At 70.6% G+C, this 55,391-nt stretch carries 59 protein-coding genes (2 of these 59 running past the window's edge); 21 read left to right on the top strand and 38 right to left on the bottom strand.

The window, feature by feature from the left end; genetic code table 11:
• The 6 genes from DN771_RS11265 to DN771_RS11240 all read right to left on the bottom strand — a co-directional run.
• Positions 1-861: the 5' portion of an HNH endonuclease gene (locus DN771_RS11265; protein WP_162941813.1), read on the bottom strand. The gene continues 3 nt to the left of window position 1, outside the view; only the first 861 of its 864 coding nucleotides appear in the window; the start codon lies at positions 859-861; its stop codon lies beyond the left edge, outside the window.
• Positions 862-1,191: 330 nt separating this feature from the next.
• Positions 1,192-1,578, bottom strand: coding sequence for a hypothetical protein (locus tag DN771_RS11260; RefSeq protein ID WP_116997462.1), 387 nt, complete (start codon positions 1,576-1,578; stop codon positions 1,192-1,194).
• A 208-nt stretch (positions 1,579-1,786) separates the two neighbouring features.
• Positions 1,787-2,791 (bottom strand): ABC transporter permease, encoded by a 1,005-nt coding sequence (locus DN771_RS11255; RefSeq protein WP_116997461.1) that lies wholly within the window; start codon positions 2,789-2,791, stop codon positions 1,787-1,789.
• On the bottom strand, positions 2,788-4,362 hold the full coding sequence (locus DN771_RS11250) for a sugar ABC transporter ATP-binding protein (protein WP_116997460.1): 1,575 nt from the start codon (positions 4,360-4,362) through the stop codon (positions 2,788-2,790). Before DN771_RS11250 ends, DN771_RS11255 begins: the two co-directional genes overlap by 4 nt.
• Positions 4,359-5,480: a substrate-binding domain-containing protein gene (locus tag DN771_RS11245; RefSeq protein ID WP_162941812.1), complete on the bottom strand. Its 1,122-nt coding sequence runs from the start codon at positions 5,478-5,480 to the stop codon at positions 4,359-4,361. Before DN771_RS11245 ends, DN771_RS11250 begins: the two co-directional genes overlap by 4 nt.
• Before the next feature lie 106 nt (positions 5,481-5,586).
• Positions 5,587-6,168 carry a 1,2-dihydroxy-3-keto-5-methylthiopentene dioxygenase gene (locus DN771_RS11240; protein ID WP_116997458.1) on the bottom strand — a complete coding sequence of 194 codons (582 nt, stop codon included), beginning with the start codon at positions 6,166-6,168 and terminating at the stop codon, positions 5,587-5,589.
• A 120-nt stretch (positions 6,169-6,288) separates the two neighbouring features.
• Between DN771_RS11240 and mtnK the strand changes: the two genes are divergently transcribed.
• Entirely contained in the window at positions 6,289-7,530 is a 1,242-nt protein-coding gene (gene mtnK, locus DN771_RS11235) for an S-methyl-5-thioribose kinase (protein WP_116997457.1), read from the top strand.
• A 6-nt stretch (positions 7,531-7,536) separates the two neighbouring features.
• Here mtnK and mtnB read toward each other — a convergent pair whose 3' ends face one another.
• The 10 genes from mtnB to DN771_RS11185 form a co-directional block, all read right to left on the bottom strand.
• Complete coding sequence (gene mtnB / locus DN771_RS11230; protein WP_116997456.1) at positions 7,537-8,196, bottom strand: methylthioribulose 1-phosphate dehydratase; 660 nt, start codon at positions 8,194-8,196, stop codon at positions 7,537-7,539.
• Entirely contained in the window at positions 8,196-9,257 is a 1,062-nt protein-coding gene (locus tag DN771_RS11225) for a translation initiation factor eIF-2B alpha/beta/delta subunit family protein (RefSeq protein WP_116997455.1), read from the bottom strand. Before DN771_RS11225 ends, mtnB begins: the two co-directional genes overlap by 1 nt.
• An 83-nt stretch (positions 9,258-9,340) precedes the next feature.
• The gene (locus DN771_RS11220; protein ID WP_116997454.1) at positions 9,341-10,039 is read right to left on the bottom strand and encodes an RraA family protein; all 699 of its coding nucleotides are present in this window, start codon (positions 10,037-10,039) and stop codon (positions 9,341-9,343) included.
• Positions 10,039-10,374 (bottom strand): DUF4387 domain-containing protein, encoded by a 336-nt coding sequence (locus tag DN771_RS11215; RefSeq protein ID WP_116997453.1) that lies wholly within the window; start codon positions 10,372-10,374, stop codon positions 10,039-10,041. Before DN771_RS11215 ends, DN771_RS11220 begins: the two co-directional genes overlap by 1 nt.
• On the bottom strand, positions 10,371-11,768 hold the full coding sequence (locus tag DN771_RS11210; RefSeq protein WP_116997452.1) for an acyclic terpene utilization AtuA family protein: 1,398 nt from the start codon (positions 11,766-11,768) through the stop codon (positions 10,371-10,373). The genes DN771_RS11215 and DN771_RS11210 overlap by 4 nt, the downstream gene beginning before the upstream one ends.
• 45 nt (positions 11,769-11,813) lie before the next feature.
• Complete coding sequence (locus tag DN771_RS11205) at positions 11,814-12,893, bottom strand: ABC transporter ATP-binding protein (protein ID WP_116997451.1); 1,080 nt, start codon at positions 12,891-12,893, stop codon at positions 11,814-11,816.
• Positions 12,890-14,563, bottom strand: coding sequence for an ABC transporter permease (locus DN771_RS11200; RefSeq protein ID WP_162941811.1), 1,674 nt, complete (start codon positions 14,561-14,563; stop codon positions 12,890-12,892). The genes DN771_RS11205 and DN771_RS11200 overlap by 4 nt, the downstream gene beginning before the upstream one ends.
• Positions 14,564-14,662: 99 nt before the next feature.
• The gene (locus tag DN771_RS11195) at positions 14,663-15,742 is read right to left on the bottom strand and encodes an ABC transporter substrate-binding protein (RefSeq protein WP_116997449.1); all 1,080 of its coding nucleotides are present in this window, start codon (positions 15,740-15,742) and stop codon (positions 14,663-14,665) included.
• 83 nt (positions 15,743-15,825) lie between these two features.
• The gene (locus DN771_RS11190; protein ID WP_116997448.1) at positions 15,826-16,515 is read right to left on the bottom strand and encodes a GntR family transcriptional regulator; all 690 of its coding nucleotides are present in this window, start codon (positions 16,513-16,515) and stop codon (positions 15,826-15,828) included.
• Positions 16,516-16,752: 237 nt separating this feature from the next.
• On the bottom strand, positions 16,753-17,457 hold the full coding sequence (locus DN771_RS11185; protein WP_116997447.1) for a hypothetical protein: 705 nt from the start codon (positions 17,455-17,457) through the stop codon (positions 16,753-16,755).
• A 191-nt stretch (positions 17,458-17,648) separates the two neighbouring features.
• Between DN771_RS11185 and DN771_RS11180 the strand changes: the two genes are divergently transcribed.
• The 3 genes from DN771_RS11180 (at position 17,649) to DN771_RS11170 (ending at position 19,190) form a co-directional block, all read left to right on the top strand.
• Positions 17,649-18,185 (top strand): hypothetical protein, encoded by a 537-nt coding sequence (locus DN771_RS11180; protein ID WP_162941810.1) that lies wholly within the window; start codon positions 17,649-17,651, stop codon positions 18,183-18,185.
• Positions 18,185-18,637, top strand: coding sequence for a DUF421 domain-containing protein (locus tag DN771_RS11175; RefSeq protein WP_116997445.1), 453 nt, complete (start codon positions 18,185-18,187; stop codon positions 18,635-18,637). The genes DN771_RS11180 and DN771_RS11175 overlap by 1 nt, the downstream gene beginning before the upstream one ends.
• A 76-nt stretch (positions 18,638-18,713) precedes the next feature.
• On the top strand, positions 18,714-19,190 hold the full coding sequence (locus DN771_RS11170) for a pyridoxamine 5'-phosphate oxidase family protein (protein WP_116997444.1): 477 nt from the start codon (positions 18,714-18,716) through the stop codon (positions 19,188-19,190).
• 7 nt (positions 19,191-19,197) lie between these two features.
• Here DN771_RS11170 and surE read toward each other — a convergent pair whose 3' ends face one another.
• Positions 19,198-19,980, bottom strand: a complete 783-nt coding sequence (surE, locus tag DN771_RS11165) for a 5'/3'-nucleotidase SurE (RefSeq protein ID WP_162941809.1) — start codon at positions 19,978-19,980, stop codon at positions 19,198-19,200.
• 250 nt (positions 19,981-20,230) lie between these two features.
• Between surE and DN771_RS11160 the strand changes: the two genes are divergently transcribed.
• From DN771_RS11160 to DN771_RS11140, 5 genes are read left to right on the top strand one after another with little or no spacing between them, the layout of a single operon-like run.
• The gene (locus tag DN771_RS11160; protein ID WP_116997442.1) at positions 20,231-21,295 is read left to right on the top strand and encodes a polyprenyl synthetase family protein; all 1,065 of its coding nucleotides are present in this window, start codon (positions 20,231-20,233) and stop codon (positions 21,293-21,295) included.
• Positions 21,296-21,300: 5 nt separating this feature from the next.
• Positions 21,301-22,776 carry a phytoene desaturase family protein gene (locus tag DN771_RS11155; RefSeq protein ID WP_227462310.1) on the top strand — a complete coding sequence of 492 codons (1,476 nt, stop codon included), beginning with the start codon at positions 21,301-21,303 and terminating at the stop codon, positions 22,774-22,776.
• Positions 22,773-23,654 (top strand): phytoene/squalene synthase family protein, encoded by an 882-nt coding sequence (locus tag DN771_RS11150; protein ID WP_116997440.1) that lies wholly within the window; start codon positions 22,773-22,775, stop codon positions 23,652-23,654. Before DN771_RS11155 ends, DN771_RS11150 begins: the two co-directional genes overlap by 4 nt.
• Positions 23,651-24,742, top strand: coding sequence for a glycosyltransferase family 2 protein (locus tag DN771_RS11145; RefSeq protein WP_116997439.1), 1,092 nt, complete (start codon positions 23,651-23,653; stop codon positions 24,740-24,742). The genes DN771_RS11150 and DN771_RS11145 overlap by 4 nt, the downstream gene beginning before the upstream one ends.
• Positions 24,739-25,305, top strand: a complete 567-nt coding sequence (locus DN771_RS11140; protein ID WP_162941808.1) for a glycosyl-4,4'-diaponeurosporenoate acyltransferase CrtO family protein — start codon at positions 24,739-24,741, stop codon at positions 25,303-25,305. Before DN771_RS11145 ends, DN771_RS11140 begins: the two co-directional genes overlap by 4 nt.
• On the opposite strand, the gene DN771_RS11135 is transcribed toward DN771_RS11140, so the two are convergent.
• The 4 genes from DN771_RS11135 to DN771_RS11120 are packed head-to-tail and all read right to left on the bottom strand — an operon-like array spanning position 25,257 to position 27,307.
• The gene (locus DN771_RS11135) at positions 25,257-25,718 is read right to left on the bottom strand and encodes a sterol desaturase family protein (RefSeq protein ID WP_116997437.1); all 462 of its coding nucleotides are present in this window, start codon (positions 25,716-25,718) and stop codon (positions 25,257-25,259) included. The two genes, DN771_RS11140 and DN771_RS11135, sit on opposite strands and share 49 nt — an antisense overlap.
• Positions 25,715-26,038, bottom strand: coding sequence for a lycopene cyclase domain-containing protein (locus DN771_RS11130; protein ID WP_116997436.1), 324 nt, complete (start codon positions 26,036-26,038; stop codon positions 25,715-25,717). Before DN771_RS11130 ends, DN771_RS11135 begins: the two co-directional genes overlap by 4 nt.
• A complete protein-coding gene (locus DN771_RS11125; RefSeq protein ID WP_116997435.1) occupies positions 26,038-26,454 on the bottom strand; it encodes a lycopene cyclase domain-containing protein in 417 nt (138 codons plus the stop codon). Before DN771_RS11125 ends, DN771_RS11130 begins: the two co-directional genes overlap by 1 nt.
• A complete protein-coding gene (locus tag DN771_RS11120) occupies positions 26,447-27,307 on the bottom strand; it encodes a B12-binding domain-containing protein (RefSeq protein ID WP_116997434.1) in 861 nt (286 codons plus the stop codon). Before DN771_RS11120 ends, DN771_RS11125 begins: the two co-directional genes overlap by 8 nt.
• A gap of 215 nt (positions 27,308-27,522) precedes the next feature.
• On the opposite strand from DN771_RS11120, the gene DN771_RS11115 reads away from it, so the two are divergent.
• Together DN771_RS11115 and DN771_RS11110 are read left to right on the top strand one after the other, a co-directional pair.
• Positions 27,523-28,494, top strand: coding sequence for a glycosyltransferase family 2 protein (locus tag DN771_RS11115; protein WP_162941807.1), 972 nt, complete (start codon positions 27,523-27,525; stop codon positions 28,492-28,494).
• Positions 28,491-29,300 carry a polysaccharide deacetylase family protein gene (locus DN771_RS11110; RefSeq protein WP_116997432.1) on the top strand — a complete coding sequence of 270 codons (810 nt, stop codon included), beginning with the start codon at positions 28,491-28,493 and terminating at the stop codon, positions 29,298-29,300. Before DN771_RS11115 ends, DN771_RS11110 begins: the two co-directional genes overlap by 4 nt.
• A 43-nt stretch (positions 29,301-29,343) precedes the next feature.
• Here the strand turns inward: DN771_RS11110 and DN771_RS11105 are convergent, their stop codons facing one another.
• From DN771_RS11105 to DN771_RS11095, 3 genes are all read right to left on the bottom strand, one after another.
• The gene (locus DN771_RS11105) at positions 29,344-29,763 is read right to left on the bottom strand and encodes a universal stress protein (protein ID WP_116997431.1); all 420 of its coding nucleotides are present in this window, start codon (positions 29,761-29,763) and stop codon (positions 29,344-29,346) included.
• Entirely contained in the window at positions 29,763-30,752 is a 990-nt protein-coding gene (locus DN771_RS11100) for a 2-hydroxyacid dehydrogenase (protein ID WP_116997430.1), read from the bottom strand. Before DN771_RS11100 ends, DN771_RS11105 begins: the two co-directional genes overlap by 1 nt.
• A 135-nt stretch (positions 30,753-30,887) precedes the next feature.
• The gene (locus tag DN771_RS11095) at positions 30,888-32,162 is read right to left on the bottom strand and encodes an acetyl-CoA hydrolase/transferase family protein (RefSeq protein WP_116997429.1); all 1,275 of its coding nucleotides are present in this window, start codon (positions 32,160-32,162) and stop codon (positions 30,888-30,890) included.
• Positions 32,163-32,252: 90 nt separating this feature from the next.
• Between DN771_RS11095 and DN771_RS11090 the strand changes: the two genes are divergently transcribed.
• The gene (locus DN771_RS11090) at positions 32,253-32,852 is read left to right on the top strand and encodes a class I SAM-dependent methyltransferase (RefSeq protein ID WP_116997428.1); all 600 of its coding nucleotides are present in this window, start codon (positions 32,253-32,255) and stop codon (positions 32,850-32,852) included.
• 56 nt (positions 32,853-32,908) lie between these two features.
• Entirely contained in the window at positions 32,909-33,322 is a 414-nt protein-coding gene (locus DN771_RS11085; RefSeq protein WP_116997427.1) for a GNAT family acetyltransferase, read from the top strand.
• 115 nt (positions 33,323-33,437) lie between these two features.
• On the opposite strand, the gene DN771_RS11080 is transcribed toward DN771_RS11085, so the two are convergent.
• The 8 genes from DN771_RS11080 to DN771_RS11045 all read right to left on the bottom strand — a co-directional run bounded on the left by DN771_RS11080 (position 33,438) and on the right by DN771_RS11045 (position 41,632).
• Entirely contained in the window at positions 33,438-34,331 is an 894-nt protein-coding gene (locus DN771_RS11080; protein WP_116997426.1) for a sugar phosphate isomerase/epimerase family protein, read from the bottom strand.
• Positions 34,332-34,431: 100 nt separating this feature from the next.
• Positions 34,432-35,589, bottom strand: a complete 1,158-nt coding sequence (locus DN771_RS11075; RefSeq protein ID WP_116997425.1) for a dihydrodipicolinate synthase family protein — start codon at positions 35,587-35,589, stop codon at positions 34,432-34,434.
• Positions 35,586-36,719 carry a Gfo/Idh/MocA family protein gene (locus DN771_RS11070; protein WP_116997492.1) on the bottom strand — a complete coding sequence of 378 codons (1,134 nt, stop codon included), beginning with the start codon at positions 36,717-36,719 and terminating at the stop codon, positions 35,586-35,588. The genes DN771_RS11075 and DN771_RS11070 overlap by 4 nt, the downstream gene beginning before the upstream one ends.
• Positions 36,720-36,738: 19 nt before the next feature.
• A complete protein-coding gene (locus DN771_RS11065) occupies positions 36,739-37,584 on the bottom strand; it encodes an ABC transporter ATP-binding protein (protein ID WP_205528541.1) in 846 nt (281 codons plus the stop codon).
• Complete coding sequence (locus tag DN771_RS11060; RefSeq protein ID WP_116997423.1) at positions 37,574-38,302, bottom strand: ABC transporter ATP-binding protein; 729 nt, start codon at positions 38,300-38,302, stop codon at positions 37,574-37,576. The genes DN771_RS11065 and DN771_RS11060 overlap by 11 nt, the downstream gene beginning before the upstream one ends.
• Positions 38,299-39,399, bottom strand: coding sequence for a branched-chain amino acid ABC transporter permease (locus DN771_RS11055; RefSeq protein ID WP_205528540.1), 1,101 nt, complete (start codon positions 39,397-39,399; stop codon positions 38,299-38,301). Before DN771_RS11055 ends, DN771_RS11060 begins: the two co-directional genes overlap by 4 nt.
• On the bottom strand, positions 39,383-40,267 hold the full coding sequence (locus DN771_RS11050; protein WP_116997490.1) for a branched-chain amino acid ABC transporter permease: 885 nt from the start codon (positions 40,265-40,267) through the stop codon (positions 39,383-39,385). Before DN771_RS11050 ends, DN771_RS11055 begins: the two co-directional genes overlap by 17 nt.
• A gap of 141 nt (positions 40,268-40,408) precedes the next feature.
• Positions 40,409-41,632 carry an amino acid ABC transporter substrate-binding protein gene (locus tag DN771_RS11045; protein WP_116997422.1) on the bottom strand — a complete coding sequence of 408 codons (1,224 nt, stop codon included), beginning with the start codon at positions 41,630-41,632 and terminating at the stop codon, positions 40,409-40,411.
• 104 nt (positions 41,633-41,736) lie between these two features.
• Between DN771_RS11045 and DN771_RS11040 the strand changes: the two genes are divergently transcribed.
• On the top strand, positions 41,737-42,777 hold the full coding sequence (locus DN771_RS11040; RefSeq protein ID WP_420810923.1) for a LacI family DNA-binding transcriptional regulator: 1,041 nt from the start codon (positions 41,737-41,739) through the stop codon (positions 42,775-42,777).
• A gap of 23 nt (positions 42,778-42,800) precedes the next feature.
• Here DN771_RS11040 and DN771_RS11035 read toward each other — a convergent pair whose 3' ends face one another.
• Positions 42,801-43,133: a hypothetical protein gene (locus DN771_RS11035; RefSeq protein ID WP_116997420.1), complete on the bottom strand. Its 333-nt coding sequence runs from the start codon at positions 43,131-43,133 to the stop codon at positions 42,801-42,803.
• Positions 43,134-43,462: 329 nt separating this feature from the next.
• On the opposite strand from DN771_RS11035, the gene DN771_RS11030 reads away from it, so the two are divergent.
• Positions 43,463-44,440: an ABC transporter substrate-binding protein gene (locus tag DN771_RS11030; RefSeq protein ID WP_162941806.1), complete on the top strand. Its 978-nt coding sequence runs from the start codon at positions 43,463-43,465 to the stop codon at positions 44,438-44,440.
• Between the two features lie 76 nt (positions 44,441-44,516).
• Here the strand turns inward: DN771_RS11030 and DN771_RS11025 are convergent, their stop codons facing one another.
• Both DN771_RS11025 and DN771_RS11020 read right to left on the bottom strand, forming a co-directional pair.
• Entirely contained in the window at positions 44,517-45,668 is a 1,152-nt protein-coding gene (locus tag DN771_RS11025) for a cobalamin-independent methionine synthase II family protein (RefSeq protein ID WP_116997489.1), read from the bottom strand.
• Positions 45,665-46,414, bottom strand: a complete 750-nt coding sequence (locus DN771_RS11020) for an alpha/beta fold hydrolase (RefSeq protein WP_162941805.1) — start codon at positions 46,412-46,414, stop codon at positions 45,665-45,667. The genes DN771_RS11025 and DN771_RS11020 overlap by 4 nt, the downstream gene beginning before the upstream one ends.
• Before the next feature lie 116 nt (positions 46,415-46,530).
• On the opposite strand from DN771_RS11020, the gene DN771_RS11015 reads away from it, so the two are divergent.
• Positions 46,531-47,064 (top strand): VOC family protein, encoded by a 534-nt coding sequence (locus DN771_RS11015; protein WP_116997417.1) that lies wholly within the window; start codon positions 46,531-46,533, stop codon positions 47,062-47,064.
• A gap of 42 nt (positions 47,065-47,106) precedes the next feature.
• Here DN771_RS11015 and DN771_RS11010 read toward each other — a convergent pair whose 3' ends face one another.
• A complete protein-coding gene (locus tag DN771_RS11010; RefSeq protein ID WP_116997488.1) occupies positions 47,107-47,961 on the bottom strand; it encodes an IclR family transcriptional regulator domain-containing protein in 855 nt (284 codons plus the stop codon).
• Positions 47,962-47,994: 33 nt separating this feature from the next.
• Between DN771_RS11010 and DN771_RS11005 the strand changes: the two genes are divergently transcribed.
• The gene (locus tag DN771_RS11005) at positions 47,995-49,182 is read left to right on the top strand and encodes a CaiB/BaiF CoA transferase family protein (RefSeq protein ID WP_116997416.1); all 1,188 of its coding nucleotides are present in this window, start codon (positions 47,995-47,997) and stop codon (positions 49,180-49,182) included.
• Positions 49,183-49,358: 176 nt separating this feature from the next.
• On the top strand, positions 49,359-50,147 hold the full coding sequence (locus DN771_RS11000; protein WP_116997415.1) for a citryl-CoA lyase: 789 nt from the start codon (positions 49,359-49,361) through the stop codon (positions 50,145-50,147).
• A 70-nt stretch (positions 50,148-50,217) separates the two neighbouring features.
• Here DN771_RS11000 and DN771_RS10995 read toward each other — a convergent pair whose 3' ends face one another.
• Positions 50,218-51,162 carry a TIGR01777 family oxidoreductase gene (locus tag DN771_RS10995; RefSeq protein WP_116997414.1) on the bottom strand — a complete coding sequence of 315 codons (945 nt, stop codon included), beginning with the start codon at positions 51,160-51,162 and terminating at the stop codon, positions 50,218-50,220.
• 359 nt (positions 51,163-51,521) lie between these two features.
• Between DN771_RS10995 and DN771_RS10990 the strand changes: the two genes are divergently transcribed.
• The 3 genes from DN771_RS10990 to DN771_RS10980 all read left to right on the top strand — a co-directional run bounded on the left by DN771_RS10990 (position 51,522) and on the right by DN771_RS10980 (position 53,554).
• On the top strand, positions 51,522-51,803 hold the full coding sequence (locus DN771_RS10990; protein WP_116997413.1) for a DUF1905 domain-containing protein: 282 nt from the start codon (positions 51,522-51,524) through the stop codon (positions 51,801-51,803).
• A 55-nt stretch (positions 51,804-51,858) separates the two neighbouring features.
• A complete protein-coding gene (locus DN771_RS10985; RefSeq protein ID WP_116997412.1) occupies positions 51,859-52,968 on the top strand; it encodes a serine hydrolase domain-containing protein in 1,110 nt (369 codons plus the stop codon).
• 61 nt (positions 52,969-53,029) lie between these two features.
• Positions 53,030-53,554 carry a DUF3291 domain-containing protein gene (locus tag DN771_RS10980; RefSeq protein ID WP_116997411.1) on the top strand — a complete coding sequence of 175 codons (525 nt, stop codon included), beginning with the start codon at positions 53,030-53,032 and terminating at the stop codon, positions 53,552-53,554.
• A gap of 47 nt (positions 53,555-53,601) precedes the next feature.
• Here DN771_RS10980 and DN771_RS10975 read toward each other — a convergent pair whose 3' ends face one another.
• Positions 53,602-55,391: the 3' portion of a bifunctional metallophosphatase/5'-nucleotidase gene (locus tag DN771_RS10975; protein WP_116997410.1), read on the bottom strand. 163 nt of this gene lie beyond the right edge of the window; 1,790 of the gene's 1,953 nt are visible here — the last part of the coding sequence; its start codon lies off the right edge, out of view; its stop codon occupies positions 53,602-53,604.

Below are 55,391 nucleotides of genomic sequence, written 5' to 3'. Positions count from 1 at the left end.
AGGGGTGGTGATGGGGGAGCCGTCGGGGCGGTGGTAGGTCCAGCCGCGCGGGGAGCGGCGGGCGGTGAATCCGCGGCCGGTCTTGATGAGGTTGTGGAACCGGCAGAGCAGGTCGGCGTTCGACGGGGAGGTGGTCCCGCCCTTGGGCCATTCCGTGGCGTGGTCGGTTTCGAGGTGGCGGTTCCGGCATCCCGGATAGGTACATCGTCCGCTGTAGCCGTCGAGCAGGGCCTGAACGTGAGCGGCGTGTTTGGTGCCGCGGGTGAAGCAGCGTTGCTTGCGGCCGGCGTCGATGACGACGCCATCACCACCGACCACGACTCGGCGGACGTGCCCGAGCAGCAGAGCGATGTCGACGGTGTCGGTGGGCGCCGTGGCCCCTGAGGCGAGCCGGCAGAGCGGCCGTGTCTGGCGGGCGAACCGGTCGATCGAGTCGTCGTTGCCGAGCCCGGCGATCGGAGTGGGGTCGAGTCGATCGCCGGGACCGGCATAGTCGGCTCCGGCGCACGGATCGGTGAGCCCGTCGAGATGGTCGACGAGTCGGGCGAGTGTGCCCCGATGCTGGTGGAAGGGGTCGACGAGATCGAGGAGTTGTTGTTCGAACGACGGCTGGTCGATGACGACGTCGACGACGAACTCGACCGGCTTCCCGTCGAGTGGGGCGTTGGCAGCGGCGCGGAACACCGCGATGAAGGCGTCGCCGGCGCGCTGGGACGGGCTGCGCTCGAGGTCGCTGCTGTCGATCGGGGCGTCGGGCAGACCGCGCCGGGCCCGCGCGGCGGCGACGTCGGCGAGGTACTCGGCGTACTTGAACGCCTCGAACACCTCCCTCACGAACTCGCCCTCGAGGGTGGGCAACATCGCATCGACGTAGGTCGCGTCGCCGACTGTTGACACGTGGGCGTTGCGATGGAACGCCGCCGTCCCCTGACGTTGCCGTGCCCCGTCCGCATCCAACCGGTCGCGCAGGTCGCTGACGAACGCGTGGAACTGGTCAGCAGAGACAGGGTTCGACCGCTTCCGTTCGCTCGTTCCTCGCTCACTGCAGCGGTCGAGTGATCGAAGAGCGGCTTCGCCGCGCCCAGCTGCAGGCGGCGGCCGGCAAAGCCGGCCCGTCCGCCGCATCAGGGGGCTACCGCCCCCCGAACCCCCCGACGGAGTCCGAGCACGGCACGGAGGCCGACCGGATCGTCATTCCGCGCGGTAGTGCGGAATGAGGCTGGACGGCGCCTCGGGATGGGGCACCCAGGACCGCACGCAGCGGTGGCCGTCCATGCCGACCCAGCCGCCACGATCGCACTCGGCGACCACGCCGGCGACCGTGGTGTCGAGCACGGAACGGGCCCGATGCACCGAGCGGGCCAGCGTGGACAGTTCTCGTAGCGAGCAACCGGCGACGGAGTCGGCGAGGCGCTTGTGGAGCGCCGCGGTCAGCTCGTCGACCTGGGCGGCGAGATCGACGATCTCGTCCCGGAGCCGACGCTCGCCACAGAGCCCGTCGCCGGCGTCAATACCCGTGTCGCCGCCGGCGACGACGTCATGCGACGTCGCCGGGCTGGTGAACGAGACGGGTGCCATCTCGAAATGGTACTGAAGATGTCGGCGGAGGTCAAGCACGTATGTACGAGTATTCGAGATCGAACCTGCGATGCTCTGGTATACACCTGTGCATCCAGTTTTCGAAATAACGATCTAGTCGCCAATATGAAAACGTCCTCATCCGAGTATGGAAGGACCCGAATCGGGCCCTTCCACACTCGGATGGAGGGGCGGGAGCGCGAAACGCTCAGGCGTTGCGGCGCGGGCGGCGGCGGGGGACGCGGTCGCTGAGGGTGTAGGTGACGACCAGCGTGAGCACGAGCAGCGCGCCCTGGATGAAGTCCTGGGCGTAGTAGGGCACGTTGAACATGGTGAGCCCGTTGAAGAGCACGCCCACGAACAGCGCGCCGATCACCGTGCCGAAGGCGTTGGGCCGGTTGGCGCCGAGTACGGCGAAGCCGATCAGCGCCGCCGCCACCGCCTGCAGCAGGTAGGCGTTGCCGGCACCGATGTCGCCGCGGCCGAGGCGGGCCGACAGCAGGATGCCGCCGATGGAGGTGATCACGCCCGACAGGACGTAGGCGAGCGCGCGGTAGCGCTGCACGGGGATGCCGGCCAGCCGAGCGGCGGCGGCGTTGCCGCCGATGGCGTACAGCGCCCGGCCCCAGCGGGTGTGGGCGAGGAACACGTACACCAGCACGGCGAGGACGAAGAGGAAGATCACCGGCACCGGGATCGACAGCACCTTGCCGTTGCCGAGATCGCGATAGGCGTCGGAGAACTTGCCGGGCGCCGTCTCGCCGCCGCCGATCGGCATGCCGACCGACACCGACTTGCCCGACGTGATGATCAGCGCCAGGCCCTGAAAGATGAACATCGATCCCAGTGTCGCGACGAGGTCGGGGACGCGAGCGACGATGACCAGCAGGGTGTTGACGATCGCCACGAGGAGGCCGGCGAGCAGGCCGGCGAGGACCGCCGCCCAGCCGCCGAGGTCGTAGCGGATCATCGCCATCGCCGTGACCATGACGACGAAGCTGACGTTGGCCCCGACCGACAGGTCGAAGCCACCGACGGTCATCGAGATCGTCACACCGAGGGCGACGATGGCGACGATCGCCACCGACTGGAGGATGATCAGTGAGTTGTCCCAGGTGCGAAAGCGCGGCTTGGCGGCCGAGAACCAGACGATCAGACCGGTGAGCATGGCGAGCAGCCCGTAGCGGTAGGCGAGCCTCGTCAGCGAGTTCATGGGGACGTCTCCTGCGTCTCGCCCGTGGCTGCGGATCGTGGCGCTTGGGCCATCAGGCGACTGAGTTCTTGGGTGGTCACGTCGGCGACCGAGAGTTCGCCGGTGACGTCGCCGCCGGCGACGACGATCACGCGGTCGGCGACTTGGACGATCTCGGCCGGGTCGGACGAGACGACGACGATGGCCACGTCGGCCGACCGCTGGCGCAGCTCGGCGACGATGTCGGCCCGGGCGCCGACGTCGACGCCGCGGAACGGCTCGTCGAGCAGGACGAGGCGGACCGAGCCGTCGAACCAGCGCCCGACGATGACCTTCTGCTGGTTGCCGCCCGACAGCTCGGTGAGCTCGGCCTCCATCCCGGGGCCGACGACGCCGAAGTCGTGGATGGTGCGCAGCGCGCTGCGCCGTTCGGCGCGGCCCGACAAGAGCGAGGCGCGACTGTGTTCGCGGAGGCGGGTGAGGCTCACGTGGTGCTTCACCGACCACGTGGGGATCACGGCCGCCGGGCCGCGCTCCTCGGCGACGAGGGCCACGCCGGCCCGCACCGCTTGCGCCGGGCTGGCCGGACGGTACGGCTGGCCGTCCAGTGTGAGCTCGCCGCTCTCCAGCGGCCGGGCCCCGAAGAGCTGCTCGAGCAGCTCGGTCTTGCCGGCGCCGACGAGTCCCGTGACGCCGACGATCTCGCCGAGCCGGACGTCGAGGTCGAACGGCGTGGCGTCGGGCCGGGTGCGCACGCCCCGGGCCGCCAACACGACGTCGGTGCCCGGTCGAGCCTCGTGTTCGAGCGACGGGGCGACCGCGCCGAGCATCGCCTCGACGAGCTGCTGGGCGCGGAACGGTCGGGGAAAGGTCTGCTGCACGACACCGTCGCGGAGCACCACGACCCGATCGGCGACGGCCTCGACCTCGGCGAGATCGTGCGACACGAAGATGACGGCAACACCCTCGGAGGCCAGTCGCCGCACGGTCGCCAGGAGGTGGGCACTCTCGCGAGCGGAGAGGCTCGACGTCGGCTCGTCGAGGACGAGCACGCGCAGGTGGTGAGCGAGGGCCCGGGCGATCAGCACCTGCTGCTGGTCGCTGGCCGGGAGCGATTCGATCGGGGCGTCGACGTCGACCGCCAATTCGGCCGCCCGGGCGATGTCGCGCGCCGCCTGTCGGGTGCGCCGGCCGTTGCGGAACACGCCGCCGGCGCGGGGTGCCAGCGAGTCGAGCGTGAGATTGTCGGCGACCGTGGTGCCGGGGACGATGCCGGCGTCGATCTCCTGGTGCACGGTCTGGATACCGGCACGGCGGGCGTCGAGCGGGGTGGTCGGGGCGAACGGCCGGCCGCCCACCTCCACCGTCCCCTCCGACGCGGCGACCGCGCCGGAGAGGATCTTGATGAGGGTGGATTTCCCGGCGCCGTTGCTGCCGACGAGGCCGATCACCTCGCCGGCAGCGACGTCGAAGGACACCTTCCTGAGCACCTCGGACGTGCCGTAGCGCTTGGTCAGCGCCGAGATCCTCAGCGCCGGCGGACCGCCCGCGGCGCCGGGATCGCCGGCGGTGCTCAGGGTCGGTGAGGTCACTCGGCGGGGAGCCAGGGGATGGGCACGATCTCCGGCGTGCTCAGCTCGGGGATGAACTCGATGAGCTGGCCGACGTTCTCGATGCCCTCGTCACGGAGCAGCTGCTGGGTGATGAGCGCCGGCGGCACGACGATGGCGTCGGGCGTCTCGAGGCCGGCGGCGAGCAGGGCGGCGGCGCGCACGGCGACGGCGCCGACGTTGGACGCGTCGGTCCCCGCCGTGGCGACCCAGGGGCTGCCTTCCGCGGTCATCTCGGCGATGTCGGCGTTGGAGATGTCGGCGCCGTACACACGCACCTGATCCTCGAGACCGAGCTCGACGATGGCCTGCTTGGCGCCCTTGGCGAACTCGTCGTAGGGGGCGAAGATGGCCGTCACGTCGGGGTTGGCCTGGAGGGCGGCCTTGGCCTGCTCGGCGACCTGGGCCGCCGTGTTGTCGCTCACCACGCCGATCTGGGCGACCTCGTTGATGCCGGGGTTGGCGGCCTTGAACTCCTGCCACACGGCGTCGCGGCGGTCGAGCGGGGCGAAGCCGGCGACGTAGACGTAGATCACGTCACCCTCACCGCCCGTGTCCGCTCCGAGCACCTCGAGCACGGCGCCGGCCATCACCTCGTCGCTCTGGGTGAGCGTGACGACCTCGTGCTCGCCGGGGTCGACGTCGAAGGCGACGAGCGGGATCCCCGCGGCGACGGCCTCACCGATCGCCGGCTGGATGGTCTCGGGGAAGCCGTGGTCGACGATGATCGCGTCGGCGCCCTCGCTGACGGCCTGCTGCAGGTTCAGGGCATGACGGTCGTTGTCCCCGTCGGCGCTGAGGAAGTCGAGCTCGATCCCGAGCGCTTCGGCCTGGGCCTCGGCGCCGGCGCGCCACTGCTCGAAGTAGTCGCCGGCCGACAGCTGGGCGACGACCGCGATGTGGGCGCTGCCGTCGGCGAAGGCCGGCGGCACCTCAGCGGTGGCGGCGTCGGAGCCGGCGGGGGCCTCGCTGGCCGCGCCGGTGTCGTCGCTGGGCGGGGCGGTGGTGGCCGAAGCTGCCCCGGCGGCGATCGTGGCGGCGGTGAGTGCGCCGAGCGCCACGGCGCCGGCGAGCAGGCGACGATGGGGACGAATGGACATGGAGGCTCCTGTCTGAACGGTGGGAATGATGAACACCGGCTCGTCGAGCCGGTGCCGGTGGGAGTGGGAGTGGGAGTGGGTGTGACGGCTCGGTGGGCCCGGCGCGTCAAGCGCCGCGGCCGGCGACGATCGTGTCGAAGTCGGGGATGCGCTCGGCGATCGGGTTGCCCGTGAAGTCGCCCACCCAGCCGTTCTCGTCGCGGAAGAACCGGACCGCCGTGAAGTTCGGCTGGGTGCCCATGTCGAACCAGTGGGTGGTGCCCTTCGGGACGCTCAGCAGGTCGCCCTGCTCGCCCAGCACGGCGTACACGTCGTCGTCGAGGTGGAGGTAGAAGATGCCGCTGCCGGCGGCGAAGAAGCGCACCTCGTCATCGGCGTGGGTGTGCTCGGTGAGGAACTTCTGGCGGGCGCCGGCGGCGGTGGCCGCCCAGCCGGGATCGTCGCTCGGGTGCAGCCCGGCGACGTCGACGAGCACATAGCCCTGCTCCTCGGAGAGCTGGGCGATCGGTTCGGCGTAGGCGGCGAGCACGTCGTCGGAGGAGGCGTCGTCGGCCAGCCCCTCGACGACCGGCCAGCGGGCATACTCCACACCCTTGGCCGCCAGCGCCTCACGGATCTCAGCCTCGTCGTCGGTGGCCAGGGTCAGGGACGGCTCGTCTCCGTCGCGATAGATCGTCAGGTACGCCATGGGTCATGATGCTAATCCCGATCAATCAAGTCGCCTATGCCCGAAGCCCGAGACGGCCGGCACTCGACATGACACGTCCATCCCCACGTCCCATCCCATCGTCCCGATGAACGGAGCGAGATGACCGAATCCGACGCCGCCACTGACGAGGTTCTCGACGACTACGAGCTGCTGACCGTCGACACCGTGGCGGCCTACGTGGCCGGCCGCCCGGCCCTCGCCGAGCGCGTGGCACGGGTCGACGCGGTGCGCGAGGTGGGCGACGGCAACCTCAATCTCGTGTTCATCGTGACGGGCTCGGATCCGGCCGGCGATGCGGCGAGCCTCGTGGTCAAGCAGGCCCTGCCGTACGTGCGGGCCGATCCGTCGTGGCCGATGTCACCGACGCGCAACCACGCCGAGGCGCGGGCGCTGCGCGCTCACGGAGCACTCAGCCCCGACACCGTGCCCGCGCTGTACGACGTCGACGCCGCGCGGTACGCCTTCGCCGTGGAAGACCTGTCCGACCACGTCGTGTGGCGCTCGGCGCTCAACGACCGGCGTCGCCACGATGCCGCGCCGGTGCTCGGCCGGTACGTCGCGGAGGTGGCGTTCGGGACCTCGGCGTTCGGCGTCGATGCCGAGGCCCTCAAGCCGCTGGTGTCCGCGGCGATCAACCCGCCGCTGTGCAAGATCACCGAGCTGCTCGTCTTCTCGCAGCCCTACACGGCCGCCGGGCGCGACAGCGTCGCCGAGGCGAGCCGGGCCGACGTCGCCGCCTACGCCGACGATCCCGACGTGGTCGCCGCGATCGGGGCGGCGAAGTGGGGGTTCATGACCCACGCCGAGGCGCTGATCCACGGCGATCTCCACACGGGGTCGGTGATGGTGCGTGACGCCGACGATCCCCGAGGGCCGTCGACCAAGGCGTTCGACAGCGAGTTCGCCTTCTACGGACCGGTCGGCTTCGACCTCGGTCTGCTGTGGGCCAACCTCGTGCTCGCCGCCGCCCGCTCGGCGGCGCTGGGCGACGTCGACGATCTCGCCTGGCGTCTGGCCCAGGCCCCGCTCGCCTGGACCGGGTTCGAGAAGCGGTTCCGCGAGCTGTGGCCCGCCCGGGTCGACGCCGACGTCTTCACCGATCGGTTCCTCGAGGACTTCCTCGCCCGGGTCCGGGCGGATGCCCTCGCCGCCGCCGCCGCCGAGGCCGCCCGTCGGGTGATCGGCCCGTACCCGGTGTCCGACGTCGAGACGCTCGACGCCGGGCCGAAGGCGACGGCGGTGCGTGGAGTGCTCGCCGCCGCCCGCTACCTGCTGCTCGACACGCGCACCGCCGACGCGCCGACCGCCTTCGACCGCGTCGCCGACCTCCTTGCCGGCTGACGAGCGTTACGGTTGGTGCCAGGCACCATCCGTAACGCCGGACGCGATCCGCAGGGCGTAGCCGAAGAGCCAGTCGAGGCCCTCCGTGTGCCAGCGGGCCTGCTGCAGATCGGCGCCCCACACGTAGCTGCCGTGGCCGGCGACGATGACGCCGGGGATGTCACGGTCGTAGGCGGCTTCGAAACGGTCGCCGAGCTCGCCCATGTCCTGACTGTTGGCGATGACCGGCACGCGTACCACGTCGTCGTGGGCACGCCGCCCGATCGACTTGAGCATCTCGACGTCCCGCAGCACCACGCCGTCGGGCCAGCGGTGGGCGGCCTCGACGGCGTTGAGCGTGTGCACGTGCACCACGGCTCCGGCGCCGGTGAGGGCGGCGACGCGAGCGTGCAGGCCGGCCTCGGCCGACGGTCGCACGGTGTCGACGCCGGGTACGTCGACACCCGTCCCACCGTCGCCGACGACGGCCACGTCATGGGGTTCGAGCTCGCCCTTGTCGAGCCCGCTCGCCGTGATCGCGAGGAACAGCGGGTCGCGCTGGAGCACCTCGGAGAGGTTGCCGGCGGTGGCCCGCATCCAGCCGAGGGCGTTGAACCGGGCGGCCTCGGCGGCCAGGCGGGCCCCGGCGGCGAGCACGTCCGAGCGATCGGGCAGCGGCGCCGACATCAGACCGCGACCTCTCCGGCCGGCGTCGCCGCGAAGTACTCGCCGACACGCGCCGGGTCGAACGCGCCACGGTCGGTGACGATCTTGGTGACCAGCTCCGGCGGCGTGGCGTCGAACGCCGGATACCGACCGACGACACCGGCCACGGTGGTCGGCGCCCCGGCGAACGTCAGCAACTCGGCGCCGTCGCGCTCCTCCATGTGCACCCCGTCCATCGTGGGCGACTGGGCGTCGGGATGATCGACCATCGCGAGGTAGGGCACGCCGGCGTGACGGGCGGCGAGCGCCGCGGTGAACGTGCCGACCTTGTTGACCACGTGGCCGTCGAGGGTCACCCGGTCGGCCGCAGTGAGCAGCACGTCGACATCGCCCGACGCGAGGACGCCGGCCACCATCCCGTCGGTGATCAGCGTCGGGGTGTAGCCCATCTCGACGAGGGTCGGGGCGGTGAGCCGGGCGCCCTGCAGGTAGGGGCGGGTCTCGGTGCACACGAAGCTGAGCGACTTGCCGGCGTCCTGGGCGGCCGTCACGGCCCCGATGAGGAACTGGTCGGCCCAGCAGTGGGTGAGCACGGTCGAGCCGTCGGGGATCAGCGCCGCGGTGTGCCGTCCGATGGCCGCCGACGACTCGCGGTAGCGGGCGACGATCGCCTCGGCCGCGGTCGTGACGGACTCCACGAGCGCGGCGCCGCCCTCGCTCGCCGCCGGATCGTCGAGGACGGCGAGCGTGGAGGCGACGACGTCGCGGACGTGGTTGTTGGTCGGTCGCGTCGCGGCCAGGAGGCTCCCGGCCTCCCGCATCGCGTCGCGGGCCGCGCCGGCCGGCCGGCTCCGGTTCGCCCGCGCCGCCAGCACCATGCCGGCGGCGGCGGCGAACACCGGACCCGAGCTCTGCGTGACCATGTCACGAATGGCCGTTGCCACGTCCTCGACCGTTCGGCAATGCACCCAGCTGACATCGCGGGGATACACCCGCCGATCGAGGATGTCGACACCGCTGCCGTCGTCCTCGGCGAGCAGCCGCACCGAGTCGGCGAGCTGCGGAAGGCGCCTGGTCGTCACCCCTCAGACGTTAGGGCCGCGACCGCCGATCGCCATCGGCCCTGTTCCGCAGCCGGGCGGAGCCGGGCGACGCCACCGGAGAGTCAGTGCCGGGCCCGGCGAGCGGCCAGCTCGTCGGGCCGGAACTCCGGTGACCCGACCCAGGTGAGCAGGCGGGCCTCTCGAGCGCTGATCGCGTCGGCCGCGTCGAGCACGTCGCCGACAGCCTCGATCGGGATCTGCAGCGCACCGTGGCGGTCGGCGTGGACGAGGTCTCCGGCTTCGACGTGCAGCCCGCCCACGTCGACCGGCTCTCCCGTGGACACGACCCTGGTGTTGGCGCGGGCGACGCCGACGCCACGGGCCACGCACGCGAAGCCGAGCCCTTCGACCGCAGGCAGGTCGCGCACGAGCCCGTCGGTGACCACGCCGACGGCACCGAGTCGCGAGCAGATCGTGGCGTTGACCTCACCCCACAGGCAACCGGCGCCCTGGTCGCTGTCTCGCACGACGATGAGCTGAGGGCCCGGTGCCGCGGCGACCGCGGCGTACAAGGGCAGCATCGCGTCCCGTCGTGCCGCAGCGTCGGCGAACGGCGGCTCGGTACAGATCGTGACGGTCACGGCGAACCCGACGATCGGCGGGAGGGAGGGCAACACGCCGTGCAGGGGCGGGCGAGTGAAGCCGGTGGTGGCCGGACGGAGATCGAGGGAGTCGAGGGCGTTGGCCAGCGTCGGGGTGTCGAACCCGCCGAGTCGGGCGAGGACGTCCGCGTCGAGCGGTGATGCGATGTCGATGCTCATCACGCCACCGGCATGAGGAGAAGGGGCACGTGCTGCTGGCCGGCGTGGACGTCACGGTCGTTCGCCGATCCCGAGCTCACGGGCCGGGGGAACGAGATCTTGATGACGCGGAGGTCGGGGAGGCGGAAGATCCTCACGGCGCTGGCGTCGACCCGGTACAACGCGGCGATGCGGTCGGGGGTGAGGAGCGACTCGTCGGCCAGCTCTCGGTAGGCGTCGTCGGAGTCACAGAAGACGTCAAGGGTCTGCCAGAACGGGCCGGCGTTCTTCGAGCGCACGAGCTCGGCGACATCGCCCACGGTGCGGGCGGGGGCGGAGGTGGCGGCACTGGTCATGATGCGAAGATCTCCGTTCGGGACAGGTCGAGGGGGGAGTCGAGCTCGACCACGTGCTGCAGGACGAACTCGAACACGGGGCCGCGCGGCGTCTCGGCCGGCGATCCGGCAAAGGCGTAGCTGGGAAGGTCTCGCATGCCGGCGAGCGGCATGTGCAGCAGGTAGGGATTGGCGAACTTGGCGATCGCCGTAGCCGTCACCTGATCGCGCGCCGTGACGACGAGGAGGACCCCGACTTCGCGTGGGGGCGGCGAGGTGAGCGGCTCGAGCTCGCCGAGGACGGCATCGCGTCCGTAGCACCGCAGCTCGATGGTGTGGTCGTCGGGCGTCAACCCGAGCACCCGCTGCGCGCCGTCGGCCAGGAACGCCGCCATCGCGTCGAGCCATTCGTCGAGCCGGGTCAGGACTTCCGGATCCCGGATCCCGACCAGGACGATGGTCTGGTAGCCGGCGATCGCCGACCCCTCGAGCTTCATGGTGTGCACGGTCGCCGGCTCGAACGCCGACCCTTCGACGCGCACGCGCCGGTCGTCGAGTGCGAGATACGTGGCGCGGCTGGTGTCGAGCACACCGGCGGGCTCGCGCATGCGGAACGGGTCGGCGTTCTCGTACAGCATGTGAGCCGCGACCGATGTCGGCGTGCAGGCGCTGTCGGGGTTGAGCGGCTCGATCGTGAAGCCATCCACGTCGACCTCGAAGATGACGCCGCCGGTCCGCGGGTTGACGGTGCACTGACCGCCGCACTCGGCGGTCTTGGCGGCGTGCCACGACGGTCCGGGAGGGCAGCCGCGCATCAGCGGGACGGCCGCGAGCACGGCGGTGTCTGTGGTGCGGCCGGCGAGCACCACGTCGGCGCCCTGCTCGATGGCCCGCACGAGAGGGTCGTGCCCGAGCAGGCCGACGATGTGTTCGCAGCGGGCCACGGTGTGGGGCGTGAGTGCGCCGGCCGGCTCGAGCGGCGTGATCCGCCCGGCCTCGAGCCGGGCCACCACGGTCTCGGGATGCTGCTCGCTGTAGATCCTCGCCACGGTGGGGGAGAGACCCTCCTCCTCGGCGATCTTGTCGAGGATTCCCGCGACCCAGTCGACGCCGGCGTCGGTGCCGCTGGTGCCGCAGCTGCCCACGAGCAGGGGGATCCCGGCGCGTTGGGCGGCCACGAGGAGGATGCGCAGGTCGTGGGCGACGGCACGCTCGGCCGTCTTGGCGGTCGCCGCGCCCAGGTAGTACGGCCCGGAGTCGGTGGAGCCGCCGTCGACGGCGATGGCATGGGCGCCGAGCTCGATGCCGCGGGCCACGCTCTCGGGCGTGAATCCCGCCCCGAGCATGCCCGTGGGCACGAGCACCCGGGTGGTGACGGGCTCGGGGGACTCGTTCCGATCGTCGTGGTCAGGCATGCAGTGCTCCTCGTTGGCAGGGGGTTGGGTCGCAGGGGTGGGTGGTCAGGACGTGGGGAAGACGGTGCAGGCGTCGTGGCGGAACACCAGCCGGGGATGGTCGGGCAGCTTGGGTTCGGCGGTCTGGACGACCACCTCTGTGCCGCCGATGTCGACGATGTGGCGGTAGTGGTCGCCCACGAATCGCCGCCCGACGGACGTGCCGACCACCGCGGCCGCCGACCGGTCCACGACGTCGCCCGTGTCGAGACCGATGGCCTCGGGTCGGATGCCCACGTGGACCGGGCCCGTGGTCGTCCCGCGCGGGACGCCGATCGTCAGCACGGTGGACGTTCCGTCGATCACGACGTCGGCGAGGCCATCGCTGACCTGTTGTACCCTCGCCGGGAGGAGGTTGATGCGGCCGATGAAGTCGGCGACGAAGACATCGGCCGGCTGTCGGTAGATCTCCTCGGGGGTTCCCTCCTGGGCGATCCTGCCGTCGTTCATGACGATGATGCGGTCGCTCATCGACAGCGCCTCGTCCTGGTCGTGGGTGACGAAGATCGTCGTGATGCCGAGTCGCTCTTGCAGCTCGCGCAGCCACGTCCGGGCCCGCTCGCGCAGCTTGGCATCGAGGTTCGAGAACGGCTCGTCGAGCAGGAGCAGCCGGGGCGGGTGAGCGAGCGCCCTGGCGAGGGCGACGCGTTGCTGCTGACCGCCCGACAGCTGGTGCGGGTAGCGCGAGCCGAGATGATCGAGCTCGACGAGTTCGAGTACCTCGGCGACCCGGCGTCGTTGCTCGGCCTTGCCCACTCGGCGGAGCCGGAGGGGGTAGGCGACGTTGTCGTGGACGTCGAAGTGCGGCCAGACGGCGTACGACTGGAACACGACGCCGCACTCGCGACGCTCAGGGGGCACGACGAGCCGGCGTGACGAGTCGTACACCAGGTCGTCGCCGATGCGGATCTGCCCGCCGTCGGGTTGGTGCAGCCCGGCGACGGCCCACAGCGTGGTCGACTTCCCGCAGCCGCTCGGTCCGAGCAGGGTGAGGAGCTTGCCGTCCTCCGCCGTGAACGAGACGCGATCGAGGGCACGCTTCGTGCCGAACGACTTCTCGAGGTCGGTCACCGTGAGTTCGGTCATTGCGCAACCTTTCGGAAGGTCGACGGTCCGACGAGCAAGCGGGCGGTGCCGAGAACGACTGCGGTGATGACGAGCTGGATGATTCCGAGTGCGGCCACCGGTCCGGCCACGCCGGTCACCCAGAGGTTGAGCATCGTCAGGCCGATCACCTCGTTGCCCGGTGAGACCATGAACAGGGCCGGGTCGTAGTCGGCGAACATGGCGACGAAGAGCAGGACGTAGGACACGGCGATCGCCGGCCGCAGGAGGCGCACGACGATGGTGCGCATCGCCGTCAGCCAGTCGGCACCCGACACCCTGGCGGCACGATCGAGGTCGGCGCCGAGCGCGGCGAGCGCCGGGTAGAACGCGCTGTAGCCCAGGGCCAGGCTGCGGACGGCGAAGGCGATGCCGATCCCCCAGAGGCTCGACCGGACGATGCCCCCGGGGTCGATGACCGCGAACGACCAGAAGAACGCCATGCCCGTGACGAGGCCCGGGATGGCTCTGGGGTACAGAGTGACGTATTGCAACGAGCGGCGCAGTCGCATCTCCGAGCGGTGCGCGACGAGGGCGATGACGGTGATCACCACAGTGGTGAGCGCGCCGCCGACGGCGGCGATCAGCAGGCTGTTGGTGACCGACCGGCGAAAGGTGTCGTTGTCCGCGACGGTCCGGAAGTTGTCGAGCGTGACCACATCCCACGGGTCGATGAACGGGGTCAGGATCGAGGTGAACGCGCGGAGCAGCAGCCCGGCGGTCGGGATCGCGAGGGTGACGAGGAAGTAGGCGCCGAGGCCGAGCGACAGGGGCCAGCGCAACCAGCCGACCGACACGGGCGCCTGCCGCGCCGGCTTGCCGCTCGTCGTGGCGAAACGGTGGATGTCGCCGGCGAGGCGATTGCGCAGCAGGAGCATGGCGGTCATCGCGGCGAGCAGGACGACGGCACCGGCGGAGACCAGTCCCTGGCGGGGCGGGAACGTCGCGTTCCAGTTGTCCAGCAGGTAGGTGGAGATGAAGTCGATGTCGGCCGACGTGCCGAGGAGCAGCGGGATGCCCACCACCTCGAGACTGAGCGCGAAGGCGATGACACCGGCGTTGAGCACGCCCGGGCGCAGCAGGGGCACGGTCACCGACACGATGGCCCGCAGCGGGCTGGCGCCATGGCTGCGCGCGGCGTGCTCGAGGGTCGCGTCGATAGTGTTCATCGACGTGGTCACGACCATGTAGACGAGCGGCATCAAGGCGCCGACGGCGACGAGCGCCATCCCCGGGATCGAGTACAGATCCCAGAACACGGGGAACGGGGTGTGGGTGTCGATCCAGCTGCTGACGTAGCCGGCCTTCGAGTACATGGCGATCCAGCCGAGCATCAGGGGCAACCCGGGGAGCACGACCGGGGCGACGATCAGCACGCGCAGCAGCCGTCCGCCGGGAAGGGCGACACGATTGAGGAGCACCGCCATCGTGGTGCCGATCACGATGGAGGCCGTCGTGGTGAGGGCGGCGAAGATGACGGTGTTGCGCACGGCGGCCCACCAGGCCGTGTCGGTGAGCAGGTCGCCGTAGTTCTGCAGCGTGAACGACCCACCGTCGTCGTACAGCGGCGTGGTCCAGAGCGACGCCCACACCACCGGCACGAGCGGCCCGACGACCAGGACAACCGTGACGATCCACACGGCGTACTGCACGACGACCGACCGGTGTCGGCCGAACCGTCGGCGGGCGCGTGGCGCCGGCGCGAGGCGGGCCAGAGCACCGTGCTCGAATGGTGTGGACGCCGTCATGGGTCAGCGGCCGAAGGCGTCGTTCCAGCGGCTCTGGATCGCTTCGCGCTCGGTCTCGAGCGCCGGGTCGTAGTTGACGACGTTCATGTTCTCGTCGCCGATCTGGTCGGCGATCGCCTGGTACCCGTACGGGCAGTCGTTGCCGTCGAGGTACGGCGTGAGGCCGCCGGCGCAGAGGGCGTCCTGGCCCTCAGCGCTGAGGATCCACTCGATGAACAGTTGTGCCGAGGCGGGGGAGTCGGCGTCGGCCACGATGCCCATACCGCGCGGCACGAGCGGGGTGGCGTCCTCGAGGTAGCGGTAGTCGAGGACCGATCCCTGCGCATCGTTGTCGATCAACTGGCGCACGGCACCCGAGACGAAGAACGCGGCGGCGTACTCGCCGTTGACCGTCTTGTCGAGGAGGGCGCCGGTGCCCGACTCGGCGGCGGTGTGCGCACCGAGCGCGTCGAGCGTCGCCCACGCGTCGTCGCCACCAGCGGTGACGAACCCGAAGTTGGCCGTGTACGCCTGCGAGTTCTCGATCTCCACGGTGCCGATCCCACCGTCGATCTCGCCGGCGATCTCGGCGAGAGCGGCGAGCGTCGTGGGTTGCTCGTCGGGCGGGATGAGCATCTCGTTGTACATCGCCACCATCGGGTCGATGGACATCGTGAAGACCCCGTCGGCCTGGACGGCGAAATCCGGCAGGCCCTCCGCGGCGGATGGTTCGAAGGCGATCACGTCGCCCCGTTCCACGAGGTCGAGCCAGCCGACGGACTCGCTGGCGATGATCATGTCGGCGGTGGCGACGCCGGACGACGACTCGCTGAGATAGCGCTGGAACGCCTCCAGACCGCCGAGGTCGAACGTCTCGACGTCGATGTCGGGGTAGGCCTCGCCGAAGGCCTCGAGGATGGGTCCCCAGATGTTGTCACTGGGATTGCCGTAGATGACGAGCGTGTTCTCGCCGGCGCTGGCCGAGAGAAATCTGGTTGGTGACCCGTCCGGCGACGCCGCCGTGGTCGGCGACACGCCTGCGCCGACGGCGCTGATGCCGACGATGGCGACAGCGACGGCACGATGTGATGTTCGGTGCGACATGAACGTTCCCCTACTTGTTATGTGCTATAGCATTGGTGAGCGGACAGATCCGCTCGTGGTGTGGTCCGCGGTCGAGATCCGATTCAGCCGGTGAAGTGACGCGCCGCGCCCCGGGCGTGGTGGAGCATGAGCCGTTCGGCCTCGTCGGCATCGTGGCGCTCGACGGCCTCGAGGATGCGGCGGTGCTCGTCGTAGCGCTCGTCGTCGGTCCGGCCGGCGGTGACCTGGTCCTTGAGGAGCCGCACACGATGACGGAAGCTGAACGCGTTCACCGTCGACAGCCAGCGCAGGAGCACGGCATTGCCGCACGCCGACTCGAGCTCGGAATGGAACGCCCGGAGGCTGAGCAGCAGCATCTCCGCGGTTCGTTCGGGATAGGGCTCACCGTTGGCCAAGGCGGCACGCAGGTGTTCGCGATGCTCGTCCGCCTCGGCCAGGTGACGAGCAGCTGCGGCCACGGCGACGGGTGAGGCGTTGGTGGCGGCGAAGCGCACCGCCAGCGACCGGAGGTTCGCCTCGATCAGGGCGAACTCGTAGTCCGACGATTCCCGCGTGTCGAACACGACCAGCGTCCGGGCGCCCCGCCGCTCGATGAGGTGCTCCTGCTCGAGCCGGCGCAGCGCCTCGCGCACCGGCGTCGGGCTCACCGAGAGCGTGTCGGCGAGGCCGCGCTCGGTGATCCGTTCACCGGGAGCGAGCTCGCCGTTGGCGATGGCTCGACGGATGGCGTCGTACGCCTGCTCCGCCAGGGTCGGGGCGGTCAGCTCTTCCATCGGGCTGTCCCTCGTGGCGTCCGTGTCGCCGGATGTACACCACGACGTGTCGCTCCGGTCGCCCCCATCGAGAGCATACTCTACATGCTATAGCAACGGTGTCAAGGGGTGCCGATCCCCTCGGCGGGGCGGTGCCGAGGCGCCGCCTCCACGATGCCAGCGCCCAGGTGCCGCAGAGCGCGACGCTGGCGGCGATCCACACGCCGACGACGACGAGCACGTTGAACACCGCCCCACTCAGCACGACGCGTACGTGCCCGCTTCGGTCAATGCGTAGTCGTGCAGCTCGGCGACCCAGTCCGTGAAGAGGGCGAAGACCGACGCGTTGAGCCAGTCGCAGCGCAGCCGTTCGTCGTCGCGCAGCTCGATGGCGGCGAGCGTGCGGTGATCGTCACCGTCCCGGGCGTGTCCGGATTCGAGGGCGAGGTGGAAGTCGCCGAGGTAGCGCAGCTCGATGCCCTCGTCCCGTTCGAGCTGCCGGGCGATGGCGGCGGTGCGCTCGAACAGCACGTTGCCGGTCTCCTCGATCGCCTCGATGATCACCATGCGTTCGACAGGGGTGGCCCCGAAGATCAGGTGAGCGAGGCGGCTCGCCAGCATCCGGTTCACCTTGTGCCGATCGCTGTAGAGGCTGCCGAGCAACTCCGCCGGGGGCTGGGGTGTGTCGTACCCGAGACGGTCGAGATCCTCGAGATACCAGGGCCAGTGGTGGTCGTCCTCGTAGGTGTGGAGGTTCACGAGGTGCTGGTGGGGATCGTCGGACGACTCGTCACGCAGGACGTACTTGTTGAGATCGCCGAAATCCATGATGAACGGGGCCATGCACGGCATGAACCCGAGCCGCCGGCGAGCGGGGACGGACTCGTCCTCGAGGAATCGGAAGAAGGGCAGGGTCGAGTAGGCGCGCTTGGACGCCATGATGTTTCGCAGAACCTTTCGCATGCGGCGACTGTGCGCAGTCGGCATCGGGCGGACGCTTGGAGACCACGTGGAGGATTCTCCAGACGATCTCCACGGGACGGGGAGCGAGGGCCGGTCGGTCGATCGGCTGCTCCCGTCGACGGGGCTTGAACCCCGCGGGTGCTGGGTATGTGCTGCGGCATGTCGTCTCCATCGGTGGAGCCGGTAAGGATGTGAGCGCATCCACCATCGACCACCTCCGTGCCCGATCGCACGAAGAGGTGCGCGTGCAGCGGATCGTCTACTCGACGATGACCGCCCTGTTGACGCTCGTCGTCGGGTTGGCGGTCACCGACGCCTTGAAGCTGACGAACGTCTACGGCGTCAGGACGACCGACGCCAGCGCGACCGGCGGCGGCTACACGCTCGTGGTCGATCACGCCTCGGTCACCCGTCCCGGTCTGGCCACACCGTTCCGGATCGAGGTGCGCGCCGACGCCGGCTTCGACCAGCCGATCACCCTCGGTGTCGATCGTCACTACCTCGCCATGTGGGACGAGAACGGGTTGTCGCCGGCGCCGGCCGAGGAGACGGTTCGCGGGGAATGGGCCGACTGGACGTTCGACCCGCCCGACGGCGACGTGTTGCTCGTGTCGTTCGACGCCCGCGCCGAGCCGGGAGTGCAATCCGGGCGCGACGGCGCGGTCCAGCTGCTGATCGACGGGGACGTCGTCGCCGAGGTCGGCTTCCACACGAGGGTGATGCCCTGATGGAGATCGTCGCCCGGGCCACGGTCGTCTTCGTGCTGCTGTTCCTGCTCACGCGAGGCAGCAAGCGACGCACCCTGGCCGACTTCGCCCCGTTCGAGTTGCTCCTCCTGGTCGTGATCGGCGACATCGTCCAGCAGGGGGTCACGCAGGAGGACATGTCGCTCACCGGCGCCGTGCTCGCCACGAGCACCTTCGCCTTCTGGGTGACGGTGCTGTCGTTCGTCACGTGGCGCTGGCCACGTGCCGGGCGCGTGGTGGAAGGCGCGCCGCTCGTGATCATCCAGGACGGAGTGCCGATCGTCCATGTGCTCAAGGCCGAGCGGCTCCCGCTCGACGAGGTGTACGAGGCGGCGCGCCAGAACGGCATCGTGTCGCTCGACGACGTTCGTCTCGGGATCCTCGAGCCCACCGGGCGGATCTCGTTCATCATGAACGACACCAAGTCGTCTTGAATGCGCGGCGACGTCCTGATCTGCCCCGCCGGCCGTCCGGCGATGAGTTCTCCGGGCCGACACCGTCGCTGCTGGTATGACCACCCCGGATCCCGGTGTGCCCACTGCCGACGACGGGCGGGCGATCATCGATGCCAACGCCTACATGACGCTGGCCACGGCGGACGGCTCCGGCCGGCCATGGGCGTCACCGGTGTGGTTCAGCCATCGGTCGTACTCGCACCTCGTGTGGGTGTCGCGGCCCGGTGCGCGGCACTCCCGGAACATCGCCCAGCGACCCGAGGTCGGCATCGTCGTGTTCGACTCGACGGTGCCGATCGGCGACGGTCGGGGCGTCTACATGGACGCCATCGCCGCGGCGGTGGACGAGCACGAGGTTTCCGAATGGCTCGAGGTGTTCTCCGACCGGCTCGTCGCCCAGGGCGCCACGCACTGGCGGGAGCACCAGGTCACCAGCGACGCCCCGTTCCGCCTCTACGTCGCCACGGTGACCTTGGCCTACGTGCTGGACGATCACGACCAGCGCACCGCCGTGGATCTCGCGCCGTCCTGAGCGGTGGTCAGCGCCGGGCGAGGGGCCGCGTGTGGCGGAGCTTCGTCGGCATGTCGAGTCGCGGCGCGTCGTCGTCCTCGCAGCAGGCGATCAGCGGTGTGTAGCACGCGATCCCGTCGTGGTACGCCGCGACGTCGGTCCCCGGTTCCGCGTCGCGCTCCATCGGCTCGTAGCCGAGCTTCACGTAGCCGGCGCCCTGTTCGGTGATCGTGGTCTGGATGGCGCCGAAGGAGGCGAGGCGTGCCTCCTCGAACGACTTGAGGTCGTCGAGGTGGACGTTGGGGACGTTGACGTTGAGCGCCGTGGGTCGGCCGCTGCGGATCAGGGCGTCGAGCGCCAGTCCGGCGACGTGGCACGCCGTCTCCCAGTGCACCTCGGACCCGGTGCCGATCGACACGGCCATCGACGGGAGGCCGAACGTCGAGGCCGTGAGGGCGGCACCGACCGTGCCCGAGTGGAGCACGGCGTGGCCGAGGTTCGGGCCGCGGTTGATACCAGACAGGACGATCTCGGGTGGCGTGCCGAAGACCCCCACCGCCGCGGCTCTGACGATGAACGCCGGTGCCGCTTCGACGGCGTAGAAGCAGACGCCGGGCAGGCCGACGAGATCCCGCTCCTCGACGAGCAGCCGGCCGCCCTCCTCGACGGCGGTGAGCGAGGCACTGGCACCGCTCGCGTCCCAGCTGGGCGCGGCGACCGCTACCTGGTGACCCGCCTCGTGGGCGACCGACGCCAGAGCTCGGAGCCCTGCGCTGTCGATGCCGTCGTCGTTGGTGATGAGCACACGCACGGTGCGTGGGTACCCCGCCGCTGATCCCGCCATGCCGCACGATGTCGCCCACGCGCTCGTCGTATGTCGGGACGCGTTCGTGGGAACGCGGTGCAATGCGATCGTCGCTCGATCCAGATGGGGATCGACTGGTCCGCGGGGAGGGACGGGTCCGCGCGGTGCGTTCGGTGTGGTTCGACAACTTTAGTGATAATTTAACTCGGGTGATGAATCCAGGAGCCCGGGTCCAGCGTCCCGCAGGACGGCCGTCGTGACCTCGCTCGTCCCGACCGTGGCGGACCCCGTTGCCGACGTCGGCGGGGTGCTCCAGGATCTCGTCCACGAACAGGCGGCAGAGTTGGTGTCCCTGGATTCGTCACTGCGGCCCTTCGCCGATGCCATCTCGACCCACGTACTGGGCGGCGGCAAACGGGTTCGTGCCAAGTTCGTCATGCTCGGGTACCGGGCGGCAGGCGGGCTCGACGTTCACGTCGCGGCCCAGGCGGGCGCAGCCGTCGAGCTCGTCCATGCCTACGCCCTCCTCCACGACGACGTGATGGACCGCTCCGACACCCGGCGCGGGCGCCCCTCGTTTCATCGCGTCCTCGAGCAGTGCCACCGAGCGAGCGCGTCGGCCGGCGACTCGCACTGGTTCGGGATGAGCGCCGCCGTGTTGGCCGGCGATCTCGTCGCCGCGTGGGCGGACGACCTCGTGGCCGACCTGCCCGTCGACGCCGCCACCCTCCGGCGCGGTCGGCGGGTGTTCGCTGCGTTGCGCCGGGAAGCGGCAGCCGGCCAGTACCTCGACCTGTGCGGGCCCGACGGCGCCGACGGGTGGCGACGGATCGCGCTGCTGAAGTCGGCCCGCTACTCGGTGACCAGACCGCTGCTGTTCGGGGCGGCCCTGGCCGGACCGACCGACGAGCGGCTGACGGCCGCGCTGGAGGCGTATGGAGACCACCTGGGTGTGGCCTACCAGCTGCGCGATGACGTCCTCGGCATGTTCGGCGACACGGCCGAGATGGGCAAGAGCAATCTGGATGACGTCCGGCAAGGAAAGCGAACGCTGCTCGTGTCGACCGCCGAGCTGCTCGGAGGGGCCGAGCGACGGGCGGAGCTCGCGGCGGCGCTCGGCGACCCCGCAGCCACCCCCGACACCGTCGATCGCGTGCGGCAGATCATCGCGTCCTCCGGCGCGCTCGCTCACGTCGAGGACGTGATCGTCGCCGAGCGCGACGCGGCGATCTGCGCCGTCCGTTCCGACGGCGTCGTCGATCCGGTCACCGCTGACGCGCTCAGCGAGCTCGCCCGTCGCGCCACCAGCCGCCGGGGTTGAGACCCGTGCACGCCGTCGTCATCGGAGCGGGCCTCGGTGGCCTGTCGGCGGCATGTCATCTGCGCGCCGACGGCCACGACGTCACCGTGGTGGAGGCGGCCGATCAGCCCGGCGGGTGCATGCGCGCGATCGAGCGTGACGGCTTCCGCTTCGACGGCGGACCGACGGTCCTCACGATGCCCCATCTGCTGGACGATGCCTTCGCCGCCGTAGGAGCACGACGCGACGACCTGCTGGACCTCCGGCCCGTCGATCCGCTCTACCGGGCGCGGTTCGCCGACGGCTCGGTCCTCCACGTCCGGCGCGGGCGCGAGGCGATGATCGAGGAGATCGCCAGGGTGTGCGGCGACCATGACGCCGCCCAGTTCACCCGCTTCGTCGAGTGGCTACAGCGGCTGTACGACGTGGAGATGCCGGCGTTCATCGAGCGCAACTACGACGGTGTGGCCGACCTCGTCCGCCCGCTCCGACCGGCGATCGAACTGCTCCGGCTCGGCGCCTTCCGCAAGCTGTCGGCCACCGTGGCCCGCTACTTCCGCGACGACCGGCTCCGCCGCATCTTCAGCTTCCAATCGCTGTACGCCGGCCTGGCACCGCACGAGGCACTGGCGATCTACGCCGTCATCACGTACATGGACAGCGTCGGCGGCGTGTTCGCGCCACGCGGCGGGATGAGCGCCGTGCCCACCGCTCTGGCCGATGCGGCCGCCGCCGCCGGCGTCACGTTCTCGTACGACACCCCCGTCGCCCGTGTGGAACGCCGGCCCTCGGGGGCGGTGGCGGGCGTGCGGCTCGTGGACGGCACCCGCATCGCGGCCGACGTCGTCGTGTCCGACGCGGCACCGGCGAGCCTCTATCGCAACCTTTTCGACGACGTGCGGCCGCCGCGCCCGGTTCGACGCGGACGCTACGCCCCGTCCGCAGCGGTGTGGCACGTCGGGACGAGCGGCTCGTTGCCCCCCGGGGCGGCCCATCACAACATCCACTTCGGCGCCGCCTGGCGCGAGGCGTTCGACGCCCTCGTCCACGACGGCCGCCGCATGCCCGACCCGTCTCTGCTGGTCAGCATCGCCTCGATCGACGATCCGGGCGTCGCCCCGCCCGGGCGCCACGGGCTGTACGTGCTCGAGCCCGTCCCCAACCTCGACGGCGCGCTCGACTGGAGCCACGAGCGCCGCCAGGTGCGTCACGACCTGGCGGATCGGCTGGGACGGCTCGGATACCCGGTGGGCGACGCGGACATCGAGGCCGAGCTGCTCGTCGATCCCCACGACTGGCAGGCAGCCGGCATGGAACGCGGCACGCCGTTCTCACTATCGCACCGGTTCACGCAGACGGGCCCGTTCCGGACACCGAACGTCGAGCGCCGCGTGCCGGGTCTCATCCTGTGCGGGGCCGGCACCGTCCCCGGCGTGGGCATCCCGATGGTGCTCGTCTCGGGCCGCCTCGCCGCGCAGCGAGCACGCCGGGCGGCGAGATGAGCGGCTCCACCGTCACTCTCGAGGAGGGGTACGCGGCGTGCCGGCGGTTGACCAGACGTCACGGCACCACCTACTACTGGTCGACCCTCGTGCTGCCGCGGGTGAAGCGGCACCACGTCTGGGCGCTCTACGCCTTCTGCCGGTACGCCGACGACATCGTCGACGAGTCGCCCGCACTCGCCCCCGGCGATCGCAGCGCCGCCATCGCCGAACTGTCGGCCGACCTGCGCGCCGCGCTCACGAGCGGTTCGTCGGCCGATCCCGTCCTGCACGCCCTCTCCCACACGGTGCACGCGTTCGAGCTGGATCACGATGCGTTCGACCGCTTCCTCGGTTCGATGCGCATGGACCTCACCGTCGATCACTACGACACGTGGGCTGACCTGCTCGGCTACACGGACGGCTCGGCGGCGGTGATCGGCGAGCTGATGCTCCCGATCCTCGAGCCGACCGACCCCGCCGCCTTCGAGCCGGCCCGGGACCTGGGTCACGCCTTCCAGCTCACCAACTTCCTGCGCGACGTGGCCGAGGACCTCGATCGCGGCCGGGTGTACCTGCCCCAGGAGGATCTGGAGCGGTTCGGCGCCGACCCTCGTCGCCGAACCGCCGACGAGCGGTGGACCGAGCTGATGCGCTTCGAGATCGAACGGTGCCGGTCGCTGTACCGATCGGCCGATCGCGGGATCGACCTGCTGCCCGCCGCCTCGGCACGCTGCGTGCGATCGGCTCGCCGGCTCTACAGCGAGATCCTCGATCGCATCGAGGACGCCTCGTACGACGTCTTCGCCGGGCGGGTGCGGGTCCCGCTGTCCCGCAAGATCGCCGTGGCCGCGGCGGCCGCCTGGCCAGGTGTGTGTCTCGGAGGCCGAGCGCCATGACCGTCGGCGTGCTCGCGGTGATCGCCGTCGCGAGCGCGCTCGCTCTCATGTGGTCGGTGCCCCGTCTGCCGCCGGCCGGTGTGGTCCCGCCGCAACGCGTCGCCGTCGTCATCCCCGCCCGCAACGAGGCTCGTCGACTCCCGCACCTGCTCGCCGGTCTCGCCGCCCAGACCCATCCGGCCGACCGCGTGGTCGTCGTCGACGACCTGTCGGAGGACGACACGGCCGCTGTCGCCCACGGGGCGGGGGCCGCGGTCGTGGCGTCCGGCGGACCGCCCGCGGGCTGGACCGGCAAGGCCTGGGCGTGTCACTGCGGCGTCGAGGCGGCGGTGGCCGGGGGCACCGACCTGCTCGTCCTGCTCGACGCTGACGTGCGACTGGCACCGGACGCGTTGGAGCGGCTCCGCACCGGCCACGCCATGCTCGCTCCGGACGGCCTGCTCTCGGTCCAGCCGTATCACGAGACGGCTCGTGTCGTGGAGCAGCTGTCGGCGGTGCCCAACATCGTCGCCGTGATGGCATCGGGAATGGCGGCGCTGCGGGCGCCGCGTACGGGTGCGGTCGCCTTCGGCCCGTGTCTCGTCACGACGCCCGCGGCCCTGGCCGATGCCGGCGGATTCGAAGCGGTGGGAGCCGACGCGATCGAGGACATCGCGCTGGCGCACCGCTTCGGTGACCGCGGGCGGACCGTCCGCTGCGTCGCCGGTCGCGGCACCGTCGCCTTCCGCATGTACGAGGAGGGCGCGCGGGCGCTCGCCGAGGGGTGGACGAAGAACCTCGCCGGAGGGGCCCGCCGTGCGGCGGCCGGACCGGTCGCGGGAGCGGTGGCGTGGGTCGCCGGAGCGGCCGCGGTGGCCGTCGAGGCCGTCCTCCGTCCGTCGCCCCTGTCCGTCCTGCTGTGGCTCGTGATCGCCGCCCAGATGGCGTGGATGCTGCGCCGTCTCGGCCGCTTCCAAGTCTGGACCTCGGTCCTCTTCCCCGTGCCGCTCGCCGCGTTCATCGGCCTGTTCGCGGGGTCGGTCATCCGTCGTGGCGTCTTCCGATCGGTCACGTGGCGCGGCCGCGAGATCCCCGTCGCCGGGTCATGAGCGCGCTGCCGCTCGTGTGGGCCCCTGCCGATCCGGTGGCCGCAGGACTCAATCTCGTGACTGCCGTCGGTGTGTCGTTCGCTGCTGGATACTGGGCGCACCGGCTGCCGAGCGAGCGACTCGCACGCGACGGGCCGCTCCTGCGGCTCCGGACGTTCGAGCGCGACGGGCGGATCTACGCCGACCGTCTGGCTATCGGCAGGTGGAAGGGTCATCTCCCCGAGGCCGGGGCGTTCTTCGCCGGCGGGACGTCGAAACGCCGGCTCGTCGGCGCCGATCCGGTGTCCCTCCGCGCGTTCGCGATCGAGACCCGGCGCGCCGAGCGGTCGCACTGGGTCTCGCTGCTCCTCGTGTCGACCGTTCCGTTGCTCTGGAACGGCGTGCTGGGGAGCGTGCTGATGATCCTGTACGGCCTGGTGTCCAACGCTCCGTGCATCGCGGTGCAGCGCTACAACCGCGCCCGCCTCGTGCGCGTGCTCGATCGCCACTCCGGTGCCGCCGGTACGCAGCGCGCTCAGGAGCTCCGGTCGAGGACGTCGACGCCGTTGTCCGACGACGGGTAGCGGGGCCGCCGCACGAGCGGCAGCAGCATGCCGTACGGCTCGTCGCCGCCGCAGTGGTGATCGCGGTGGGCGGCGGTCAGCCAGGTGGTCAGGCGGGTGGCCGGGAGTCGCAACGGCACGCGACGGTGGATGACGACCTCGTGGACCACGAGGTAGACGGCGCCGTAGGCGGTCACCCCGACGGCGAGCCACCACGCCGGGGGCCATGGGCCGCTGCCCACGGCGAACATCGTCACGCCGAGCGCGGCGAAGATCAACGGGAACCGGTCGTTCGCCTCGAACCGTCCTCGCCCCGCCTCGTGGTGGCTGCGATGCCACGCGTAGCCGATGCCGTGCATGATCCAGCGGTGCATGGCGTAGCTCACCGCCTCCATGGCGACGAACGCTCCGGCCGCCAGCAGTGCGGCAGTCATCGGGCCTCGTCCTCGTCGTGGCCGGGCGCCTGGCGGTCCCACAGCACCATGACCATCGTCAGCACGGCGAACGCGTACAGGTACTCCTCGGCGAGGATGTTCCAGATCGGCGTCCAGCCCGACGTGTCGGCCGGCCGGTAGATCACGATCGGCGCCGAGTCCTTGGTGAGCCAGCCGTCGACCGGGATCATGAAGCCGAGGCAGATCAGCATCGAGATGTAGTAGGCCGGCTGACGGAACAGGCCGGTGCGGAAGACCGCCAGCTCGAGCACGACGACGAGCAGGGCGGCGGTGATCGCCAGCGCCGGATAGATCGGCATCACGAGCCCTCCGCGGCGCTGGTGGTGCCGGCCGTGGTGCCGCGCACGGTGCGATCCGTGGCCCGTGCGGGCCGGCGACGGGCCCCGGGCAGCAGCCGCCGCACCGTCTCGAGCGTGAGCAGTCCGCACACCGGCACCACCACGAAGAACAGCAGCTCCTCGACCGCCAGATCACCCGGGAGGCGGAGCCCGATCGTGTAGCGCGACGCGAAGGACCACGTGCCGTGGGCGGTCGCCCAGATGTCCCAGACGACGAACACCAGCCACACCGGCGCGAGGGCACGCACGAGCCGACGCGGCCGCCGCCAGACCCGCGCCCCGAGCCCGAACCTGGCGGGCCCCGCCTCGAGGGGCAGGGTGATCAGCACGCAGAGCCCGAGCACGATCAGGTAGTGCCAACGGTCGAGGTCAGGCATCACGCGGCCGTCCTGCCCGGTCGGCAAACCAGGCCACCACGTCGTCGATGGTCGACGACCAGCTGTCGCCGCCCAGCTCCCGGGCCTCGGTCACCGATCCGACGGCCGCCCCGCCCACGAGGACGGGGCATCCGGTCGCGTCGCGAACGCCGGTCGCCGCCGCGTGGAGCCGGCCCCGGGCCGGTTCGTCGAGGGAGGACGTCGCACACAGGCCGACACCAACGAGACGGTCCTGGGCCCGCGCCGCACCAACGATGTCGTCGACGGGGGTGTCCGCTCCGAGGTCGACGACATGGAGACCTTGGTCGCGCAGCACATCGGCGGTGAGCGAGAGGGGAAGGGCGTGACGTTCACCGCTGACCCCGGCGATCACCACGGAACCGGAACGCCGTCCGCGCTGCCGTTCGCCCGCCCCGAGCCGGGCGAGGAGCCGGAGCATCACACCCGACGCGATGTGCTCGTCGGCCACCGTCACGATGCCCGCCTCCCACCGGTCGCCGACCTCGGCCATCACCGGGACCAGCAGGTGCTTCACGATGTCGGCGCGCTGCCAGCCGGCGACCAACCGTTGCTCGACGATCGCCCAGGCACCGGTCTCGTCGGCGGCGAGGAGACGGGCGATGAGCCGTTCGATGCGCTCGGGGTCGGCCCGCACGGCCGCGCCGGCGGCGCGGCGTCCCGGGCTCGAACGGCCGCCGTGGCGGAACCGCTCGATCTCGGACGGCGTGACCACCCAGCGCCCGCCGACCTGGTGGGCCGCCAGGGCCCCGGTGCGTACATAGCGGTAGGCGGTCATGTAGTGCACGCCCAGCGCGGTCGCGGCGTCAGCCAGGGGGATCGGGCCGGTCTCCATTTAGTACAAATTTACTCCGTTCGTACCGGAACGCGCCTCGCTGCGGGGTCGAGGCGAACGGATGGTCCATCGCCGTCGGGAGCGGAGCCGCGTTCGACCGGGCGCGGGCGAACGGATGCTAATTTCGCCGCCGGCGAGATCACCGGCGTGCGCCCAGGCGGGGGGCACGAGCGGCTCATGGCGAGGACCGGATGGGGCGAAAGGAAGAGATGGCCGTGGCAGCTGCACCGCTGCCGGCATCCGTCGAGGAGCCACCGTCGTTCGTCACCGCCGTCGTGTGCTCCCACACCGAGGATCGGTGGCCGATGATCCTCGACGCCGTCGAATCGCTGCGGCGGCAGACCCGACCGGCCGACGAGTTGCTGATCGTCGTCGACCACAACCCGGCGCTGGCTGCCCGGATGCGTCGCGAGATCGCGGGTGTGCGCATCGTCGAGAACCGGTACACGAAGGGCCTGTCGGGGGCGAAGAACACGGCCCTCGACGCGGCGACCGGGGACATCATCGCCGTGCTCGATGACGACGCGTCCGCCGAGGAGCGGTGGCTGGAAGCGCTGGTCGCTCACTTCGACGATCCCGAGGTCGTCGCGTCGGGCAGCGCGTCGGTGCCGCGCTGGGAGCACCAACGGCCGAGGTGGTTCGCGCCGGAGCTCGACTGGACCGTGGGCTGCAGCTACCGCGGTCTTCCCGAGACGACGACGTCGGTGCGCAACGTCTTCGGCGGGGCGATGGCGATGCGAGCCGACGCGGCGCGGAAGCTCGGCGGCTTCGCCGACCGACTCGGACGAGGCGGGAACCGGTTCGCCGGTGGCGAGGACACCGAGTTCTGCCTGCGGTTGACCACGGTGTGGCCCGACGCTCGCATCGTCTACGACCCGGGGACGGCGATCCACCACACCGTCCCGGCTGCTCGCGCCTCGTGGTCGTACGTGTGGCGCCGCTGCTTCGGGGAGGGCACCTCCAAGGCCACCCTGGCCCGTCTCACCCGGGCCAAGTCGTGCGGGCGGTCCACCACGGCGTTCGGGACCGAACGACAGTACGTCACGCGGACCATCCCGGCGGCGCTGCGGCGCGAGCTCCGGCGGGGGCGCGTCGATGCTGCGCTTGCGCTCGTCGGCGCAGTCGCCGCCACGCTGTCCGGATTCGTGTTCGGCAGCGTTCGCGAGAGGTTGGCGAGGAACGCATGACCGTCACGCCGATCCTCTGCTACCACGGCGTCGGAGACGACTATCCGAAGACGGAGCGGCCGTTCTCGTTTCCGGCGGACGTGTTCGCCGCGCACCTCGACGCCATCGCTCGTCGAGGGTTGCGGACCGTGACGCTCGGCGAGCTCATGCGGCTGCGACACGATGGTGACGAGCCCTCGCTCGCGCGGACCGTGGCGATCACGTTCGACGACGGCTACGCCGATCTGCTCACCACGGTGGCCCCGTTACTCGTCGAGCGTCAGATGGTGGCCACCGCGTTCCTCACCACGTCGTTCCTCGACCATCGCAGTGCGGGCCGGCCGTCCGACGATCGGTGGCTCAGCTGGGACGAGGCGCGGGCGCTCCGCGAGACCGGTGCGTTCGAGATCGGTGCCCACAGCCATGACCACGTCGAACTCGACATGCTCGATGTGGGCGACGCCCGTCGGCAGATCCATGCGTGCCGGGATCGCATCGCCGACGAGCTCGGCGCCCGCCCGACCTCGTTCGCCTACCCGTACGGCTACTCGACCCCGACGGTGCAAGCGATGCTTCGTGAGGCGGGCTTCATGAGCGCATGCGGGGTCAAGCACGCCCTGAGTGGTGCCGACGATGTGCCGATGAATCTCGCGCGGGTTCGTCTGCTCCGTCGGCACCCCCTCGCCACGGCGACGCGATGGATCGAGGGCCAAGCCCTCCGCGTTGCGCCGTGTCCCGACGAACTGCGCACACGGCTGTATCGACCTGTGCGGCGACTGCGCCACCGGGCGCGTCGTCGTCGTGATGCGGCCTCGGCGTCACACTGACGAGTCGACGCTCGCCGCTCAGCTCGTCACCGTTCGGCCCGGCTCACCCGTCGGCGGTGACCACGAGCACGGGATGACGGGCCCGCTCCACAAGCTTTGTGCTCGTCGAACCCAGGGGAGCCGTGGCGTCGTCGAGTCCGCGGCGCCCCACGACGATGAGATCGGCCTCGAGGCGATCGGCCACGCGGACCACGACGTCGGCTGCCGGACCGTCCTCGATCACCGGAGGCGCGAGTCCACCGGCGTTCTCGCCGAGGGCCGCGGCGACGTCGGCCACGAGGGCCGCAACATCGACGTGGGGCCGGGCGCCGCTCGCTTCGAGGAGTCCGACGGCGTGGACGGTGACGACGGTCGCCCCGGTCCGCGCGCCGAGCACGGCCGCGTGCTCCAGCGCGGCACGGGACTCCGGCGACAGGTCGACGCCCACGACGATCGTGGCCGGCCAGGTGGACGGGGACTTCATCACAACACCTCGTTGGGGGTCGGGCGGCCGGCGGCGAGGTCGGCCACGTTCTGCAGCGTGGTCACGGCGATCGCACCGAGCGCCTCCGTGGTGAGGAAGGCTTGGTGCGCGGTGATCAGCACGTTGGGGAAGCTGAGCAGGCGGGCGAACACGTCGTCGAGCAGCACCTCGTGGCTGCGGTCCTCGAAGAACAACTCGGCCTCCTCCTCGTACACGTCGAGGGCGAGCGAGCCGATGCGCCCGGACTTGAGGCCGTCGACGACGGCCGCGGTGTCGATGAGTCCGCCCCGTCCCGTGTTGACGAGCATGCACCCGGGCTTCATCGTGGCGATCCGGGCGGCGTCGACGAGATGGTGCGTCTCGGGTGTCAGCGGGCAGTTGAGCGACACGATGTCGGTCGTCGACATCACCTCGTCGAGTGGGGCGTAGCGAACGCCGAGGGATTCGAGGCGGGCGTCCGGGTAGAGGTCGTGGGCCACCACGTCGCATCGGAGGTGCCACAGCAGTCGGGCGACGAGCGACCCGATCCGGCCGGTGCCGACGACCCCAGCCGCCTTGCCCGCGAGGTCGAACCCGACGAGTCCCTCGAGGGAGAAGTTGCCGTCACGCACGCGGTTGTACGCCCGCGGGATGTGGCGGTTGAGCGCGAGGATGAGCGCCAGCGTGTGCTCGGCGACGGCATTCGGCGAGTACGCCGGGACTCTGGCGACGCGAATCCCCAAACGGCGGGCGGCGTCGACGTCGAGCTGGTTGTAGCCGGCGCAACGCAGCGCGACGACCTGGACGTCGCGCGCGGCGAGCACCTCCAGGGTCGCCGCGCCGACGTCGTCGTTGACGAAGGCGCACACCGCCGATCCGGGCGCGGCGAGCTCGGCGGTCGTCGCGTCGAGGCGCGACTCGACGAACTCGAGGTGGAACCCGAACTCCTCGTTGGCCGTGCTGAGCGTGTCACGGTCGTAGCGCTTGGCCGAGTACACGTAGAGCTCCATGCCCTCAGTCTCCCTCGCCGGGAACGGTCTCGCCGGCAGACCCGTGACGCTGACGCGGTGTGACGCCCACGCCGCGATGATGAGCCGTGGCGCCGTCGTCGGCCAGGGTCGGAAGACCTTGACTCACAGCGGTGATCAGCGGGCCGCGACTCGCGCTGCCTCGTGGCGCAGCCGATCGCGGTGGTCGGGGTGGGCGATGCCGATCAGGGCCTCGGCCCGCTGGCGCAGCGAACGGCCCCGGAGCTCGGCGACTCCCCACTCGGTGACCACCTTGTCGACGGTGTTCTTCAGCGTGGTCACCACGTCGCCGGGGGCCAGCTGCGTCACGATCTTCGACACCGTGCCGCCGGCGGTGGTGGAGTGCAACACGACGAAGCCCTGGCCGCCGTCGGAGTACATGGCCCCGCGGGCGAAGTCGGCCTGCCCGCCGCTCGACGAGTAGTAGGAGCCGCCGATCGTCTCGGACGCGCACTGGCCGAGCAGGTCGACGGCGATCGTCGAGTTGATCGACACGAAGTTGCGCTCCTGGGCGATCACCCGGGGATCGTTGACGTAGCGCACGGGCCACAGCTCGAACGCCGCGTTCTCGTCGAGGAAGTCGTACAGCTGCGTGGTGCCCAAGGCGAACGTCCCGACCGTCTTGGTGCGGTTGAGCTGCTTGGCGACGCCGGTGACGACGCCGCGCTCCACGAGGTCCATGACGCCGTCGGAGAGCAGTTCGGTGTGGACGCCGAGATCGCGATGATCGGCGAGGGCCGAGAGCACGGCGTTGGGGATGGCGCCGATGCCGGTCTGCAACGTCGCCCCGTTCGGGATGCGCTCGGCGAGGTAGGCGGCGATGCGGCGGTCGGCGTCGCGCGGCTGCGCCGGCGGGACCTCGATGAGGGGATAGTCGGCCTCGCTCCAACCGACCACCTGGCTGATGTGGACCTGGTTGCGGCCGAACGTCCGCGGGACGTGCTGGTTGGCCTCGAGGAAGAAGCGGGCCCGGCCGATGAACGAACAGACGTAATCGGCGTTGAGGCCGAGGCTGAAGTAGCCATGCCGATCGGGCGGCGACGCGGTGGCGAGGATCAGCGGGTCCCTGGTGTTGGTGCGCAGGATGTCGCGCATCTCGCTGAAGTTGTTGGGGACGAGGTCGATCGTGCCGGAGCGGAAGTGCGGGCGCGTCACGTGGGACAGGAAGTACGACACGTGGCGGAGATTGTCGCCGAACTCCCCGGCCAGATACGGCCGGTCGTGCAGGGCGTGCATCTGGTGGATGCGCACACCCCGGAGCTCGTCGGCGTGGCACTCGAGCGCGTCGATGAGCGTGACCGGCTCGCCGTTGGCGAGGGGGATGATGATGTCGGTGCCCGGCCCGACGTGGGCGACGACGTCGTCGGCGACTCCTGGATTGGTGATGTTCATGCTCGGTCCGTGGCGGTGAGTGACGGCGGGGGTCGCCGCCCGCGAGCGTAGGTCACCGCGGGCGCCTCGGGCGCTCGTACGCTCGGTGGGGTGGCACGACCGACACGATGGGTGACCGACACCAAGCCGGGGCATTCGGAGTGGTACATCGAGCGGTTCCGCACGATGGCGGCCGAGGGTGCCGATCTCGGAGGCGAGGCCCGGCTCGTCGATGCGATGGTGCGTCCCGGGTCGAGGGTGCTCGATGCCGGGTGCGGGCCGGGCCGGCTCGGTGCCGTGCTCCACGAGCGCGGGCACACGGTCGTCGGCGTCGATGCCGATCCCGCGCTCATCGAGGCCGCCGAGGCCGATCACCCCGGCCCTCGGTGGCTGGTCGCCGATCTCTCCGAGCTCGACCTGCCGGCGATGGGCGAGCCCGACCCGTTCGACGCCGCCGTGCTCGCCGGCAATGTTCTGGTGTTCGTCGCGCCCGGCACCGAGACCGACGTGTTGCGTCGCGTGGCGGCGCATGTGGTGCCCGACGGCTTCGTGATCACCGGTTTCCATGTGAACCGCGAGCTGCCGTTGGCCCGGTTCGACGAGTGCGTCGTCGAGGCCGGCCTGCGCGTCGAGCACCGCTTCTCCACGTGGGACCTGCGCGCGTGGCACGACGACGCCGACTTCGCCGTCACCGTCCTCCGCCACACCTGACGGCCAGGCACATCCCGTCAGGTGATCGCCCGGACGGCGTGGTGTTGACTGGCGGGGTGGACGTTCGTGAGCTGACCACCGCCGACCGGGACCAGACGATCGCCCTCTGGCACGCGGTCGGGCTCACCCGGCCGTGGAACGACCCCGTCGCCGACTTCGACCGGGCGATCGCTTCGCCGGTCTCGACGGTGCTCGGCGCGGTGGACCTCGGCGGTGTCGCGGCGACCGTGATGGTCGGCCACGACGGTCACCGCGGCTGGGTCTACTACCTCGCTGCCGATCCCGATCGACGCCGCCGCGGGCTGGGCCGGCAGATGATGGCCGCCGCCGAGGGGTGGCTGCGCGAACACGGCGCCGTCAAGCTCAACCTGATGGTGCGGAGCGACAACGACGGGGCCGTCGGCTTCTACGAACGCCTCGGCTACACCACCGACGCCGTCGTCGTCCTGTCCCGACGCCTCGTCGAGTGACCCGGCCGAGCGATCTGGGCACTGATCGTGTCATTGGCCGATCTGGACACCGATCGGCTCACATGCGGCACAGGTGGTGTCCAGATCGCAGAGGAACAGGACGGCGACCCGGACCTCAGAGGTGTGGTTCGACGAGCTCGACGTAGCGCCGGGCGAGGGTGGACACGGTGTCCGTGCCGGCCGCGGCCCATACATCGGCGTTGAAGATCTCCACCTCGACGTCGCCGGTGTACCCGGCGGCGGCGACGGCGGCCGTGAACTCGGCGAAGTCGATGTGGCCGTCGCCCATCATCCCGCGCGCCAGCAGGGCGTCGGGTGGCAACGGCGTGATCCAGTCGCATACCTGGTAGCTGACGATCCGCCGACCGGCCCGGGCGATCGTGTCGACGATGCCGGGCTCCCACCAGAGGTGGAACGTGTCGACCACGACGCCGACCACGTCGGCCGGATGCTGCTCGGCGATGTCGAGCGCTTGGGCGAGCGTCGAGACGACGCCGCGATCGGCGGCGTAGATCGGGTGCATCGGCTCGATGCCGAGCGTGACGCCTCGTTCCCGCGCGTGGGGCACGAGGGCGGCGATCGCGTCCGCAGCGCGCTCGCGGGCGGCCGGCAGGTCGCGATCCCCCGTGGGGAGCCCGCCCGGAACGAGCACCAGCGTCGGGGCACCGATGGCGGCGGCCTCGTCGATGGCGGCGAGGTTGTCGGCGTGGGCGCGGGCTCGAGCCCCGGCGTCGGCGGCGGTGAAGAACCCGCCCCGGCAGAGGCTCGACACCCGCAACCCGGCGTCGCGCACCCACGCGACGCCGTTCTCCAGACCGGCCTCGGCGAGCGGTTCCCGCCAGATGCCGATCGAGGGGAGCCCGGCCGCCACACAGCCGTCGATCGCCTCGCGCAGCGACCAGTTCGCCGTCGTGCGCTGGTTGAGCGACAGGCGGGCGAGCCGGGGGTCGCCCGGTGCCGGCGTCTCCACCCGCGCCGGCCGGCCCGACGGCACGTCGATGCTCACGATCCCGCCACCCTCGAGAATCTGGGGCCAGATCGTGCCATCAGGCGATCTCGGGCTGGATCGTGACGAAAATCGTCACGATCCGGCCCCAGATGCGTCGGGCTCACGGCGTGAGTCCCGCCGCGGCGAGGCAGAGGCCGAGACGATGGGCGGCGAGGTCGGGATCGGGGAGCAGTCCGGCGACGTCGGCCAGCTCGAACACCCGGGCGAGGTGGACCACGCTGCGGCCTGACTGCAGCCCACCCACCATCGTGAAGCCGGGCTGATGACCGCTGATCCAGGAGAGAAAGGCGATCCCCGTCTTGTAGAACCACGTCGGCGCCTCGAACAGGTGGCGCGACAGCGGCAGCGTGGGCGCCATCTCGGCGTCGTAGCGGTCGACGTCGCCGTCGTCGAGCGCGGCGAGGGCGGCGGCCGCCGCGGGGGCGATGGCGGCGAAGGCGCCGAGCAGGGCGTCGGAGTGATGCGTGCCGTCGCCGCGGATCAGCTCCGGGTAGTTGAAGTCGTCGCCGGTGTAGAGCCGCACGCCGGCGGGGAGTGCGGCGCGCAGCCCCCGCTCGTGTGAGGCCGACAGCAGCGACACCTTGACGCCGTCGATGCGCGCCGCGTTGGCGGTGACCAGCTCGACGAACGACGCCGTCGCCGCGTCGACGTCGGTGCTGCCCCAGTACCCCCGCAACTGCGGATCGAACATCTCGCCCAGCCAGTGCAGGATCACCGGTTGCGACGTCTGGGTGAGCACCTTCTCGTACACCGTGCGGTAGTCGTCGGCGCTGGCGGCGACGGCGGTGAGCTGCCGCGAGGCCATCACGATCACCTGCGAACCGGTCGACTCGACGAAGGCCACCTGCTCCTCGTACGCGGCGACGACGTCGGCGAGCGACGTGACGTCGGGGCAGTGGTCGGTGCCGGCCCCCGACGCGATGCGGGCACCGGCGGCCGCCGCTTCCGCGGCGCTGCGCCGGATCAGCTCCTGGGCGGCGGGCCAGTCGAGCCCCATGTTGCGCTGGGCGGTGTCCATCGCCTCGGCCACACCCATCCCGAACGAGAACAGGTGGCGGCGGAAGCGCATCGTCGACTCCCAGTCGACGACGGCTGGCGCGTCGGGCACGTTCTCGCCCAGGGGATCGGCCACCACGTGGGCCGCGGCGAACGCCACGCGTGACGCGAACGGTTCGGGATGTGTGGGCCAGTCCCGCGGCTCACCCAGTCGGTGGTGGCGCCACGTCCCGTCGACCGCGGGCAGCCGGACCGTCGTCATCGATCGGTCCCGGCGATCTCGTCCATCGCCACCCGGCGCCCCTCACGCGACGACGTGTAGCCGGCGTCGACGAGCTGGAGGCCACGGACGCCGGCGGCGAAGTCGTACCGGTGGGGCCGGCCGAGATGGACGTCGGTGAGGAACTGCTCCCACTGGGCGCGGAAGCCGTTGCCGAAGGTCTGGTTGTCGGGCACCTCCGACCATTGCGAGCGGAAGTCGACGTCCGTCGGCACGTCGGGGTTCCACACCGGCATCGGGGTCAGTTCGCGCGGCTGGACGCGGCAGTTCCAAAGTCCGGCCACCGCCGAACCGTGCGTGCCGTCGACCTGGAACTCGACGAGCTCCTTGCGCTCCACGCGCACGGCCCACGACGAGTTCACCTGGGCGATCACCCCGCCTTCGAGCTCGAAGATGGCGTACGCCGCGTCGTCGGCCGTGGCGTCGTACACGTCGCCCTGCTCGTCGCGGCGCTGCGGGATGTGGGTGACCGCCTTCGCCGTGACGGCCTCGACCCGGCCGAAGAGGTTCTCCAGCACGTAGTTCCAGTGGCAGAACATGTCGAGGACGACGCCGCCACCGTCCTCGGCCCGGTAGTTCCAGCTCGGCCGCTGCGCCGGCAGGTAGTCGCCCTCGAACACCCAGTAGCCGAACTCGCCGCGCACCGACAGCACGCGGCCGAAGAAGCCGCCCTCGAGCAGGCGCCGGAGTTTGAGCAGACCGGGCAGGTAGAGCTTGTCGTGGACGACACCGTTGATGATGCCGGCGGCGGCCGCGGCGTCGGCGAGGGCGCGGCCGTCGGCGACCGAGCCGGCGATCGGCTTCTCGGTGTAGACGTGCTTGCCGGCGGCGACCGCGGCGAGGATCGTCGTCATGCGCTCGCTGGTGACGAGCGAGTCGAAGTAGATCGGCGCCGACTCGTCGGCGAGGGCGGCGTCGAGGTCGGTGGTCCAGTCGGCGACGTCGTGATCCTTGGCGATGCGGGCGAGCTTGTCGCCGTTGCGGCCCACGAGGATCGGATCCACCTGGATGCGGTCGCCGTTCGGCAGGGTGAAGCCGCCCTCGTCGCGGATCGTCAGGATCGAGCGCAGGAGGTGCTGGCGATAGCCCATGCGTCCGGTGACGCCGTTCATGATGATGCGATAGGTGGTCTCAGGCACGGGCTGGCTCCGATGTTGCAGGCGGGTCGGGAGGGGCGGCAGGGGTGGCCGGTTCGGGAAGCGACGGTCGGGCGAGGGAGGCGGCCGCGGTGGCGGCGCGGGCCCGCCCGCCGAGGTAGAGCGAGGCGAGTTGCGGGTCGGCGAGGAGGTCGGGGGCGGGACCCGAGATGTGCACGCGCCCCAGGTCGAGGACGCAGCCGAGGTCGGCGATCTCGAGGGCGCGGCGAGCGTTCTGTTCCACCATCAGCACGGCGAGCCCGGCCTCGCGCATCCGCACGACCTGTTCGAACACGGTGCCGGTCGCCTTCGGGTCGAGGCCCATCGACGGTTCGTCGAGCAGCATCACGCGGGGCCGCACCATCAGGGCGCGGGCGAACTCGACCTGCTTCTGCTGTCCCCCCGACAGCGCGCCGGCGAGCGCCGACCACCGCTCGGCGACGACGGGGAAGAGTGTCTTCACGAAGTCGACGCGGTCGGCGACCTCGGTCTTGTCGCGCACGGTGTAGGCGCCGAGGAGCACGTTCTCCTCGACGGTCATCTCACGGAACACGCTGTGGCCCTGCAGCACGTGGGCCAGGCCGCAGGCGAGCATCTCCTGGGGGCCGTTGCGGGTGACGTCGCGACCGGCGACGGTGATCGTGCCCGAGCGCGGCGGCAGCATGCCGCTCGCCACCTTCAACGCCGTCGACTTGCCGGCGCCGTTGGGGCCGACGAGGCACACCACCGTCGCCGGCGGCACGTGCACCGTGAGGCCCCGTAGCACGAGGGCGGCGCGGCCGTAGCCGGCCTCCACGTCGTCGAGCGAGAGCAGTGGCTGGGCGGCCGGGCTAGACGCCAAGGTAGGCCTCCAACACACGTGGGTCCTCCTGGACCACCGACGGCGGACCCTCACAGATCGGCTTGCCCCGGTCGAACACCACCACGTGGTGCGACAGGCTCATCACCAGTTCCATGTTGTGCTCGACCACGATGAACGTGCGGCCCTCGGCGTTCAGCGACAGCACGAGGTCGGCGATGCGGTCGATCAATGCCGGGTTCACGCCGCCGGCAGGTTCGTCGAGCATGATCGTGTCGGGGTCGGCCATCAGCACGCCGGCCAGCTCGAGCAGCTTCTGCTGGCCATAGGAGAGGTCGCCGGCAAGGGCGTGCTCGAGATGCTCGATGCCGACGCGGGTGAGCAGCTCGCGGGCCTTGTCGCGCTCGGGGGCCCGTCGCGACGAGCCGAGCAGCTTGCCGATGCCGCCCGGCCGGTGGGCCACGAGGACGTTCTCGAGGGTGGTGAGGCGCGGGAACACGCGGCACAGCTGGAAGCTGCGACCGATGCCGGCGCGGGCGATGCGGTGCGGCGCCGAGCGGGTGATCTCGCGGCCCCGGTACGTCGTCGAGCCGGAGTCGGCGCGGATCATGCCCGTGACGCAGTTGAAGAACGTCGTCTTGCCCGACCCGTTCGGTCCGATCAGGGCGTTGATCTGGCCCTCGTGGAACGTGACCGTCGCCCCGTCGAGCGCGGTGACGCCGCCGTACGCCTTGCGCAGCCCCTGCGTCTGCACCGTCACCGCAGCACCGCCTCGCGATCGGCCGCGCCCATCGCCGAGTCGGTGCCGGTGGTGTCGCGCGACGCCGCCAGATCGGCCTGCGTCTGCTCGCGGATCGAGGTCGCCTGCGGGCGGAAGCGGCCGGCCCAGCCGGCGACGGCCGGGATGATGCCGTCGGGCATGAACAGGACGATCACGGCGAGCAGCACACCCATCGCCACGAGGTGGAACTGCGAGTCGCCGTACTCGGACTTGAAGTACTCCACGGCGACGCCCACGACGATGGCGCCGAGCAGCGGGCCGAACAGGCTGCGCAGCCCACCGAGCAGGCTCATCAGCACCATGTAGGCGCCGGTCAGGATGGAGAACTGGAAGATCGGGTCGAGGTTGCCGAACCACAGGGCGTAGAGGCCGCCGCCGATCGCCGTGAAGAACGCCGAGGTCACGAACGCCACCAGCTTGTACGTGAACGTCGGGACGCCGAGGGCCTGCGCCTTGTCCTCGTCCTCGCGAATCGCCTTCAGTCCGGTGCCGAAGCGGGACCGGTCGAACAGCCACCACACGAACAGGACGACGCCGAGCACGATGCCGTGGATGTAGAAGAAGCGTTCGTGCTGGGCCGGGCGCAGGACACTCGGTGGGAACGGGCGGGGGACGCGCAGGCCGTTGGATCCGCCGGTGAACGATCCCCACGCCTGGAACACCAGCAACAGGATCAGCACGAGGGCGATCGACACGATGACGAACGACGCGCCCCGCACGCGCAGGCTGGCGATGCCGATCGGGATCGACAGCACGGCGACGATGAGCGCGCCGAGCACGAGCGCCAACCACGGGTCGACGTCGCGCCGCGTGATCAACAGAGCGGTGGCGTAGCCGCCGACGCCGCTGTACGCGGCGTGGCCCAGCGAGATGTAGCCGGTGAAGCCGCCGACGAAGTTCCACGACGTGGCGAGTACGGCGTAGCTGATCACCGTCACGCCGACGGAGAGGATGTAGGCGTTGGGCGCCACGCTCGGGAAGAGCACGATGGCGGCCGCGAGCACGACGACGGCGGCCACCGTGCCGACGTCGTAGCGCGTGAAGCGTGCGACGCGGACGTCAGAAGCGCTGGGCAAGACGTCCTCCGAAGAACCCCTGGGGCCGGATCATCAGCGTGACGAACAAGGCGGCGTAGAACACGGTCTGGGCCCAGGTCGTGCCGAGCTCGATCTGGAGCAATGACTGGGCGAGGCCGAGGACCATGGCGGCGATCGCCGCGCCGGGGATCGAGCCGAGGCCGCCGACGACGATGATCGCCATCAGCGGACCGATCCAGTGCCAATGGAGCGACGGATAGAACGTCGCGTCGAGGGCCAGCGCGGTCCCGCCGACCGCCGCCGTCGCCAGCCCGAGTCCGAACCCGTACCCGGCGATGCGGCCGGTGTCGATGCCGACGAGGCGGGCGGCATCGGGATGCTGGATCGTCGCACGTAGTGCCTGGCCGAAGCGGGTGTACTTCATCAGGCCGTACAAGCCCAGCATCGACACGGCGGCGAGACCGAAGGCGATCAGCTTGACGACGGCGATGTTGGCGCCGAACACCTCGAAGCTCGAGCTGGAGTACGGCAGGCGGATGCGCCGTTGCGTGCCCGACCAGGTGGAGCCGAGCAGGCCTTCGATGATCATCGCGATGGCGAACGTCAGCAGCACCGACATCGTGGTGAGCGTGGCCGGGCGCAGGCGCGCCAACAGCAGCCGTTGCATGGCCACGCCGAGCAGGAAGAACGCCGGCACCGTGACGACCATCGACAGCAGCGGGTCCCAGCCCGTGCGTTCGCGGAACCACCACGCGAGGTAGGCGGCGAGGATGAGGAACGCCGAGTGGGCCACCATCACCACGCGCATGACGCCGAAGTAGAGGGTGAGCCCGGCGGCCAGGAGCGCGTACAGGCCGCCGAGCAGGATTCCGAGCACCACGCTCTGGAGGAACAGGCTGCCGCTCACCGCGCCCTCCGTGATCGCACCCACACGCCCGCCTCACAGATGGTGCCAGGCACCATCTGTGACGCGGGCCGGGCGCGGCGGCGATCTGCCCCTGACAGATGTGAGACGACGTACGTCACCGGGGGCTCGGCGCTCCGTCGCTCACCACTCCGGCTTGACCGGGATGATCTCGGCCTCGGCGGCTTCGGCCGGGAGCACGATGCGGATCTCGCCGTCGACGTACTGCTGGATGAGGTGGGCCCCCTGGGGCCTACCCTCGGCGTCCCACGTGAGCGGGCCGACCACCGTCTGCACCTCGTTCTCGCGGAGCCAGTCGATGAGTTGCTGCTGACACTCCGGGTCGGGATCGGCGCAGCCCACCGCCTCGACGGCCGCCGCCACCACCTGGCCGGTGGTCCAGGCGTTGGCCTCGTCCTCCGCGGGCGGGTTCCCGGTGGCCTCGGTGTAGAACTCGACGAACTCGGCGTTGGTCTCGTAGGTGGCCTCCGGGGTGTAGCCGGTGGGCGACAGGATGCCCTCGACGTTGCCACCGATGGCCTCCACGAACTCGGGGTTGGTCGGCGCCGTGGAGAAGGCGGCCATGCGAGGCTGATAGTCCAACTGCTGCACGGCGATGATCAGGTTGACGGCGTCCTGATACTGCGAGCCGCCGACGAGGATGTCGGCGTCGGCGTCGGCGAGCTTGTTGGCGATCGAGCTGAAGTCGGTGGTGTTGGGCGGGTAGACCTCGTCGACCACGGTCTCGATGCCCATCTCCTCGAGGCGGTCGCGGAGTCCGTAGGCGGTGCCCTGGGCGAACGGGTCGTCCATCGCCGCGTACGCCGCCGTCTGCGGACGCTCGTCCTCGGGCAGCGACTCGATGTAGTCGGCGAGGTGGTCGTAGTGATCCTGGGCGACGGCCGGGGCGGCATAGAAGAGGTTGGTGAAGCCCTGCGTGAACACCTCCTCGGCGGCACCGGCCGGTTCGACGAACAGGAACCCGTAGTCGAGGGCGACCTGGGCGGCCGGCACGACGAGGCGGGTGGAGAACGGGCCGAAGACGAGGTCGACGCCGTCCTGGTTGATCAGCTTCTCGTAGTCGGCGGCCACGCGGTCGGCGCTCGACTGGTCGTCGAGGATGATCATCTCCACCTGGCGGCCGAGCAGCCCGCCGTTGGCGTTGACGTAGTCGACCCACGCCTCGTAGCCACGCTGCACGCCCTTGCCCGGTTCCGAGAAGTCGCCGGTGAGCGGCAGCGACACGCCGATCACGATCGGATCGCCGTCGCCGCTCTCGGTGTCACCGCTGCTGCCGCCGGCGACCGCCGCCTGCCCGAAGGCGACGAGGGCCGCGACGGCGGACCCGATGATGACTCGCTTGCCCATGAACTGTTCCCCCTGTGAGATCGTGACGTTCGGCCCGAAAGCGCTTTCGCAAGCGCTTCCCCCATTCTTGCCGCAGTGGGGTCCACCGCGTCAAGGGTGCAATGATCGGGGCCGTGAGACGAGCGTTGCGACTGCAGGACGTCGCCGAGGCGGCCGGCGTGTCGCTGGCCACGGCGTCGCGCTCGTTGTCGGGGAGCAACGGCGTCAGCCCGGCGCTCGCCGCACGCGTCCGCGCCGTCGCCGACGAGCTCGGCTACGTCGCCAACATCCACGCGAGATCGCTGGCCGGGGGCTCGACGTCGTCGATCGGGCTCGTCGTGCACGAGATCGGCGACCCGTACTTCACCGAGATCGCCGCCGGCGTGATGGACGTCGGGGAGCAGCACGGGTTGATGGTGCAGGTGCGCCAGACGCGGCGCGATCCCGACCACGAACTGGCCCAGATCCGGGCCCTGGTCGCCAACCGCGTCGACGGCATCCTCATCGCCGGGTCGGGCTACGTCGACCCGCGGGCCGAGCAGGCGGTCCGGCGGCAGCTCGAGGCGTTCCGCAGCGCCGGGGGGCGGGTGGCGGTGATCGGCCGTCACCATCTCGGCGTCGACGCCGTCCTCCCGGACAACATCGCCGGCGGGAGGACGATCGCCGAGCACCTCCTCGAGCTCGGTCACAGGCGGGTTGCGATCCTCGCCGGGTCGCGTGGGCTCACCACGATCGCCGACCGCCTCGCCGGCATCGCCGAGGCCGTGGAGGCGGCGGGTGGCGCGCCCGAGGACTGGCCCGTCATCGAGGCCGCGTTCACCCGCCAGGGCGGCAAGGACGCGGCCCTCCGGCTGCTGGACGACCGTGCCGACGTGACGGCGGTGATCGCCCTCAACGACGACATGGCGATCGGTGCGCTCTCGGTGCTGCGGGCGAGCGGGGTCTCGGTGCCCGGCGACATGTCGGTCGCCGGGTTCGACGACATCGAGGTGGCCACCGACATCGCGCCGTCGCTCACCACGGTGCGCCTGCCGATGCGCGAGATGGGTGAGCTGGCGCTCTCCCTGGCCCTCAGCGCTCCGGCGGCGCGTCCCCGGCGCCGGACCACCGGGCACCAGCTGATGGTGCGCGACTCCACCGCCGCTCCCCGCTCCCAGGCGGTGTGAGCGACCGACCGTCCGATCCGGGGTCAGCGGGTGCGGAGCCGCTGGCAGACCTGCTGGTCGAAGTGGTGTTCCTCGCGATGGGCCGGGCAGAGGGTGCGGATGTAGGGCGTCTGCCGGTCGATCTCGCCCGGCTCGCCGCAGCGTTCGCAGCTGCGCGCCGCTTCGAGCTCGGCCTCGGCGATGACCCGGTAGCCCTCGGGGTGACGGTCGAGGGAGCAGTAGTAGCGCAGCCCGCCGTACTTCTCCTTCACCTGATGGACCTCGTAGTCGGGGTCGATCGCGGCCAGGCGACGATCGGCCTCGAGCAGGATGTGGTCCCATCCGGCGTCGACCCACACGGCGGCGTCACCGGTCATCCGCGCGAGGATCGGCGCCAGCGATGGTCGGTGCGGATCGAGTCGCGACGAGGGCGCGACCTCGCCTGCCGATGCCTGTGTGCCGTCGTACCACAGCACAGATTCACGAGTCCCGCCGTTCACCGGTCAACCTCCCCGCCCGCTCGGAGTGGCCATACCGTACGACGTTCCAGGCCCTCGTTGCACCACCGGCGAGAAGGTCGCCTACTGGGCGCAACTGCCGCTCACCAACGAGTGGGCCAGGAACGGGCGCTGACGCATGGGCCGGACTTGATGACGCTGGTTTCCTTCGAGTAGTAAGGGTACTTAACAACTACTCAGGAGTACCCATGCGTCGTCGACCCCTCGTCGCTTCCGTTGCCCTTGCCGCCATCGTCACGTCAGCGGCCGCGTCCCTGCCCGCCGCCGCCTCGGTCCCCGAGGAGGCCGGGTGGACCTACACCGACGACCTCGGCCGGACCATCGAGCTGGACGCCGCACCGGAGCGGGTGGTGGCCCTCACCGACGTCGCCTACTCGTTGATGAACTATGGCGTCGACCCGGTCGGCGTGTTCGGCTACAGCGGGTTCGCCGACGACATCCGCTTCGACGAGTTCGACATCTCGGGCATCACCGAGCTCGGATCGATCTACGGCGAGATCAACCTCGAGGCGCTCGCCGAGCTCGATCCCGACCTCATCATCACGCACACCTATCCCACCGATGCCGAGGGCACGCTGGATCCGACCGGTCTGCTCTACGGGTTCGCGGATGTCGCCCAGCAGGAGGAGGTGGACGCCATCGCCCCGATCGCCACGATCCTCATGGGCGGTAGCGCCGCGGACGTGATCACCCGCACGACCGACCTGTCGATGGAGCTCGGCGCCGATCCCGCGGTGGTCGACGCCGCCCGCGCCGAGTTCGACGTCGCCGCTGAGGCGCTCAGGGCCGCCACCGATCCGGCCATCGACGTCGCCGTCATCTACGCCGAGACCGGCGGGGTGTGGGCCGCCAAGGCCCCCGACGATCCGGGCACCCGCTTCTACAGCGAGCTCGGCGTGTCGTTCGTCGACCCGGGCGGCGAGGACTACTACTGGGAGGTCCACAGCTGGGAGACGTTCCCCGCCCTCACGTTCGACGTCGTCCTGTACTCGGTGCGCGGTCTCGACGCCGAGGCGATGGGGGAGATCCCGACGTTCGCCGTCACGCCCGCCGCCCAGGCCGGCCAGGTGTATCCGTGGATCTTCGCCGGGATGGACTACGTGTCGACCGGCGCCTACCTCCAGCAGCTCGCCGGCTGGCTCGGCTCGGCGACCGACGTCGCCTGACCCTCGCCCGGCGGTAACAGATGGTGCCTGGCACCATCTGTTACCGCCGGCGGGGAGGGCCGGGCAGCGTCACACGTCAGGCGAAGAGACGGCGCGAGGCGAGCTCGGCGCCCTGGGCCAGCGAGGCGAGCTTGGCCCAGGCGACGTCGGGGTCGATGCCCTGCATGCCGACGTGCACCGAGAAGCCGCAGTCGACGCCGGCCATCAACCGCTCCGGCGGCACGACCGTGGCCCACCGTTCGATTCGCTGGGCCACCAGCTCGGGGTGCTCGATGTAGTTCGACTGCGGCTCGATGACGCCGGGGCAGATCGTCTTGTGGTCGGGCACGCCGAGCTCGGCGAGCACCGCCCACTCGTGGGCGTGACGCGGGTTGGCCCCCTCGAACAGCACGGTGGACGGCTTGGCGGTCCACACGATGTCGATGATGTCGGCGATGCTCACGTCGTGGTGGTGGGGCCCGGGATAGTTGCCCCAGCACAGGTGCATGCGCAACTGCTCGGCGGGGATGTTCCGCACGGCGTGGTTCAACGCCTCGATGTTGGTGGCGATCGCCGCGCGGAACGCGTCCCGATCGAGGTCGGCGTAGGCGGTGTGACGGCCCATCGCCAGGTCGGGACAGTCGAGTTGTACGACCGCTCCCGCCGCGGCGATCGCCTCGTATTCATGGCGCATCGCCTCGGCGAGGGCGAACACGTACTCCTCACGCGAGGCGTAGTGCTGGTTGGCGAAGAACAGCGAGACGAGGCCGGGCGATGCCGCGCTGGTGAAGATGGCGTGGTGGCCGGCGGCCGTGGCGGCGGCTCGCAACGTCACCATGTCCCGCTCGGCGGCGCCGTCGACGAACTCGGTCTCGCGCACGGTCACCGGGCCGGTGCAGGCCGGGGCCGAGCGCTTGCGGCGACCGGGGTTCTCGTTGACCATCTCGGCGCTGCGCGGGTACTCGTCGAGATCGGTGAACGTGTAGTCGCGGATCGACTCGCCCTCGAAGCCGGTGAGGCGGTACTTCACGTAGGTGGCGTACGACGGCTTGGAGGCCTCCCCGTCGTTGATGACGTCCACGCCGGCGTCGACCTGGCGCTGCACCAACTCGGCGACGGCGGACGTGATGCGTTCGTCGAGCGCCGCCCCGTCGACCGGGATGCCGTCGCCGGCGGCCCACATGATCCGGATCAGGTCGTCGGGCCGCGGCAGACTGCCGGTGTGGGTGGTGAGGATGCGCTCGGTCATGACGATCGCCATCTTGTCGCGCCGGCTTCCAGCACGATCCTCGCCACGGCCTCGGCGTGGGTGAGGATCAACCAGTGTGTGGCGTCGAGCTCGACGTAGTGCCACCGAGTGTCGGCGGCCGCGGCGGCCGCGTACGGACGGAAGCGCCGGTCCGGCTCGGCGGTTGCCGCAACATACGTCCGCGGCAGGTCGTCGGGTAGCGCTTCGAAGAACGGGGCGTGGAGCGTCCGCGCCGACTGCGGCATCAGCCCGGCGTAGAACGCGTCGACGGCCTCCTCGCCGCCGAGCAGGTCGGCGGTCGGGTGGAAGTCTCGAAACGGGACCATCTCCGCCTCGGCCTGGCAATCGGCAGCTCGGTCCGTTCGCGTGCCGGGGCCGATCGGTGCGTGGGCGTCGACGTACACGAGCGCACCGACCCGGTCGGCGACGCGCCGCCACGCTCGTGTGATCACCCTGCCGCCGTAGGAGTGGCCGACGAGGGTGACGTCGTGGAGGTCGTGGTGCTCGATCGCCGCCGTCACGTCGTCGGCGTGCGTGTCGAGCGTGATGTGGGGGCCCGATTCGGCGGCCCGGGCCCCGTGCCCGGTCAGCGACACCGCGTGCACCGTGGGGACGGTGCCGACGCCGTGGACGTGGTGTCGGGAGTCGTGGAGCGCCCGCTTCAGCGGCTCCCAACACCACTCACCGACCCATGCGCCGTGCACCAGGAGGATGGCACCGGACGCCGTCTCCGGCGTCGAGGTCACCTCCCGGTCCGCCTGCAGCGGCGATTGGTACGTTGAGCGCAAGCCCGGTACGGTTGTCCGCACACCGGCCTGTTGTCCACTAGACGGACGATATCGTGATCAGGAGGGGGATCCACATGACGACGACACCGATTGCCCAGCGGCTGCACCACACCGCCTATGTCACCAAGGACCAGGAGGCCACGCGTGCGTTCTACGAGGACGTCCTCGGCTTCCCCTTGATCGCCGCGTGGTCCGAGGCCGATGAGCTGTTCGGTGCCGAGCGCGTCTACTGCCACACGTTCTTCGGTCTCGCCGACGGCAGCGCCCTGGCGTTCTTCCAATTCGCCAATGCCGCCGATCAGGAGCTGTTCGATCCGGCGCTCGCCCCGTCGCCGTTCCGTCACATCGCCATGAAGGTCACGGCCGAGGGCCAGGCCGAGCTGGAGCGCCGGCTCGCCGACGCCGGCTGGAAGCCCGAGGGCACATACGTGCTCGAGCACGGCTACTGCCGCTCGCTGTACACCGAGGATCCCAACGGCATGCTGCTCGAGTTCACCGTCGATGCTCCCGGCGCCGAGCAGATCGCCAAGGATCGCGCCGCCGACGCCCACGAGACGCTGGCCCGGTGGCTCGCCGGCGATCACACGAGCAACAACACCTACCGCTGACGGGCTGGTTCGTTCGCCGATGCTCCCGCGCCCCCGGACCGGTCAGGTCGCGTCGCGCGGCTGGTCGACCGGGAGCATCGCGAGGTCGCTCCACGCCTTCGAGACGTCGGCCGCCGTCTCCAGCAACAGCGGCAGGTACTCGCCGACGAGGTGCTCGATCGACGTCTCGGCGGCGTGCACCGTCACGTTCATCGCCGCCGCAGTGCGGCCGTGCGCATCGCGAACGGGCGCTGCCACCGAGCGGATGCCCAGTGACAGCACCTCGTCGGACAGCGCCCAGCCGCGTTCGCGGATCTCGGCGAGCGACGCGTCGAGCTCGGCACGGTCGGTGGCGACTCGTGGGATGATCCCCGACGCCGACGGCGTGGCGAGCACGGCGTCGAGCTCGTCCGCGGTCAGGTCGGCGAGCAGCACGCGCCCCATCGCCGTGGCCGTGGCCGGGAAGCGGGTGCCGATCTGCACGGCGAAGGCGATGATCTTCGGCACGGCCACGCGCGCCGTGTACACGATGTCGCTGCCGTCGAGCTGCGACATCGAGCTCGATTCGCGCGTGCGGCTCACCAACGACACCAGGTGCGGACGGGCGATGTCCCACAGCCCCTGGGCGGCGATGTACGCCGTGCCCAGCTCGAGCGTCTTGGTGGTCAGCGAGTACGCGCCGCCGACCGAGCGGGCGTACCCGAGGTGTTCCAGTGTGAGCAGCAGGCGCCGGGCGGTCGGCCGGGCCAGGCCCGTGCGGGCCGCCACCTCGCTGACCGTCAGCTCCATCGCCATCGGGCCGAACGCCGTGATCACATCGAGGCCGCGGGCGAACGCCTCGACGAAGTCGCCGCTGTCGTTGCGCTTGCCGCCGCTCGCGTTGGCCCGGCCCGTCCCGTCTCGCTGTTCGCTCGCCATCACTGCTCCATCACCGGAAGAAGCTGGTCCCTCTTGACGAACCACACTCCTGATCACCCTACGGCCGGCCCGCCCGCCGGGCGCGGCCCCCTCGACGGCGTCGTCGTCGCCGACCTGTCGCGCGTGCTCGCCGGGCCGTACTGCTCGATGCTGCTCGCCGATCTCGGCGCGACGGTGATCAAGGTCGAGAGCCCGGCCGGTGACGAGACCCGCACGTGGATGCCGCCCGAGCGTGACGGCACGTCGACGTACTACCTCTCGATCAACCGCAACAAGCGATCGGTGGTGCTCGACTTCAAGGATCCCGACGACCTCGAGCTCACCTACGAGCTGCTCCGTCGCGCCGACGTGGTGATCCAGAACTTCAAGCCGGGCGGCCTCGACAAGTTCGGCCTCGACTACGCCAGTGCCCGGGAGCTCAATCCGGCGCTCGTGTACCTGTCGATCAGCGGCTTCGGTTCGGCCGAGGGTGCCTGGCTGCCCGGTTACGACCTCGTCGTGCAGGCGGTGTCCGGGATGATGAGCCTCACGGGTGAGCCCGACGGACCCGCCTATCGATCGGGCGTCGCCGTGTTCGACGTGATGACGGGGTTGCACGGCGCGCTCGGCGTGCTCGCCGCGTTGCGTCAGCGCGACGCCACCGGCGAGGGCCAGCACGTCGAGGTCAACCTGCTGTCGTCGGCCCTGTCGGGGTTGGTCAACCAGAGCGCCGCCTACACCGCCGGCGGCGCCGTGCCGTCACGCATGGGCAACGCCCACCCGAGCGTGTACCCGTACCAGCCGATGCCGACGAAGGATCGCGACATCGTGATCACGGCGGCCAACGATCGCCAGTTCCGTGCCTTGTGCGAGGTGCTCGGCATCGCCGAGGTGGCCGACGACGATCGCTTCCGCCTCAACGCCGATCGCACGGCCAACCGGGCCGAGCTGCACCCGATCCTCGTCGAGCGCCTCGCCGAGTGGTCGGCCGACGATCTGTTCGTCGCCCTCAACCGGGTCGGCGTGCCGTGCGGCCCGATCAACACCGTGCGCGACGGCATCGAGCTCGCCGAACGTCTCGGTCTCCACCCGCGCGTCACCGTCGGCGACGGCGACCGCGCCGTCGATCTCATCCGCAATCCCATCAGCCTGAGTGGGGCCACCGTCGGCTACCGCCTGCCTCCCCCCGAGCTCGGCGAGCACAGCGACGACATCCGCGCCTGGCTGTCCGACGGGGTCTAGTGGTCTGTCGTCGAGTTGGTGAGGTGGATCGCGCCGCTGGGCGAGATCCAGCAAGCGAGACACCTGATCAATCCGGCGACAGACCACTAGCGGCCGACGCCGTCGCGCCGCGCCTGACGGCATGTGGCTGGCACATCCCATCAGTCACCTCCCCCACACTTCCGAGGAGCACCCGCATGACCACCCCCACCACGCCGACGTTCCGCACGGGCATCGGCGCGTCCGATCTCGACACGATCCAGCTGTTCGGGCACGATCTGGCAGCCGAGCTGATCGGCCAGATCACGTTCGGCGAACTGGCCTACTGGCTCGTCACCAAGCGCCGCCCCACGCCGCAGCAGCGGACGATGTTCGAAGCCGTGCTCGTGTCGCTCGCCGACCACGGGTTCACGCCGACGGCGATCGCCTCGCGGCTCACGCTGCTCAGCGCGCCCGACTCGATCCAGGGGGCGCTCGCCGCCGGACTGCTCGGCGGCGGCTCACGGTTCCTCGGCGTGACCGAGAACGCCGCTGCCTTCCTCCACGACGTGATCGACCCCCTCGACGCGCTGCCCACCGACGAGGCCGGCTGGGACGCCGTCGCCCTCTCCGCCGTGATCGCGGCCCGCGACGGCGGCCGGTTCGTCCCGGGACTCGGCCACCCGGTGCACAAGCACGGCGACCCCCGCACGCCGAAGCTCTTCGAACTCGCCAGGGAGAACGACCTCTTCGGCCCGTACTTGTCGCTGTTCGAGGCGATCGGCCGTGTACACCCGCAGGTGCTCGGCAAGACCCTCCCGCTCAACGGTGCCGGTGCGTGTGGCGCCGTGCTCGCCGACGCCGGCCTCCCGCTCGAGCTGCTGCGCGGCGTGGCCCTCCTGGCTCGTTGCGCCGGGCTGCTCGGCCACCTCGCCGAGGAGATGGTCGACCCGATCGGCAACGACGTCTACATGACGGTCGACCGCAACACCGACTACCGGCCCTGAGCTCTACGGGCCGCTGCGTGTCGGCGGCACGCAGCGGCGGCGCCGTCGATCGGGTGCGGCGAGACTGAGCTCAGCCGCCCGCGCTCGCTTCGGCGTCACCGCCGAGGACGTGTGCGAGCGCGGTCGGCAAGACCGGGTGGGAGAACGCGAAGCCACTGCGCTGCAGGGCGACCGGGATCGCCCGCTGGCTGTAGCCCAGGAGGTGGGTGGCCCGTTCTGCTCCGAGCACTAGTGACGGGAGCGCCATCGGGATACCGATCGGGAGGTGCCAGCGGTGCACGGCGTCGGCGAGGGCCGACGTGAACTCGGCGTTGCGCACCGGCAGCGGAGCAGTGAGGTTGACCGGCCCCGGGAGCTCGGCGGCCAGGAGATGGAGGCAGGCGGCGATGTGGTCGTCGAGGCTGATCCACGCGAGGTATTGGCGCCCGGAGCCGAACTTGGCGCCGAGCCCCAGCTTGAACAGGGGCAGCTGCTTGGCGAGGGCGCCGCCCCGGGTGGTCAGCACGACGCCGGTGCGCAGCAAGGTGGTGGCCACCCCCGCGTCCGCCGCCGGTGCGGTGGCGTCCTCCCAGCGCCGGCAGAGGTCGGCGAGGAAGCCGTCGCCGGGCGGGGCCGACTCGTCGAGCTCTTCGTCGCCGCGATTCCCGTAGAACCCGACGGCCGAGGCCGACAGGAACACGCGCGGCGGCCGTTCGAGCCGGGCGATCGTGCGCGCCAGCAGGTCGGTGCTCTCGACGCGGCTGGCGACCAGTGTGTGCTTGTAGCCGTCCGTCCAGCGGTGGTCGCCGATGCCGGCTCCGGAGAGGTTGACGATCGCGTCGATGCCGTCGAGTCCGTCGGCGTCGATGGCACCGGCAGCCGGGTTCCAGCCGATGTCACCGGGGCCGGCATCGCCACGTATCAGGCGGCGGACGCTGTACCCGGCGGTGCGTAGCGCGGTCGTCAGGGCGGTGCCGATGAGCCCGCTCGCCCCGCTCACCGCGACCGTCGCGCTCGTTGGCCTGTCGGTCGTCATCGGACCTCCTCTCGCCGGGTGGGACCCGGCCTCGCGTGATGAACCATGCCACAGCCATCGTTCCCCGACGAGCGAGTGGACATGTTTAGTGATAATTTAACGTGCCAGCCGCATCCCAGCGGTCAGGTGGCCAGAACCACCACGACCTCCGGGAGCCCCCGGCGGGCGGTCCCGGGCCGGTGTCGCCGGTTGCCCACACCTGGCGGCGCCGCCCGGGCCCTGCGGCTGCCGCCGCGTCGCCCGGGCCCCGCAGCTGCCGTCGCGCTGCGACGTGCGATGAGTCCGTCCCCCTCGTCCCGTCTTGATCGCATCGCAGATCACACGACGATCGCGCCGTGGATCACACAGGGGAGGACCCGATGGCTGCACTCGACCGGACATTCACCACGCGGCTGCAGAAGAGCACCGACAGCCCCGGCGCCTGGACGTGCGTGAAGATGGAGGACTCGGTGGACTTCTTCGGCACGCGCGGACTGGTGAAGGTACGCGGCACGATCGACGGCGAGCCCTTCGAGTCGTCGTTCATGGCGCTCGGCGACGGCACGCACATGTTGCCCGTGAAGGCCGCGCTGCGGAAGCGGATCGGCAAGGACACCGGTGACGAGGTCACCGTGCACCTCGCCGAACGCCTCGAGCGTTGACCCGTCGGACAAAAGAACCTGACAGCCGGTGGGGCACTCCGTACGTTCGCCGCCCATGACCACCGAGCGAGTGCCGCCGCGGCCCCCCGTCACGATCCGCAGGCTCGTCGGGATGGCCATGGCCGCGACGTGGCTCATGTGTTCTCCCGTCGCGGCGGGCAGCGCGACGGCATCCCCGGCGGCAGCGAGCGATCTGACGGCGGTCGTCACGGAGTTCGTCGGCGCGGCGCCGGGCGGGGCGTCGGTACTGGTCGTGCGCGACGGAGTCGAGACGGCGGTGACGGCCGGCGCCGCGTCGTCCGACGGCACCGCGATCGCGCCCGAGACGCGATTCCGCGTGGCGAGCATCTCGAAGATGTTCGTCGCGGCGATGGTGCTGCAGCTGGTGGACGAGGGTGCGGTCGATCTCGACGCCGCGCTGTCGACCTACGTGCCCGAGGCGGTCGTCGGTGGTGACGTGCCCGTGCGGTTGCTGCTGCGCCACCGCAGCGGGCTCGTCGGCTACATGGAGGACGAGGCGTTCCTCGTCGACCAGACGAGCGATCCCGATCGTGTCTTCACCCCCGACGAGCTGCTGGAGTACACGACCGACACCCCAGCCGGTGAACCCGACACCGAGTGGGTGTACACCAACACCAACTTCATCCTGCTCGGGCAACTGATCGAAGCGGTCGACGGCACCGACTTGAACGCCGCGTTGCAGGCTCGCATCACCGGGCCCCTCGGCCTGGCGTCGACGCAGTTCGAGATCGCTGGAGGCCCGCCCCAGGCCGATCTCGCCGAACCGTGGGCGTACGACCCCTATCTCGGCGAGCCCAACACGTCGTATGCCTCGGTGGCGTCGGGGATGTGGGCGGCGGGGGCGGTGGTCTCGTCGCCGGCGGACATCCACGCCTTCCTCAGCGCCCTCGTCGGCGGCGGAGTGCTCAGTGAGGCGTCGTTCGCCGAGATGACCGACCCCGGCCAGGACGGCGGCTATGGCCTCGGCATCGAGATCCTCACGTTCCCGTCGGGGACCGTGTACTACGGGCACCGCGGTGAGGCGCTCGGGTACCGCAGCTTCGCCGGGATCGAACCGACCACGGGAGACGCCGTCGTGGTGCTGACGAACAACTCCGATCTCGACGCCGTCGCGCTGAGTGACCTGATCACCGCCGACTGGTGACCTGCTGTTCGAGGCGGAACGTCGCACGCCCAGCTGAGTCGGCGGCTGGCATGCTGCAGCGGTGACCCCATCGACGTGGCATCTCGCCCAGGTGAACATCGGCCGGCTGCGAGCGCCGATCGACCATCCCGACATCGCCGAGTTCAAGGCGGCGCTCGACACGATCAACGCCCTCGCCGAGTCGAGCCCCGGCTTCGTCTGGCGCTTGCAGGACGACGCTGGCAACGCCACCGGGATCGAGGTCGACCCGGAGGACGAGCTGCTGATTCCCAACATGTCGGTGTGGGAGTCGGTCGAGGCACTGTCGGAGTTCGTCTATCGCTCCGACCACACGCCCTTCCTCCGCCGCCGGCGCGAGTGGTTCCAGCGGTTCGGCTCGACGTTCATGGCGCTGTGGTGGGTGCCCGCCGGTCACCTGCCGACGCTCGACGAGGCCCAGCAGCGCCTCGACCTCCTCGAGCGCAACGGCCCGACCGCCGAGGCCTTCACGTTCCGTCACCGGTTCCCACAGCCGTCCTCACCAGCGTCGACGGTCGCTCATCCGAGTACCGAACGTCCCGAATCGGGGCCCTCGGTACTCGGGTGAGCTTCGTACTCGGGTGAGAGACGGTGGGCTGCGTTGGATGGGGACGGTCAGCCGGCGGGGACGAAGCTCTGTGTGGAGAACTCGCTCGCCGGCGGCACGACGATCTCGCCGTCGACGTCCTCGATCAGCCAGTCGATGAAGCCCTGGGCGTAGTCGATACCGGTGTCGACGATGCGCCCGTCGGCGGCCGCCGCGGCGAACGTCACGTAGCCGTCACCACCCGTGGCGAGGAAGCTGTTCGTCACCACCACGTACGTCGCCTCGGGGTCGATGGGCGCCCACCCGCCGTCGTCGCCGCGCACCTCGACGTTCGAGAACCGTGAGCCCGCCGGCTGGCTGAGGTCGACGTCCCAACGGATCGCCGAGCCGTACGGGAACGACCCACCGCCGCCGTCGGTCGAGTCGACGAAGTAGGCCACCCCGTCCTCGAGCGACTGCACGATCTCGGCGCCGGTGAGGTCGAGTTCGACGAGCGTGTTGGAGAACGGCAGCAGCTCGTACGCCGTGGCCACCGAGATGTCGCCGGCAGGGATGGCGATGCGCACACCGCCGGCGTTCTGCAGGGCGAGGTCGGCACGGAAGGCCCGAGCGAGGAAGGCGTCGGTGACGATCTGTTGGATGAAGCCGCCGTTGACGTCGGCGGCCGCGCCGCTGGTGGCCACCTGGTCCTGGTCACAGATGCCCTCGGAGTAGGTGTCGCCCGGGAGTCGATTGAGGCACAACGGCTCGGTGGCCGTGCCGATCACCTCGGCAGCGAGAGCGTCGGTCTGCACGGCGAACGTGTCGAGGAGCTCCTGCGACTCGGGGTCGGGCTCGATCATCGACACGGTCGGGATCGCGTCGATCGCCGTCTCGATGGCGGCCAGTTCCTCGCCCTCGATCGGCGTGGTCACGTCGGCGTCGTCGGTGCGGCTGAAGTTGCCGACCAGCAGGTGCGGCGTGCCCTGGCAGCCGGCCAGCGTGCCGTCGGCGAAGTCGAGATGCAGCTCGCCGACGACCGCCGCGTACTGCCACGCCTGCACCACGCACACGGGCTCGCCGTCGGCGTTGGTGGTCATCGTCGGGTACTCGCCGCTGCTCTCGATCCCGAAGGCCGTGAAGCCGCCGAGCAGCGTGTGCGAGTCACCGCCCACGACGGCGTCGACACCGGTGACGGCCGCGGCGAGAGCGAGATCGTTGTCGTACTGGTAGTGGGTGACGAGCACGATGTTCTCGATGCCGAGTGACTGCAGCTCGTCGACGTAGCGCTGCGCCGTCTCGGCCTCGTCGAGGAACGTGGTGGTCGGCAACGGTGACGACGACGTCGTCGTCTTGCCGGCGATGTCGAGGCCGATGAAGCCCACCCGCTCGCCGCCGAACTCCATCACGTGGTACGGCTGGAGGTACCGGACCGGCGGCTCGGGCAGCAGCGGGGTACCCGGGGCGGGCACCACGTTGGCGCCGAGTGTGACGGTCGCGCAGTCGTCGGCCGGGTCGTTGAGGTGGTCGAGGAACGTGACGAGCGCCGAGTCGGTGGCGTCGAACTCGTGGTTGCCCACCTCGAACACGTCGAAGCAGACGTCGTTCATCAGCGCGGCGTCGGCCTCGCCGCCGAACAGCGTGTAGAAGAGCGTCCCGGTGATGGCGTCGCCGGCGTGGACCTTCACGACGTTGTCGTTGTTCGCCTCGATCTCGGCGATCTGCGCCGCCACTCGGGGAAAACCGCCGAGCTCGTAGTCGAACTCGCCGCCTGCCGTGCCGAGATCGACCGATCCGCTGCCGGCCTGGAGGTGCGAGTGGTGATCGTTGATGTGGGCGATCGTGATCGACAGCTCACCGACCGTTCCGGGCCCGTCGC

Source organism: Desertimonas flava (assembly GCF_003426815.1).
GTDB classification, from domain to species: domain Bacteria; phylum Actinomycetota; class Acidimicrobiia; order Acidimicrobiales; family Ilumatobacteraceae; genus Desertimonas; species Desertimonas flava.
Note: the sequence above shows the minus strand (reverse complement) of the source record. Positions and strands in the feature narration are given on the sequence as shown.

Coding starts and splice junctions, on each gene's coding strand:
- DN771_RS10990 (WP_116997413.1), top strand. CDS start 51,522: ATGGCTGCACTCGACCGGACATTCACCACGCGGCTGCAGAAGAGCACC.
- DN771_RS11000 (WP_116997415.1), top strand. CDS start 49,359: ATGACCACCCCCACCACGCCGACGTTCCGCACGGGCATCGGCGCGTCC.
- DN771_RS11170 (WP_116997444.1), top strand. CDS start 18,714: ATGACCACCCCGGATCCCGGTGTGCCCACTGCCGACGACGGGCGGGCG.
- mtnB (WP_116997456.1), bottom strand. CDS start 8,196: ATGTCGGCGCCGCTGCCCGATCGCTCGGACGTGCTCGCCGCCGGGGCC.
- DN771_RS11120 (WP_116997434.1), bottom strand. CDS start 27,307: ATGGAGACCGGCCCGATCCCCCTGGCTGACGCCGCGACCGCGCTGGGC.
- DN771_RS11135 (WP_116997437.1), bottom strand. CDS start 25,718: ATGACTGCCGCACTGCTGGCGGCCGGAGCGTTCGTCGCCATGGAGGCG.
- DN771_RS11175 (WP_116997445.1), top strand. CDS start 18,185: ATGGAGATCGTCGCCCGGGCCACGGTCGTCTTCGTGCTGCTGTTCCTG.
- DN771_RS11255 (WP_116997461.1), bottom strand. CDS start 2,791: ATGAACTCGCTGACGAGGCTCGCCTACCGCTACGGGCTGCTCGCCATG.
- DN771_RS11030 (WP_162941806.1), top strand. CDS start 43,463: ATGCGTCGTCGACCCCTCGTCGCTTCCGTTGCCCTTGCCGCCATCGTC.
- DN771_RS11075 (WP_116997425.1), bottom strand. CDS start 35,589: ATGACGACGGTCCGGCTGCCCGCGGTCGACGGGACGTGGCGCCACCAC.
- DN771_RS11240 (WP_116997458.1), bottom strand. CDS start 6,168: ATGGCGTACCTGACGATCTATCGCGACGGAGACGAGCCGTCCCTGACC.
- DN771_RS11140 (WP_162941808.1), top strand. CDS start 24,739: ATGAGCGCGCTGCCGCTCGTGTGGGCCCCTGCCGATCCGGTGGCCGCA.
- DN771_RS10995 (WP_116997414.1), bottom strand. CDS start 51,162: ATGACGACCGACAGGCCAACGAGCGCGACGGTCGCGGTGAGCGGGGCG.
- DN771_RS11205 (WP_116997451.1), bottom strand. CDS start 12,893: ATGACCGAACTCACGGTGACCGACCTCGAGAAGTCGTTCGGCACGAAG.
- DN771_RS11195 (WP_116997449.1), bottom strand. CDS start 15,742: ATGTCGCACCGAACATCACATCGTGCCGTCGCTGTCGCCATCGTCGGC.
- DN771_RS11070 (WP_116997492.1), bottom strand. CDS start 36,719: ATGAACGGCGTCACCGGACGCATGGGCTATCGCCAGCACCTCCTGCGC.
- DN771_RS11105 (WP_116997431.1), bottom strand. CDS start 29,763: ATGAAGTCCCCGTCCACCTGGCCGGCCACGATCGTCGTGGGCGTCGAC.
- DN771_RS11100 (WP_116997430.1), bottom strand. CDS start 30,752: ATGGAGCTCTACGTGTACTCGGCCAAGCGCTACGACCGTGACACGCTC.
- DN771_RS11260 (WP_116997462.1), bottom strand. CDS start 1,578: ATGGCACCCGTCTCGTTCACCAGCCCGGCGACGTCGCATGACGTCGTC.
- DN771_RS11245 (WP_162941812.1), bottom strand. CDS start 5,480: ATGTCCATTCGTCCCCATCGTCGCCTGCTCGCCGGCGCCGTGGCGCTC.
- DN771_RS11185 (WP_116997447.1), bottom strand. CDS start 17,457: ATGCGAAAGGTTCTGCGAAACATCATGGCGTCCAAGCGCGCCTACTCG.
- DN771_RS11125 (WP_116997435.1), bottom strand. CDS start 26,454: ATGCCTGACCTCGACCGTTGGCACTACCTGATCGTGCTCGGGCTCTGC.
- DN771_RS11190 (WP_116997448.1), bottom strand. CDS start 16,515: ATGGAAGAGCTGACCGCCCCGACCCTGGCGGAGCAGGCGTACGACGCC.
- DN771_RS11145 (WP_116997439.1), top strand. CDS start 23,651: ATGACCGTCGGCGTGCTCGCGGTGATCGCCGTCGCGAGCGCGCTCGCT.
- DN771_RS11220 (WP_116997454.1), bottom strand. CDS start 10,039: ATGAGCATCGACATCGCATCACCGCTCGACGCGGACGTCCTCGCCCGA.
- DN771_RS11045 (WP_116997422.1), bottom strand. CDS start 41,632: ATGGGCAAGCGAGTCATCATCGGGTCCGCCGTCGCGGCCCTCGTCGCC.
- DN771_RS11035 (WP_116997420.1), bottom strand. CDS start 43,133: ATGACCGGTGACGCCGCCGTGTGGGTCGACGCCGGATGGGACCACATC.
- DN771_RS11210 (WP_116997452.1), bottom strand. CDS start 11,768: ATGCCTGACCACGACGATCGGAACGAGTCCCCCGAGCCCGTCACCACC.
- mtnK (WP_116997457.1), top strand. CDS start 6,289: ATGACCGAATCCGACGCCGCCACTGACGAGGTTCTCGACGACTACGAG.
- DN771_RS11025 (WP_116997489.1), bottom strand. CDS start 45,668: ATGACCGAGCGCATCCTCACCACCCACACCGGCAGTCTGCCGCGGCCC.
- DN771_RS11130 (WP_116997436.1), bottom strand. CDS start 26,038: ATGCCGATCTATCCGGCGCTGGCGATCACCGCCGCCCTGCTCGTCGTC.
- DN771_RS11215 (WP_116997453.1), bottom strand. CDS start 10,374: ATGACCAGTGCCGCCACCTCCGCCCCCGCCCGCACCGTGGGCGATGTC.
- DN771_RS11010 (WP_116997488.1), bottom strand. CDS start 47,961: ATGGCGAGCGAACAGCGAGACGGGACGGGCCGGGCCAACGCGAGCGGC.
- DN771_RS11110 (WP_116997432.1), top strand. CDS start 28,491: ATGACCGTCACGCCGATCCTCTGCTACCACGGCGTCGGAGACGACTAT.
- DN771_RS11150 (WP_116997440.1), top strand. CDS start 22,773: ATGAGCGGCTCCACCGTCACTCTCGAGGAGGGGTACGCGGCGTGCCGG.
- DN771_RS11015 (WP_116997417.1), top strand. CDS start 46,531: ATGACGACGACACCGATTGCCCAGCGGCTGCACCACACCGCCTATGTC.
- DN771_RS10985 (WP_116997412.1), top strand. CDS start 51,859: ATGACCACCGAGCGAGTGCCGCCGCGGCCCCCCGTCACGATCCGCAGG.
- DN771_RS11095 (WP_116997429.1), bottom strand. CDS start 32,162: ATGAACATCACCAATCCAGGAGTCGCCGACGACGTCGTCGCCCACGTC.